Origin of the sequence: Streptomyces sp. NPDC006879 (genome assembly GCF_042869595.1) — a bacterium.
Lineage (GTDB): Bacteria > Actinomycetota > Actinomycetes > Streptomycetales > Streptomycetaceae > Streptomyces.
Map to the genome: position 1 here is coordinate 56897 of NZ_JBIAGC010000017.1, position 57671 is coordinate 114567.

At 69.5% G+C, this 57671-nt stretch carries 47 protein-coding genes and 1 pseudogene (2 of these 48 running past the window's edge); 32 read left to right on the top strand and 16 right to left on the bottom strand.

The annotated features are described in order from the left end of the window. The 6 genes from ACFYMC_RS15750 to ACFYMC_RS15775 form a co-directional block, all read left to right on the top strand. On the top strand, positions 1–366 hold the 3' portion of the coding sequence (locus tag ACFYMC_RS15750; RefSeq protein ID WP_388524567.1) for a CAP domain-containing protein. The gene continues 426 nt to the left of window position 1, outside the view; 366 of the gene's 792 nt are visible here — the last part of the coding sequence; its start codon lies off the left edge, out of view; the stop codon is at positions 364–366. A gap of 298 nt (positions 367–664) precedes the next feature. Then, a complete protein-coding gene (gene putP / locus ACFYMC_RS15755) occupies positions 665–4273 on the top strand; it encodes a sodium/proline symporter PutP (protein WP_388524570.1) in 3609 nt (1202 codons plus the stop codon). Between the two features lie 140 nt (positions 4274–4413). Beyond that, a complete protein-coding gene (locus ACFYMC_RS15760; RefSeq protein ID WP_388524573.1) occupies positions 4414–6075 on the top strand; it encodes an alkaline phosphatase D family protein in 1662 nt (553 codons plus the stop codon). 316 nt (positions 6076–6391) lie between these two features. Further along, entirely contained in the window at positions 6392–7390 is a 999-nt protein-coding gene (gene hemB, locus ACFYMC_RS15765) for a porphobilinogen synthase (RefSeq protein ID WP_388524576.1), read from the top strand. Positions 7391–7502: 112 nt separating this feature from the next. Then, complete coding sequence (locus ACFYMC_RS15770) at positions 7503–7775, top strand: DUF1876 domain-containing protein (RefSeq protein ID WP_388524579.1); 273 nt, start codon at positions 7503–7505, stop codon at positions 7773–7775. Between the two features lie 526 nt (positions 7776–8301). Continuing rightward, on the top strand, positions 8302–11337 hold the full coding sequence (locus tag ACFYMC_RS15775; RefSeq protein WP_388524582.1) for a protease pro-enzyme activation domain-containing protein: 3036 nt from the start codon (positions 8302–8304) through the stop codon (positions 11335–11337). A 268-nt stretch (positions 11338–11605) separates the two neighbouring features. Here ACFYMC_RS15775 and argS read toward each other — a convergent pair whose 3' ends face one another. After that, on the bottom strand, positions 11606–13381 hold the full coding sequence (argS, locus tag ACFYMC_RS15780; RefSeq protein WP_388524585.1) for an arginine--tRNA ligase: 1776 nt from the start codon (positions 13379–13381) through the stop codon (positions 11606–11608). Positions 13382–13557: 176 nt separating this feature from the next. Here argS and lysS point away from each other — a divergent pair, with 176 nt between their 5' ends. Next, positions 13558–15297 carry a lysine--tRNA ligase gene (lysS, locus tag ACFYMC_RS15785; RefSeq protein ID WP_388524588.1) on the top strand — a complete coding sequence of 580 codons (1740 nt, stop codon included), beginning with the start codon at positions 13558–13560 and terminating at the stop codon, positions 15295–15297. An 87-nt stretch (positions 15298–15384) separates the two neighbouring features. Here lysS and ACFYMC_RS15790 read toward each other — a convergent pair whose 3' ends face one another. Further along, on the bottom strand, positions 15385–16842 hold the full coding sequence (locus ACFYMC_RS15790; protein ID WP_388524703.1) for a DUF2637 domain-containing protein: 1458 nt from the start codon (positions 16840–16842) through the stop codon (positions 15385–15387). A gap of 31 nt (positions 16843–16873) precedes the next feature. Here ACFYMC_RS15790 and ACFYMC_RS15795 point away from each other — a divergent pair, with 31 nt between their 5' ends. The 4 genes from ACFYMC_RS15795 to ACFYMC_RS15810 are packed head-to-tail and all read left to right on the top strand — an operon-like array spanning position 16874 to position 22696. Next, a complete protein-coding gene (locus ACFYMC_RS15795; protein WP_388524591.1) occupies positions 16874–18406 on the top strand; it encodes a site-specific integrase in 1533 nt (510 codons plus the stop codon). Continuing rightward, positions 18403–20145, top strand: a complete 1743-nt coding sequence (locus ACFYMC_RS15800) for a hypothetical protein (RefSeq protein ID WP_388524594.1) — start codon at positions 18403–18405, stop codon at positions 20143–20145. Before ACFYMC_RS15795 ends, ACFYMC_RS15800 begins: the two co-directional genes overlap by 4 nt. Then, entirely contained in the window at positions 20142–22289 is a 2148-nt protein-coding gene (locus ACFYMC_RS15805; protein ID WP_388524597.1) for an integrase, read from the top strand. The genes ACFYMC_RS15800 and ACFYMC_RS15805 overlap by 4 nt, the downstream gene beginning before the upstream one ends. Then, positions 22286–22696 (top strand): hypothetical protein, encoded by a 411-nt coding sequence (locus ACFYMC_RS15810; protein ID WP_388524600.1) that lies wholly within the window; start codon positions 22286–22288, stop codon positions 22694–22696. Before ACFYMC_RS15805 ends, ACFYMC_RS15810 begins: the two co-directional genes overlap by 4 nt. A 160-nt stretch (positions 22697–22856) precedes the next feature. Here the strand turns inward: ACFYMC_RS15810 and ACFYMC_RS15815 are convergent, their stop codons facing one another. From ACFYMC_RS15815 to ACFYMC_RS15850, 8 genes and pseudogenes are all read right to left on the bottom strand, one after another. Then, a complete protein-coding gene (locus ACFYMC_RS15815; protein ID WP_388524602.1) occupies positions 22857–23516 on the bottom strand; it encodes a hypothetical protein in 660 nt (219 codons plus the stop codon). 71 nt (positions 23517–23587) lie between these two features. Next, positions 23588–25465: a hypothetical protein gene (locus ACFYMC_RS15820; RefSeq protein WP_388524605.1), complete on the bottom strand. Its 1878-nt coding sequence runs from the start codon at positions 25463–25465 to the stop codon at positions 23588–23590. Positions 25466–25983: 518 nt separating this feature from the next. Beyond that, complete coding sequence (locus tag ACFYMC_RS15825; protein ID WP_388524608.1) at positions 25984–26679, bottom strand: hypothetical protein; 696 nt, start codon at positions 26677–26679, stop codon at positions 25984–25986. Between the two features lie 207 nt (positions 26680–26886). Further along, positions 26887–27543 (bottom strand): Crp/Fnr family transcriptional regulator, encoded by a 657-nt coding sequence (locus ACFYMC_RS15830; RefSeq protein WP_123188802.1) that lies wholly within the window; start codon positions 27541–27543, stop codon positions 26887–26889. A gap of 21 nt (positions 27544–27564) precedes the next feature. Next, positions 27565–28056 carry a Pycsar system effector family protein gene (locus tag ACFYMC_RS15835; protein WP_008746294.1) on the bottom strand — a complete coding sequence of 164 codons (492 nt, stop codon included), beginning with the start codon at positions 28054–28056 and terminating at the stop codon, positions 27565–27567. Positions 28057–28298: 242 nt separating this feature from the next. Next, positions 28299–28496 (bottom strand): annotated as a pseudogene (locus ACFYMC_RS15840) (DUF2637 domain-containing protein); the annotation flags it as partial. Between the two features lie 70 nt (positions 28497–28566). Then, positions 28567–29328, bottom strand: coding sequence for a DUF3558 domain-containing protein (locus ACFYMC_RS15845; protein WP_388524612.1), 762 nt, complete (start codon positions 29326–29328; stop codon positions 28567–28569). A gap of 100 nt (positions 29329–29428) precedes the next feature. Beyond that, positions 29429–30265 carry a DUF3558 domain-containing protein gene (locus tag ACFYMC_RS15850; RefSeq protein ID WP_388524615.1) on the bottom strand — a complete coding sequence of 279 codons (837 nt, stop codon included), beginning with the start codon at positions 30263–30265 and terminating at the stop codon, positions 29429–29431. A 164-nt stretch (positions 30266–30429) separates the two neighbouring features. Here ACFYMC_RS15850 and ACFYMC_RS15855 point away from each other — a divergent pair, with 164 nt between their 5' ends. From ACFYMC_RS15855 to ACFYMC_RS15865, 3 genes are all read left to right on the top strand, one after another. After that, a complete protein-coding gene (locus ACFYMC_RS15855) occupies positions 30430–31623 on the top strand; it encodes an RtcB family protein (RefSeq protein ID WP_388524618.1) in 1194 nt (397 codons plus the stop codon). 190 nt (positions 31624–31813) lie between these two features. After that, positions 31814–32140, top strand: a complete 327-nt coding sequence (locus ACFYMC_RS15860) for a carboxymuconolactone decarboxylase family protein (RefSeq protein WP_388524621.1) — start codon at positions 31814–31816, stop codon at positions 32138–32140. 130 nt (positions 32141–32270) lie between these two features. Continuing rightward, entirely contained in the window at positions 32271–33701 is a 1431-nt protein-coding gene (locus tag ACFYMC_RS15865) for a DUF2252 domain-containing protein (protein WP_388524623.1), read from the top strand. Between the two features lie 18 nt (positions 33702–33719). Here ACFYMC_RS15865 and ACFYMC_RS15870 read toward each other — a convergent pair whose 3' ends face one another. Continuing rightward, on the bottom strand, positions 33720–34079 hold the full coding sequence (locus ACFYMC_RS15870) for an MmcQ/YjbR family DNA-binding protein (protein ID WP_388524625.1): 360 nt from the start codon (positions 34077–34079) through the stop codon (positions 33720–33722). Between the two features lie 152 nt (positions 34080–34231). Here ACFYMC_RS15870 and ACFYMC_RS15875 point away from each other — a divergent pair, with 152 nt between their 5' ends. Continuing rightward, positions 34232–34918, top strand: a complete 687-nt coding sequence (locus tag ACFYMC_RS15875; RefSeq protein ID WP_388524627.1) for a polysaccharide deacetylase family protein — start codon at positions 34232–34234, stop codon at positions 34916–34918. Positions 34919–35017: 99 nt separating this feature from the next. Here the strand turns inward: ACFYMC_RS15875 and ACFYMC_RS15880 are convergent, their stop codons facing one another. Next, a complete protein-coding gene (locus ACFYMC_RS15880) occupies positions 35018–35902 on the bottom strand; it encodes a prohibitin family protein (protein WP_388524629.1) in 885 nt (294 codons plus the stop codon). A gap of 382 nt (positions 35903–36284) precedes the next feature. Further along, entirely contained in the window at positions 36285–37064 is a 780-nt protein-coding gene (locus ACFYMC_RS15885; protein ID WP_388524632.1) for an SDR family NAD(P)-dependent oxidoreductase, read from the bottom strand. Positions 37065–37375: 311 nt separating this feature from the next. On the opposite strand from ACFYMC_RS15885, the gene ACFYMC_RS15890 reads away from it, so the two are divergent. Beyond that, positions 37376–37852: a hypothetical protein gene (locus ACFYMC_RS15890; protein WP_388524635.1), complete on the top strand. Its 477-nt coding sequence runs from the start codon at positions 37376–37378 to the stop codon at positions 37850–37852. Positions 37853–38052: 200 nt separating this feature from the next. On the opposite strand, the gene ACFYMC_RS15895 is transcribed toward ACFYMC_RS15890, so the two are convergent. Together ACFYMC_RS15895 and ACFYMC_RS15900 are read right to left on the bottom strand one after the other, a co-directional pair. Then, positions 38053–38787 (bottom strand): Mut7-C RNAse domain-containing protein, encoded by a 735-nt coding sequence (locus ACFYMC_RS15895; protein ID WP_388524637.1) that lies wholly within the window; start codon positions 38785–38787, stop codon positions 38053–38055. A gap of 136 nt (positions 38788–38923) precedes the next feature. Beyond that, positions 38924–39964, bottom strand: coding sequence for a ScbA/BarX family gamma-butyrolactone biosynthesis protein (locus tag ACFYMC_RS15900; protein WP_388524640.1), 1041 nt, complete (start codon positions 39962–39964; stop codon positions 38924–38926). A gap of 234 nt (positions 39965–40198) precedes the next feature. Between ACFYMC_RS15900 and ACFYMC_RS15905 the strand changes: the two genes are divergently transcribed. After that, positions 40199–40906: a ScbR family autoregulator-binding transcription factor gene (locus tag ACFYMC_RS15905; protein WP_388524642.1), complete on the top strand. Its 708-nt coding sequence runs from the start codon at positions 40199–40201 to the stop codon at positions 40904–40906. Positions 40907–40957: 51 nt separating this feature from the next. Then, positions 40958–42007 carry an NAD-dependent epimerase/dehydratase family protein gene (locus ACFYMC_RS15910; protein WP_388524645.1) on the top strand — a complete coding sequence of 350 codons (1050 nt, stop codon included), beginning with the start codon at positions 40958–40960 and terminating at the stop codon, positions 42005–42007. 74 nt (positions 42008–42081) lie between these two features. On the opposite strand, the gene ACFYMC_RS15915 is transcribed toward ACFYMC_RS15910, so the two are convergent. Next, positions 42082–42729, bottom strand: coding sequence for a TetR family transcriptional regulator (locus tag ACFYMC_RS15915; RefSeq protein WP_388524647.1), 648 nt, complete (start codon positions 42727–42729; stop codon positions 42082–42084). A gap of 223 nt (positions 42730–42952) precedes the next feature. On the opposite strand from ACFYMC_RS15915, the gene ACFYMC_RS15920 reads away from it, so the two are divergent. From ACFYMC_RS15920 to ACFYMC_RS15985, 14 genes are all read left to right on the top strand, one after another. Next, on the top strand, positions 42953–43870 hold the full coding sequence (locus ACFYMC_RS15920) for a helix-turn-helix domain-containing protein (RefSeq protein ID WP_388524650.1): 918 nt from the start codon (positions 42953–42955) through the stop codon (positions 43868–43870). 267 nt (positions 43871–44137) lie between these two features. Then, on the top strand, positions 44138–44950 hold the full coding sequence (locus tag ACFYMC_RS15925; RefSeq protein WP_388524653.1) for an AAA family ATPase: 813 nt from the start codon (positions 44138–44140) through the stop codon (positions 44948–44950). A 340-nt stretch (positions 44951–45290) separates the two neighbouring features. Then, positions 45291–46106: an HAD family hydrolase gene (locus ACFYMC_RS15930; RefSeq protein WP_388524656.1), complete on the top strand. Its 816-nt coding sequence runs from the start codon at positions 45291–45293 to the stop codon at positions 46104–46106. Continuing rightward, positions 46087–47457 carry a fatty acid--CoA ligase family protein gene (locus ACFYMC_RS15935; RefSeq protein ID WP_388524659.1) on the top strand — a complete coding sequence of 457 codons (1371 nt, stop codon included), beginning with the start codon at positions 46087–46089 and terminating at the stop codon, positions 47455–47457. The genes ACFYMC_RS15930 and ACFYMC_RS15935 overlap by 20 nt, the downstream gene beginning before the upstream one ends. Next, positions 47454–48242, top strand: a complete 789-nt coding sequence (locus ACFYMC_RS15940; protein WP_388524662.1) for an SDR family NAD(P)-dependent oxidoreductase — start codon at positions 47454–47456, stop codon at positions 48240–48242. Before ACFYMC_RS15935 ends, ACFYMC_RS15940 begins: the two co-directional genes overlap by 4 nt. Then, positions 48236–48508, top strand: a complete 273-nt coding sequence (locus tag ACFYMC_RS15945; RefSeq protein ID WP_388524664.1) for an acyl carrier protein — start codon at positions 48236–48238, stop codon at positions 48506–48508. Before ACFYMC_RS15940 ends, ACFYMC_RS15945 begins: the two co-directional genes overlap by 7 nt. 3 nt (positions 48509–48511) lie before the next feature. Further along, positions 48512–49573: an AvrD family protein gene (locus ACFYMC_RS15950; RefSeq protein ID WP_388524667.1), complete on the top strand. Its 1062-nt coding sequence runs from the start codon at positions 48512–48514 to the stop codon at positions 49571–49573. Between the two features lie 18 nt (positions 49574–49591). Then, positions 49592–50323: an AAA family ATPase gene (locus tag ACFYMC_RS15955; protein WP_388524670.1), complete on the top strand. Its 732-nt coding sequence runs from the start codon at positions 49592–49594 to the stop codon at positions 50321–50323. 91 nt (positions 50324–50414) lie between these two features. Then, on the top strand, positions 50415–50879 hold the full coding sequence (locus ACFYMC_RS15960; RefSeq protein WP_388524673.1) for an ester cyclase: 465 nt from the start codon (positions 50415–50417) through the stop codon (positions 50877–50879). After that, positions 50876–51826: an FAD binding domain-containing protein gene (locus ACFYMC_RS15965; RefSeq protein WP_388524676.1), complete on the top strand. Its 951-nt coding sequence runs from the start codon at positions 50876–50878 to the stop codon at positions 51824–51826. The genes ACFYMC_RS15960 and ACFYMC_RS15965 overlap by 4 nt, the downstream gene beginning before the upstream one ends. After that, a complete protein-coding gene (locus ACFYMC_RS15970; RefSeq protein WP_388524679.1) occupies positions 51823–52395 on the top strand; it encodes a (2Fe-2S)-binding protein in 573 nt (190 codons plus the stop codon). The genes ACFYMC_RS15965 and ACFYMC_RS15970 overlap by 4 nt, the downstream gene beginning before the upstream one ends. Then, a complete protein-coding gene (locus ACFYMC_RS15975; protein WP_388524682.1) occupies positions 52392–55199 on the top strand; it encodes a molybdopterin cofactor-binding domain-containing protein in 2808 nt (935 codons plus the stop codon). Before ACFYMC_RS15970 ends, ACFYMC_RS15975 begins: the two co-directional genes overlap by 4 nt. A gap of 2 nt (positions 55200–55201) precedes the next feature. Further along, positions 55202–55969, top strand: coding sequence for a 4'-phosphopantetheinyl transferase family protein (locus tag ACFYMC_RS15980; RefSeq protein ID WP_388524706.1), 768 nt, complete (start codon positions 55202–55204; stop codon positions 55967–55969). A gap of 546 nt (positions 55970–56515) precedes the next feature. Next, positions 56516–57671, top strand: the 5' end (the start) of a protein-coding gene (locus ACFYMC_RS15985) for a DNRLRE domain-containing protein (RefSeq protein ID WP_388524709.1). 4979 nt of this gene lie beyond the right edge of the window; 1156 of the gene's 6135 nt are visible here — the first part of the coding sequence; it begins with the start codon at positions 56516–56518; its stop codon lies beyond the right edge, outside the window.

Here is a 57671-nt window from a genome sequence, read left to right on the forward strand (position 1 = left end):
GTGGCCCAGGTCCTTGCCCTGGTGAACAAGGAACGCGCCAACGCCGGCTGCTCGGCGCTCACCATCAACGCGAAGCTGATGTCCGCTGCCCAGAACCACAGCGAGGACATGGCCGCCCACAGCAACATGTCGCACACCGGCTCCGACGGCTCCGACCCGGGCCAGCGCATCACCCGCGCCGGCTACGACTGGCGCACCTACGGCGAGAACGTCGCCTACGGCTACAGCACCGCCGCCAAGGTCATGGACGGCTGGATGAACAGCCCCGGCCACCGCAGGAACATCCTCAACTGCTCGTTCAAGGAGATCGGCATCGGCCTCGCGCAGCCGAACTACTACTGGACGCAGGCCTTCGGCGCCCGCTGAGCCTTCTCGTGAGCGTGCCGGCGCCGCCGCTCGGCCATGGGCCACTGCACGAAGCCGCCCGTCGGTTCGCGGCGCCCTCCCCGCCGTGGCGCCGCCCTGACAGGGCCCGTGAGCGCAGCTGTGCGGACGGCCCAGGTGGCCGGGTTCTCGTCCGTACGTCTCGGTAGGTCGGGCTGGTGTCGGCGTGCATGAGAAGTCGCCCGTTAGCGGCTGCGATGTATAGATTTGTCTTGCGGGCACGCCGCTGACGGGCGCAAAGTCGCGCCGACGCGCAAGGAGCCTCGCAGACGAGGGCCGTATGTTCGACTTGAGCGCGCCGATCGTGGCCATGTTCCTCGTGTACGTGATCGCCATGATCGCAACAGGTGTCTGGGCCTACGCCCGCACGCACACGTTCACCGACTTCGCCCTGGGTGGCCGCAAGCTCAGCGCGCTCGTCGCCGCCCTGTCCGCAGGGGCCAGCGACATGTCCGGCTGGTTGTTCCTCGCGCTGCCCGGAGCGGTGTACGCGGCCGGCATCGGCGCCAGCTGGATCGCCGTCGGGCTGGTTGTCGGGACCTACCTCAACTGGCTCTTCGTCGCGCCCCGGCTCCGGACGTACGCCGAGCGCGCCGGGAACGCCGTAAGCCTGTCGGCGTACCTGGAGGAGCGCTTCGAGGACCGCACCCGGGCGCTCCGGATGGCCTCGGCCGCCGTCACCCTGGTGTTCTTCACCGCCTACGTCGCCAGTGGGCTGGTGGCTGGCGGGCTGCTCTTCCAGAACGTCTTCGACCTCCGCTTCGGGCTCGGCGTGACCGTGACTGCCCTGGTGATCGTCATCTACTCCTGTCTGGGTGGTTTCCTCGCCGTCAGCCTGACGCACGTCCTGCAGGGCACGCTGATGTTCGTGGCCCTGCTGGTGCTCTCGCTGGTCGGCATCACGGCCATCGGTGGCCTGGGAGAACTGGGCGCGACCCTCGACCGCGCCTCGCCGGGGCTGCTCGATCCGGGGGCCGACGTCCGCTATGTCGACGGCCGGTGGTCGACGGGTGCATCGCTCGGGGGCGTGGCCATCGTCTCGTTGCTCGCCTGGGGCCTGGGCTACTTCGGTCAGCCGCACATCCTGGCCCGCTTCATGGGCATCCGCAGCATCCGAGCCATCCCCGCGGCCCGTCGCATCGGTACGGGCTGGGTCGTCGTCGTCCTGGCTGGCGCCACGCTCATCGGGCTCCTGGGGATCGGGCGGATCAGCCCGCCGCTCGCCGACCCGGACACCGTGTACATCGTCTTGAGCCAGACCCTGTTGAACCCCTGGGTCGCCGGGCTGATGCTGATCGCGGTGCTCGCCGCGATCCTGTCGACCGCCGACAGCCAGCTCCTGGTGTCCTCCGTCGCCCTCACGGAGGACTTCTACCGCGCGTTCCTCAACCGCCGCGCCACCGACAAGGTGCTGGTGTGGGTGGGCCGCGGCTCCGTCGTGCTGGTGATCCTCATCGCCTATCTGATCGCGCTCAGAGCTGACGGGCTGCTCGGCATCGTCTCCTACGCCTGGGCCGGCTTCGGTGCGGCCTTCGGGCCGGTCGTCCTGCTCTCGTTGTACTGGCCACGCATGACGTGGGCCGGAGCCATGGCCGGGATCGTCTCGGGCGCGGGCACGGTACTGCTCTGGGAAAGGATCAACCCGCTGCTCGGACCGCTCAAGTCGGACGTCTACGAGATGGTCCCGGGCGTGCTGGTCGCCACACTCGCCGCGCTGCTCTTCGGCGGCCTCGTCGGCCGGCCCCCCAAACAGGCCTTCTGGCGGATGCCGGGAGGCGGGGTGAACCAGCTCATGCTGACCCCGTTCCTCACCCATGCACCGGTGGGCATCGCCGTCCTGGACACGGACCTGCGCTACGTCTGGGTGAACGAGCCGCTGGACCGCATGGTCCCGCTCGCCCGCCGGCTGGGGCGCGAGGTGGGGGATGTGCTGTCCGAACAGGACGCGCAGGCGTTCGAGGAGCGCATGCGGACGGTCCTCAGGACCGGGCGACCGGTGATGGACTACGAGTTCCGCGGCATCAGTCGCACCGATCCCCACCGTGAGCGGGCGTACTCCGCGTCCTTCTTCACCATGAAGGACCGCCAGGGTCGGCAGGTGGGCATCTGGTACATGATCATCGACGTCACGGAACGCTGGCGGGCACAGGAACGCCTGGCCCTGCTCAACGACGCCGGCGCCGGGATCGGCAGCACCCTGGACGTGACGCGGACCGCGCAGGAACTGGCCGACGCGGCCGTGCCGTCCCTCGCCGACATCGTCGCCGTCGACCTGCTCGACACGGTCATGCGGGGGGAGGAACCGCCCCCCGGACCGGTCGGCATGGCCCCCGTCATCCGTCGCGCGGCACGGCGTTCGGCGCACGACGGCTGGCCGGAGGCGACCTTGGCCGTGGGGGAGGCGGTACGGCGCGCCCCGTCGTCGCCGGTGACCCGCTGCCTGCTGGAGAGCCGGACCCTGGTGGAACGCGTCCTGGACCCCGACACGAGCAGCTGGCTGACCGAGGACCGCTCCCTGGGAGACTCCGTCCGTGCCTTCGACTTCCGTTCACTGATGGTGATCCCCGTTCGTGCCCGTGGCGTCACCCTGGGCGCGGCGACGTTTGCCCGGGGGAGAGAGGCCGGCCCCTTCGAGGAGGACGACGTACGCCTCGCCGAGGAAATCGTCTCCCGCGCGGCGGTGAGTATCGACAACGCGCGCCGCTTCACCCGCGAGCGCACCGCGGCCCGGTCCATGCAACGGTCGCTGCTCCCACAGAAGCTGATGGGAGGGTCCGCACTGGACGTGGCGTCCTGGTACCTCCCGGCTGACGCCCCGAGCGGTGTGGGCGGCGACTGGTTCGATGTGATCCCGCTCTCGGGCGCCCGGGTCGCCCTCGTGATCGGCGACGTCGTCGGCCACGGCATGACCGCGGCGACGACCATGGGTCGGCTGCGCACCGCAGTCCGCACGCTCGCCAAGCTGGACCTTGCCCCGGACGAAGTGCTGGCGCACCTCGACGACCTGGTCATCGGCCTCATCGGGGCCGACGACGGTGACGAGCCGGCGGAGCCCGGGGACGACGTCGCGGGCACCGCCTTCCTCGGAGCCACTTGTCTGTACGCCGTGTACGACCCGGTCAGCAAGCGGTGCACGCTCGCCCGGGCCGGACACCTTCCGCCTGTGGTCGTCGGCCCGGACGGCGGCGCCGAACTCCTCGACCTGCCAGCCGGGCCACCCCTCGGGCTCGGGTACCTCCCGTTCGAGTCCGTAGAACTGGAGTTGGCGGAGGGGAGTCTCATCGCCCTCTACACCGATGGCCTCATCGAGGGCTACGACCGGGACATCGACATCGGGCTCGCCCGCCTCGGCGACGTCCTGGCGGAGCGTGCACCGACGCTGGCGGAGAACGGCCGCCGGACCCTCGACGCCCTCCTGTCGGGCCCCCCGTCCGACGATGCGGCCTTGCTGCTCGCCCGCACCAAAGTCCTGGCCCCGGACCGGGTCGCCTCCTGGGACTTGCCGGGCGACCCGGCGGCGGTGGCGCAGGCCCGGGCCGTCGCCGGCCGGCAGCTGGGCGAGTGGGGCATGGACGAGTTGGCGTTCACCACCGAGCTCATCGTCAGTGAACTGGTGACCAACGCCATCCGGCACGCAGCCGGGCTCCTGTCGCTGCGGTTGATCCGGGACCGCGACCTGATCTGCGAGGTCTCGGACGGCAGCAACACGTCCCCGCGCCTGCGCCACGCCCGGACCACCGACGAAGGGGGGCGTGGGCTGCTCATCGTGGCCCAGCTCGCCCAGCGCTGGGGCACCCGCTACACGGCGACCGGAAAGACCATCTGGACGGAGCAGGTCATCCCCGCCGAGAACCCCACCGCCGGGATGGGCCGGGCTCCGTCACTATGAGTCGCCGCTGCCCGGATCCCAAAGCCGGCGAGCGGTCCGACCTCCGCGTCGGCAGCCGGGGCGGGGCGCTCATGTACGGCGAGTGAACCCGCGTGCACGGGTCTGCCCGTTTGCCGTACCAGTCGGTAGTCTGACGGGCCGTGACTAACAGAGTCCGCACGACCACCAACCGGCGCTCGGTCGTCAAGGCTGCTGCCGCCACCGCTATCGCCGGATCCGTGATGGCCGGCACTACTTCTTCCTCTTCCGCCTCCACCGCCTCCACCGCGGAGCCAGGTCCTGCCTTCCTCCACGGTGTCGCCTCGGGCGACCCGCTCTCCGACGGAGTGCTGCTCTGGACGCGGGTCACGCCCTCCCCGGACTCCCTGCCGGGCTCCGGGCGGGGCCCCGCCACGGAAGTGAGCTGGGAGGTCGCCGAGGACAAGGGCTTCGCTCGGATCGTCGCCGGCGGTCAGACCGTAGCCACCGCCGAGAACGACCACACCGTCAAGGTCGACGTGCGCGGTCTGCGCGCCGCCACCGCCTACTACTTCCGCTTTGGCTCCGGCGCCGCGCTCTCCCCCGTAGGCCGCACCCGCACCGCGCCCGCCGTGGACGCGAGCGTGTCCGGCGTGCGCTTCGGTGTCGTCTCCTGCGCCAACTGGGAGAACGGCTACTTCTCCGCGTACCGCCACCTGGCCGCCCGCGCCGACCTGGACGCGGTCCTCCACCTCGGTGACTACATCTACGAGTACGGGACGGGGCGCATTCCGGAGGCGAAGTACGTCGTACGCCAGCACGAGCCCAAGCACGAGATCCTCACCCTCGCTGACTACCGCACCCGCCACGGCACGTACAAGACCGACACCGATCTCCAGGCGATGCACGCCGCCCACCCGATCATCGCGATCTGGGACGACCACGAGATCGCCAACAACGCCTGGTCCGGTGGCGCCGAGAACCACACCCCGGGAGCCGAGGGCGACTACGCGACCCGCGCCGCGGCGGCCAAGCAGGCCTACTTCGAGTGGATGCCGGTCCGCACCGCCACCGAAGGCACCGTCTACCGCCGCTTGCGCTTCGGAAAGCTGGCCGATCTGCACCTGCTGGACCTACGGTCCTTCCGCTCCCAGCAGGCGTCGGTGGGAAGCGGCGAGGTCGACGACCCCGACCGCACCATCACCGGCCGCGCCCAGCTCGACTGGCTCAAGTCCGGCCTCGCGGCGTCCGAGGCGACGTGGAAGCTGGTCGGCACCTCGGTGATGATCTCGCCGGTCGCCTTCGGCTCCCTTCCGGCGTACCTGATGGGGCCGATCGCCGAGCTGCTCGGCCTCCCGAAGGAAGGACTCGCGGTCAACGTCGACCAGTGGGACGGCTACACGGACGACCGCAAGGAACTTCTGAACCACCTGACGGGCCGTGGCATCAAGAACACCGTCTTCCTCACCGGTGACATCCACACGGCCTGGGCCAACGACGTTCCGGTGAAGGCGGCCACGTATCCGCTGTCGCAGTCGGCCGCCGCCGAGTTCGTGGTGGCGTCCGTCACCACCGACAACCTGGACGACATCCTGCACGTCCCCCCGGGCACGGTCTCCCTGCTCGCACAGAGCGCGGTCAAACTCGCCAACCGCCACGTGAAGTGGGTCGACATGGACCACCACGGCTACGGCGTCCTCGACGTGAGCGCCGAACGCTCGCAGATGGACTACTTCACGCTGTCCGACCGGACGAAGCAGGACGCGACGTCCGCCTGGGTCCGCTCCTACCGAACCCGGAACGGGACCCAGAAGGTCGAGAGGGTGAATCAGCCGGTGCGCTGAAGTCCCTCGCCACCGGCTTTGAGGCGACCGGCACCCGACCGGCTCGTGGTGGCAGGCGGGCAGTGGCGCAGGGTGCCGGTCAGGCCCTCGACTGAGGGCGCCTCGCGGAGATCTTCGACGGCATCGGCTGCCGCGGAGGGGTGCGCCAACTAGCTCTCACAGGTGTGCCGTTCCGCCAGTGGACCGCAGCCCCGCTGCGGTCGCGGCGGCTGCGAACGCCGAGTCCCACCGGGGCCATCGAGGTCTCACCGACCAGCGGGCACGAACTCGTTAGGCTGGTCCCGAATGCTGTCGATGCTCGAAGAGGCGACTGAAGATGAGCGCGTACGGATCCTTCCCCGGCTCGCGGCCCCGGAGGCTGCGCACCACCCCCGCCATGCGCCGCATGGTGGCCGAGACCCGACTGCACCCCTCCGACCTGGTGCTTCCGGCGTTCGTACGGGAAGGACTGAGCGAGCCCCTGCCGATCAACGCGATGCCCGGTGTGGTCCAGCACACCCGGGACACGCTGCGGAAGGCGGCCGTCGAGGCGGCGGAGGCGGGCGTCGCCGGGATCATGCTCTTCGGAGTTCCGGCGGACGAGAACAAGGACGCCCTGGGCACCGCGGGCACCGAGCCGGACGGCATCCTGCAGCAGGCGATCCGGGACGTGAAGGCCGAGGTGGGAGACGAGCTCGTGATCATGTCCGACCTCTGCCTGGACGAGTACACCGACCACGGTCACTGCGGGGTGCTGGACTCGGACGGTCGGGTGGACAACGACGCCACGCTGGAACGCTACGCGGAGATGGCCCAGGTGCAGGCGGACGCGGGCGTCCACGTGGTCGGCCCCAGCGGGATGATGGACGGCCAGGTCGGCGTGATCCGCGACGCGCTGGACGAGACCGGCCACGAGGACGTGTCCATCCTCGCCTACACGGCGAAGTACTCCTCCGCCTTCTACGGTCCCTTCCGCGAGGCTGTCGCCTCCTCACTACAGGGCGACCGCAAGACGTACCAGCAGGACCCGGCGAACGCGCGCGAGTCACTGCGCGAGCTGGCGCTGGACCTCGACGAAGGCGCCGACATGGTGATGGTGAAGCCGGCCGGCCCCTACCTGGACATCCTCTACCGGGTCGCCCAGGAGGTGGACGTGCCCGTCGCCGCGTACCAGATCTCCGGCGAGTACGCGATGATCGAAGCCGCCGCCGAGAAGGGCTGGGTGGAGCGCGACCGGGCCATCATGGAGACCCTGGTGGGCATCAAACGCGCCGGCGCCGGCACCATCTTGACCTATTGGGCGACCGAGGTCGCGGGCTGGGTCCGCGGGGCCTAAGTCGCTCCGGTCGCTCCTTCCAGGTCGCTTCGCCGGAGCCCGCCCGCCCATCGTCTCGCGCGGGCTCCGGCGAAGGCGCACCCTGGAAGGAGACCGGTGGAGGTGATCTGCCATGTCCACGCTCGCTGGATGGCACATCGAGATGGAATTCACGGAAGAAGGGCACCGCACCAGTGCGGCGGCCCTGCTCAGGCTGGCCGACGGTACGGAGTGCAGGGCGCGCGGCTACGCCATGCGTCATCCGTCCGACCCGGAACAGCTACGGGTGGGAGAGGAGATCTCCGGCGCCCGGGCGCTGATGGACCTCGCCTCCCAGCTCCTACAGAAGGCGCACGGAGAGATCGACGAGGCGACCGGACGGCACTCCTATCCCCTGACCCACTGAACCACGTGCTCCCGGCTGGAGGCCGCCCCGCGGAAGCTGGGCGGCCTCCAGCCGGTCGTAGCCCGCTGATGCCGGGTGGGTTCGTCGTGCCGGGGCAGCTCCTCCTCCGGCACGTGGCTCCTCCCCGCCGCTGAGCCGGCTCCCCCGGCACACCGTGACGTCCGAGGTCGCGCTCGCGCAGTAGCGTGGCGTGTTCCTCGGGCCGCACCCCTGACGCCACGCCGGGCCCGCGACCGGCCTGGTGCCGCGTCGATTCCAGCGCCTCCCGGGTTGCGCGGGGAGGCTGAGTTCTGCTGACGTCCCTCCTTGGAGACACCCACCCTCCCGATCGTGCCCCCGGCACTCGTCCCAGGCAGTGCACCGGGAGTGCGCCGACCCGCACGCTCCGTTCTTCTCCGACGCCTGTGGGTGATCCGGACACCCCGCGGTCACCTCGTTGTTGACCGGCTGGTAGATATGCGCTGAAGCGCGAAGGGGGGCCCGTTCGCGCGGAATTCACGTATCAGGAACAACAAGGGGAGGGTGCATGGGTCGTCATGCCCGTGTAGACAAGCAGGGCAGGGGGCGTGCGGGAGTGGCCGTCACGGCTGCGCTCGCACTCGGAGTGGGAATCGCTCCGGCGGCGCTGGCCGAGACCGCGCCGAGCCCGAGCCCACAGCGGGTGGGGGAGGCCCCTCGCGTACCCAAGGGGGCGGTACGCGCCGCGGAGCCGGCCGACGGGCAGGCCCTGGAGCTCAGCGTGGTGCTCCAGCCACGTGACGGGGCCGGCCTGAAACGTTTCATCGCGGAGGTCTCCGACCCCGCCTCACCGCACTACAAGCAGTACCTGAAGACCGGCGAGTTCGCCGGACGCTTCGGCGCCGATCCGAAGACGGTCGCCAAGGTCCGCGGGGAGCTCCGCGAGGAGGGTCTGACGGTCGGTGAACTCGGTCCGGACGGACTGTCGCTGTCCGTACGCACCACCATCGGCAAGGCCGCCAAGGCATTCCGGACCGAGTTCGACGGCTACCGTCTCGCGGACGGCCGCGCGGGCGTCACCAACACCCGGGCCCCGCTGCTCGGCGGCGACATAGCCCCCTCGGTCCGCGCGGTCGTCGGCCTGAACACGCTGGCCACCTACGAGCCCCGTCACACCGGCTCCCGGAAGGTGGCGCTCAGCAAGGCACGCACCGAACGCGCCAAGGCCGCCGAGGCCCCGACGACAGGCACCACCGGGGTCGCTGGCCGGCTGACCGGCAAGACACCGGCCACGTGCTCCTGGCTGACCGATGACCTCGCCGGCTCGGGCTTGAAGGACACCCGCGACTACTGGACGCCGCGCTCACTGGCCACCGCCTACGGCATGGTGGACCAGAGCAACGTGCAGACCGGTACCACCGTCGGCGTGTTCGCTCTTGAAGGCTTCCGGGCCGCCGACATGGCCGAGTACCAGGCCTGTCACGGCACCAAGGTGCCGATCAGCACCGTGAAGGTGCACGGCGGGCCCACCATCACCCCGCGTGGTGGCTACGGCCTGGAGACGGCGCTGGACGTGCAGACCATCATCGGTCTGGCCCCGCAGGCCAAGGTCGTCGTCTACCAGGGTCCGGACGCCCAGAACGCGACCTGGGCGCAGGGCGTGGACGTCTACCGCAAGATGGTCAACGACAACCGCGTCAAGGTCATCTCCACCAGTTGGGGCTCCTGCGAGCTGAACACGCCGCGGGAGGTGATGGACGCCGAGAACCTGATCTTCCAGCAGGCGGCGGCTCAGGGCCAGACGGTGACGGCCGCCTCCGGCGACAGCGGTTCCAACGGCTGTTACTTCGGAGACCTGGACACCCCGAACGCCAAGGAGCTGTCCACCGACGACCCGGCCAGCCAGCCCTACGTGCTGGCGGTGGGCGGCACCCGTATGACGGGCGCCGGTGGCACCAGCGAGTCCGTGTGGAACAACGACAGCGGCGCCGGCGGCGGCGGTGTCTCCCAGCACTTCACGTTGGACGCGGCCACCGGCTACCAGGCTCAGGTCAAGGGCACCGGGTACGACGGAAGGTGCGAAGCCTCCGCGGGTCGTGCCTGCCGTCAGGTGCCGGACGTCGCGGGCCTCGGCGACCCCGACACCGGCTACCTCGTCTCCTACGACGACAGCTGGTACTTCATGGGGGGCACCAGCGGCGCCTCGCCGCTGTGGGCGGCCCTGATCGCCCAGGCCAACCAGTCCCTCGCGTGCGCCGCGAACGGCCCGGTCGGCTTCGCCCACCCGGCGTTGTACCGGCTGCCGTCCTCGGCCTTCCGCGACGTCACCCGCGGCGACAACGCCTTCGCGCCTGCGGGCGGCGGGCACTCCCTGTTCCAGGCGGGTGCGGGCTACGACCTGGCCACCGGCCTCGGTTCCCCGCAGGGCAGGCAGATCATCTCGGGCCTGTGCAAGGCAGTTCCCCGGTCCGGGGCGGCCACCTTCCACCCGCTGGCACCCAAGCGGATCCTCGACACCCGCTACGGCATCGGGCGTTCCGGCACCAAGGCGGTGGCGGGCAAGACCGCCGTGCGCCTGAAGGTCACCGGCGCCGGAGGTGTTCCCTCCACCGGCGTCACCTCGGTGGTCATGAACGTGACGGTGGCTTCTGCGACCGGGGCCGGCCACCTCACCGCCTACCCGAGCGGCACGACCCGTCCGGACTCCTCCAACCTGAACTGGCTGAAGAACGAGATCGTCCCCAACCTGGTCACCGTGCCGGTGGGCAAGAACGGCTCCGTCGAGATGTTCAGCTGGAGCAACGGGACCGTGCACATCATCGCGGACGTCTCGGGGTACTTCTCCAACGAAGCCGGCGGGGCCACCTTCAACCCGACGGGGCCTTCGCGCATCCTCGACACCCGGGCGGCCATCGGCCGGTCCAGCAAGTCGCCGGTCGCAGGCCGTAGCCTGATCAAGATGAAGGTCGCGGGCGCCGGCGGTGTTCCGAGCAGCGGCGCGCGGGCCGTGGTCCTCAACGTCACGGCGACCGCCCCGAAGTCGGGCGGTCACCTGATCGCCTACCCAGGGCGGACCTCCCGTCCCACGGCTTCCAACATCAACTGGTCGGCCGGCCAGACCAGGCCGAACCAGGTCGTCCTCCCGATCGGCAGCGACGGGACCGTCAACCTGTACAACGCCGGCTACGGCTCGGTGCACTTCGTCGCCGACGTCTTCGGCTACTACGCCGACTCGGCGAACGGCAGTTCATTCCGCACGGCCGGGCCGAGTCGCCTGCTCGACACCCGGTACGCGCTGGGCACCTCCGGCGCGCGCCCGCTCAAGGGCGGGACCAAGCTGGCCCTGAACCTCGACGACGGGCATTCCCTGTCCAAGGCGAAGGCCGTGGTCCTCAACGTCACCATCACACAGCCGAGTTCCGGCGGCTTCCTGACGGTGTGGCCCGATGGGCGCTCGCTGCCCAACGCCTCCAACCTGAACTGGGTCAAGGGGCAGACCGTGGCCAACCTGGTCACCGTGCCGGTCATCAACGGCAAGGTGGCCTTCCGGGCGAACGCCGGTCAGGTCCATGTGATCGCCGACCTGTTCGGCTACTACGAGTAGGTCGGGCGGCACCATACGGGACGAGCGCCCGCCGGCACGGAAGTTCCGTGCCGGCGGGCGCTCGTGTGCGTGTGGTGGCAGCCGCCCCACGGGCGGCCCGGCCCTTGAGTCCGTCGGTGGCCTCGGGCCGGGCGCTCACGGCAGGGCACGCGCGCTTGCGGCGTTGCCGATACGCCCGGGTAGACCCGCTACGAGGGCGTCCCGGCGCCAGAGAACCGCGCACGCACCCCGCCGCGTCCGTCTTCCGGCCGAAGGACCCGACAGGCTCTCAGAGCCGCTCGGGGGTGCGGATGCCCAGCAGGGCCATGCCCTGGTGCAGGGTGCGGGCGGTGAGGTCGACCAGGAAGAGGCGGTTGGCGACCACCTCGGCCGGGTTGTCCTCGCTCAGCACCTGGCACTGGTCGTAGAACGTCGTCAGGTGCGAGGCCAGCTGGTACAGGTAGGAAGCCAGCTTGTGCGGGGCGTACTCCGCCGCGACATCGGCGATCAGCTCGCCGAAACCGTCCAGGTGCAGACCCAGTGCCCGCTCCGCCGGGGCCAGCGCCAGCTCCGGGTGCGCGGCCGGCCTGGCGTCGCCGGCCTTGCGCAGGATCGACTGGATACGGGCGTAGGCGTACTGGAGGTAGACGGAGGTGTCGCCGTTCAGCGACACCATCTGGTCGAGGTCGAACTTGTAGTCGCGGGCTGCCGAGGTGGACAGGTCCGCGTACTTCACCGCGCCGATGCCGACGTAGCGGCCGTTCTCGACGATCTCCGCCTCCGAAAGGCCCACCTTCGCCGCCTTCTCCCGCACCACGGAGGTGGCCCGCTCCACGGCTTCGTCGAGCAGGTCCACCAGCCGTACCGTCTCGCCCTCACGGGTCTTGAACGGCTTGCCGTCCTTACCCAAGACGGTGCCGAAGGCAAGCTGCACCGCCTGGACTCCCTCGCCCAGCCAGCCCGCCCGACGCGCGGTCTCGAAGACCATCTTGAAGTGCAGTGACTGTCGGGCGTCCACCACGTAGAGCAGGGAGGTCGCCTTCAGCTCGCCGACCCGGTTGCGGATCGCCGACAGGTCGGTGGCCGCGTAGCCGAAACCACCGTCGGACTTCTGGACGATCAACGGGGTCGGGTTGCCGTCCGGACCCTTGACGTCTTCGAAGAACACGCACAGGGCGCCGTTGGAACGGACGGCCACGCCCGATTCCTCCAGCAGCCGACAGGTCTGCGCCAGCATGTCGTTGTAGCCGGACTCGCCGACCACGTCGGGGTCCTGGATGTCCATGTCCAGCTTGTCGAAGACCGAGTAGAAGTAGATCTTCGACTCGTCCACGAACCGCTGCCACAGCGCCAGCGTCTCGGGCTCGCCGGCCTGGAGGTCCACCACCCGGGCCCGGGCACGGGTCTTGAACTCCTCGTCGGAGTCGAAGAGCGCCCGCGAGGCCTTGTAGAGGCGCCCGAGGTTGGACATGGCCTCCTCACCGGAGACCTCCGCGTCCCCTTCGGCCTTGTGGTCCAGCTCGTGCGGGTGCTCGATCAGGTACTGGATGAGCATGCCGAACTGAGTGCCCCAGTCGCCGATGTGGTGGCGGCGCACCACCCGCTCACCGGTGAACTCCAGGATCTCGACCATCGCCGCGCCGATCACTGCGGACCGCAGGTGCCCGACGTGCATCTCCTTGGCGACGTTCGGCTGCGCGTAGTCGATCACCGTGGTGCCCGGGTTCTGCGCGTACGGGACGCCCAGCCGCGCATCGGTGGCCCGCGCCGCCAGAGTCTCGATGATCGCCCGGTCGGTGACCGTGATGTTCAGGAAGCCGGGTCCGGAGACCTCGATCCCCTGAAGCAGTTCACCGGCAGGCAGGCCCTCGACGACCTTGCTGGCGAGGTCCCGCGGATTGGCCTTGGCCTTCTTGGCGAGTGCCAGGATGCCGTTGGCCTGGAAGTCGGCCCGGTCGCTTCGTCGCAGCAGCGGGTCGGCGGCTCCGGCCTCCGGAAGGGCGGAGGCGAGGGCGTCCGCGACGCGCTGGTTGACGGTCGAAGCGAGGGAGGGGACCGAGGCCATGAGCTGCCGTTCCTGTCAGAGTGCGGGTGGATGGGTGTCCGGTCATGCCGAACCAGGAGTATCCCACGAGGGGGCTGGGGGCTTCCCGCGATATTCCCGCGGGAGAGCAACCTCGGGCGAGGGCATTCCGTCTGGGAGAATGGCTGAAGCCAGCATTCGAGATAGAAGGACGTGTCGTGGCTCAGAGCGCCCAGAGCAGCACCGAGACCGACTGGGTCTCCCGTTTCGCGGACGAGGTCATCGCCGAGGCGGAGCGGCGCGCACCTGGCAAACCTGTGGTCGTCGCGTCCGGTCTGTCCCCCTCCGGCCCTATCCACCTCGGCAACCTGCGCGAGGTCATGACCCCCCACCTCGTCGCCGACGAGATCCGTCGTCGCGGCATCCCGGTCCGCCACGTCCTGTCCTGGGACGACTACGACCGCTACCGCAAGGTACCCAGGGGCATCCCCGGGGTCGACGAGGAGAGCTTCGCCCAGCACATCGGGCGCCCGCTTACCTCTGTCCCCGCGCCCGCCGGGTCCGCGCACCCGAACTGGGCGGAGCACTTCAAGGCCGCGATGACCTCTGCGCTCGCCGAACTGGGCGTGGAGTACGACGGCATCAGCCAGACCGAGCAGTACACCACCGGCGCCTACCGTGAGCAGATCCTGTTCTCGATGAAGCACCGGGGCGACATCGACGCGGTACTCGACCAGTACCGCACCAAGCAGAAGCCGGCCGGCAAGAAGCCGCAGCAGAAGCCGGTCGACGAGGCGGAGCTGGAAGCGGCCGAGGGTTCGGGCGCAGCAGCCGAGGACGACGGCAGCAGCGGCGAGTCCGGCTACTTCCCGTACAAGCCGTACTGCGGCGCGTGCAACAAGGACTTCACCAAGGTGGTCTCCTACGACGAGGAGACCACCGAGATGACCTACGTCTGTACCGAGGACGAGTTCACCGAGACGGTCCGGCTGAGCGAGTTCAACCGGGGCAAGTTGGTCTGGAAGGTCGACTGGCCGATGCGCTGGGCCCATGAGGGCGTGGTCTTCGAGCCCTCCGGCGTCGACCACTCCTCGCCCGGCTCGTCCTTCCAGGTGGGCGGTCAGATCGTGCACATCTTCGGCGGCGAGCAGCCGATCGGCCCGATGTACGCCTTCGTGGGCATCAGCGGCATGGCCAAGATGTCTTCCAGCAAGGGCGGTGTGCCCACCCCCGGCGACGCCCTGAAGATCATGGAGCCGCAGTTGCTGCGCTGGCTCTACGCCCGCCGGCGCCCCAACCAGTCCTTCAAGATCGCCTTCGACCAGGAGATCCAGCGGCTCTACGACGAGTGGGACAAGCTGGAGGCCAAGGTCGCCGACGGCTCCGCCCTGCCCGCCGACCTCGCCGCCCACTCCCGTGCCGTGCGGACCGCGGCGGCCGAGCTGCCCCGCACGGAGCGCCCCCTGCCGTACCGCACGCTCGCCTCGGTCGTCGACATCACCGCCGGCCACGACGAGCAGACCATCCGCATCCTCAGCGACCTCGACCCGCAGCACCCGCTGGGCTCCCTCGACGAGGTCCGCCCCCGCCTCGACCGCGCCGAGAACTGGATCACCAGTCAGGTGCCGGCTGACCAGCGGACCCTGGTGCGCGAGGAGCCCGACACCGAACTGCTGGGCTCCCTCGACGAGGACGGCCGGGAGTCCCTGCGGCTGCTGTTGGAGCAACTGGACACCCACTGGTCGCTGGAGGGGCTCACCACCCTCGTCTACGGGGTGCCGAAGGTGATGGCGGGGCTGGCGCCGGACGCCAAGCCGACGCCGGAGCTCAAGGTCGCCCAACGCACCTTCTTCGCCCTGCTCTACCGGCTCCTCGTCAGCCGCGAGACCGGGCCGCGGCTGCCCACCCTGCTGCTCGCGGTGGGCGCCGACCGGGTGCGCAAGCTGCTGGCCGCCTGAGTCGCCGGGCACCCCGCCGGCCTCGAAGGGCCGTCACCCCTGGATCCGGGGTGGCGGCCCTTGGTCGTCCGTGGTGCCGGCGAGCGCTCAGGCGATGTGCTCGGCCTCGCGCTCCGCCTGGTCTCGGGCCTTGAGCTCGGGCAACATCCGACGCAGCAGGGAGGCGCTGCGCGGGTGGGTGACCCCGTGGCGGTCGGCGAGGTAGATGTCCAGTTGCTCGGGGGTCGGGATACTGCTGTGCTCATCGACGTAGGCGTGGAAGACGGCGTAAGCGGCCTCCTGGAACAGCGCCTCTTCGGCTGCCTCTTCGGCCGTTTCCTCGGCCGTTGACTCGGCCGCCGCCGGCTCCTGTTCCACGGGCCCGCGTTCCTCGGTGCGCTGTGAGGGGATCTGCGCCTCGCCGCCCCGGGCCGGTGCCTCGGGCGCGGGCTGGTCGTCGCGCCGGGGGCCCGGGGCCGGTGGTGCGGCTTCGGGGGCGTTCGGTGCCATCGGGCCCATCGCAGCGTTCGGCGCGGCGAACCAGGGACTCGCGTGCGGTGCCGGCATCTGTTCGGGCAGCACCGCGTAGTTCACCGGGTGGTGCCCGGCGCCCGGGTGAAGCTGTCCGTGACCGGCGTAGCCCTGGCCGGCGGCCACGTCCTGTGCTGCCGGTGCGCCCGGCACCTGGTGCACGGGTGGGGCTTGAGGCACGAGGAAGGGCTGGGCCTGCGTCGCCGCAACATGGGGGACCTGCGGGGCCGCGGTGGTGGTCGGCTGCGCGGCCATCTGCCCCGGCGCGTCCGGGGTTCCCGGAACCTGCGGCTGGGGCACGATCTCACGCACCGCAGCGGGCTCCGGCTCCGGTGCCAGTACTCCCGCCGCGCGCACGGCCTGGATCACCTCGGGGGTGAGTAGGCCGGCGCTGTGAACGGCCGTCAGGGCTTCCGGGCTGATCGGTTGCGGTGCCTGCGCCAGGGTGCTCACGTCCGGAGCTTCAGCCGTGTCGAGAGCTTCCTTGGGGGCGCCCGGGAGGGCGTCTTTGGCGGGGATCAGCGCCGGTTCGATGCCGGCGGCGGCCAGCCCCGACGGGCCGGTCTGGGAGAGGGGCACTCCGATGCGGGCCAGCCGGAGCGGCATCAGGGCTTCCACCGGTGCCCGCCGTCGCCACAGACGCCCGTACCGGGCCTGGAGGCGGGCCTGGTAGATCAGCCGGTCCTGTTCCATGCCCACGGCCTGTTCGTAGGAGCGCAGCTCCCACAGCTTCATCCGTCGCCACAGTTTGAAGGTGGGCACCGGCGAGAGCAGCCAGCGGGTGATGCGGACGCCTTCCATGTGCCGGTCGGCGGTGATGTCCGCGATCCGTCCGACCGCGTGCCGGGCCGCCTCCACGGTGACCACGAAGAGGATCGGGATGACGCCGTGCATGCCCACGCCGAGCGGATCGGGCCAGGCCGCCGCGCCGTTGAAGGCGATCGTCGCGGCCGTCAACAACCAGGCGGTCTGTCGTAGCAGGGGGAAGGGTATTCGGATCCAGGTCAGCAGCAGGTCGAGGGCTTCCCTGATGATTCAATGAGTTCAAGCGTCAAGGGAGGCGTGCATGGGCTCGTGGTTGGTGGTGTGGGTGCCGGATCCGGAGCGGTGGGGTGTCCTGCCCGCGGAGGGGGTGCTGGGGGTCCGGGATCTGCCGCAGGCAGTGGCACGGATCGGGCTGCGGCCCGGCGATCCGGTGTTCGTCCGGCCAGACGGCGCGGTGGATACGGATCTGCTCGACTTCGTCCGCTCGAAGGATTTCCGGGGCCTGGAGCGCGAGACTAAGCGGAACTACGCGACTGACATCCGGCTGTTGCTGGAGTTCCTCTCGTCGCGGCGGGTGCCGTGGCGGAAGGCTACCGAGCAGGATCTGGCCGACTACCGGGACTGGCGGTGTGAGGCGCCAGCGAATCCCGAGCGGATCAGTGGGGCCAAGTGGAACCGGGAGGCGGCGGCGTTCACGAAGCTGTTCACGTGGGGGAAGGTTCGGCCGTTGCCGGTGGACGTGTCGCGACGTGAGGACCGGGCGGCGGACTCCGTCAGCGCGCGGGTGTCATGGCTGACGCCGCGGACCTGGGCACTGTGGTCAGACATCGGGCTGCGTGGTCACGACAGGGCTGGGGTGCCGGTACCGGGGTGGGACGCGCGGACGGAGTTGCGCAACACGGCCTTCGTGCAGCTGCTGCTCAGCTCTGGACTGCGGCGGCAAGAGGGCGGATCGCTGCTGGCGTTCGAGTTGCCCACGCAGCAACTGCGGCGCGGCAGGTACTGCCATGGCGCCGTCGCTGGGGCGGTGACCAGGGCGAAGAAGGGACGAACGTTCTACGCGTCGGTGGACGCAGTCGGGCAGGTCGAGGCGTACATCGAGTCGGAGCGTGCCTGGGCGGTTCAGCGTGCCCAGGCGGAGGGCCGCTATGAGCGCCTACCGGTGGTGCGACTGGTCACGAAGGTGACGCGAGGGTTGAAACCGACGGTGGAGTGGGTGGATCAGGACGGTGTCGTCGGCGGCCGGGAGCTGGGCCGACTGGGATGGCGGGAGCGGCAGTGGCTGTTCATGGAGGGACCGGAGGGGCCCGAGCCGGCCTGGCTGTGGCTGTCCGAACAAGGCATGCCGATGCCCCCGGACCGCTGGAACGGCGTTTTCCGGTCCGCGAACCTGCGCTGTGAAGAGGTCCTGCTCACGCCGGGGGAACGGCAGTTGGGTCGGGGATTTCGACTGGCGGAGGTACGCGGCAAGAGCCCGTACGCGACGCCGCACTCCGCCCGGCACTCGTACGCGCTCTACATGCTGGTGGTGCTGAACGAGCTGATGGAGAACCGCTACGGACTCTCGCAGAAAGACCGACGGGACTTCGCGTTGCTCTTCGGCGACCCGTGGTGGCTGGTGAAGACGCTGCTGGGACACGCGGACGTGGAGACGACGAAGCGGCACTACCTGGCGCCCGTCGCGCACCTGCAGCTGGAGTCGATCCTCGCGGCGGCCGAGAGCAGGGACGAGCAGGACGAGGAACGCGGAAATCTGGACGACGTCTTCGCACGGCTCGCACGTGAGTCGGCCGGTATCCAGGACATCGGCACCCTCCTCGGGGAGGCGTCGTGAGCCGACGTGGCCACCGGGCCGGGCTGCCTCCGGCAGATCACCGCACGGACCCGCCGCTGAGGCCGGACGGTCTGCTGGTCACTGTGGTCAACAAGGCTGGCTATCAGAAGGAGTTCGACTTCTCCGAGTTGCCGGTTCCTGAACCCATGCAGCGCTCGCTGGCCCGGTTGTACGCGGCTCGGTCGAGGGCCTGGACCAGCCACGAGACCGCGAAGACCTGCTGGTCCAGAGTGATGGTCTTCGCCACGTTCTTGTCGGGGCTAGAGAACACCCCGGAGGACCTGGACGGTGTGACCGTGGCGGTGCTCAAGCGCTGGCGCGCCCGGCACGTGAGTACCGTCACCGGCAAGGCCGTGCTGAGCACGGTGCGCCTGCTGCTGCAGCAGGACCCTCGATTCGCCGGCGGGCCCGTGACGGAGGAGTTGCTGCGGCGCTTCCCCGCGGCGAAGCCCAGCAAGCAGTCCTACGAGGACGACGAGCGTAGGCGCGTGGTGCTGGCCGCGCAGCGGCAGTTCAGGGTGGCGCGACTGCGGATCGAGGAGAATACCCGTCTGCTGAGCGCGTGGCGGGCGGGCGAGTTGGAGGAAGGCAGCGAGGACTGGCGGCTCGGGGAGGTTCTGGAGCATCTCGCACGTACGGGGGATGTCCCACGCCGTATTCTGCCGAGCGGCCAGCCTTATGTGGATCACCGCAACCTCCTCGGCGGCGCGGGTCCTGAGCACACTTGGGGCCGGTTGTTCCTGTCGCGCCCGGAGTTGACGGCGCTGGCCGTCCTCCTCACCGACCGGTTCGCGTGGAACCTGAAGATCTACGACCGGATGCCGGCTCCGACCGTCGGCCCGTCTGTGGGGGAGAAGGCCTCGATCACCTACCAGGTCCAGGTGGAGAAGCACCGTGCGGGCCGGGGGCGGTGGTTCTCCACCGAGAACATCACCGACTCCGGTGCCGATTCCCCGGGACGGCTGATCACGCAGTCGCTCGCGACCACTGCGCCCGGCCGTGATCTGGCTGCCAGGCTGGCACCGGGGACCGACCTGCTGATGGTCTCGCGTCTGTACGCTCCGTCGAGGGCCGCCCACCGGCACCAGGACACCGAGCGCCCACGGCCGGTGGGTCCTTTGTCCTTCGGCATCTCCTACGACGACGCGCAGCGCTGGCAGCTGGCACATGACCTGGGCGGCTCGCCCTTCCAGCGCGTACGCCGCACGACAGTGACCCGCGAGGGCCACCCCCGGCAGCACACTCAGAGCACCAACGAACGCGTCTACGTCCTGCCTGACGGGAACGTTCAGCGCGCATCTCGGAGCGTCTTTGCGGACGGCGCCGAGGAAGCGTTAGAGCAGGCTGAGGCCGCGGTCTTTGGCGGGCATCTTGCCGACGCCCCGGATCCCGCTCACGAAGAGACGGTTACGGCGGACTGCGAGGACGAGTCGACCAGTCCCTGGCCCGCGCCGGAAGGTGGCTGCGGGGCCGACTTCATGCTCTGCCTGGCCTGCAAGAACGCCTACGTCCACCCCGGACACCACCCCCGCCTCGCGCTCCTGCGACAACAGCTCGAAAGCCTTCGCTCCGTGCTGGACGACGGCACGTGGGACAAGCGGTGGCAGGACCACTCGCTGCGACTGGAAGACCTGCGCGACAAGGTCGGCGCTGCAGCCTGGGACGCGGCCTTGGCGCGCGCCGGCAGCGACGACCAGGCCCTCGTCCACCTCCTGCTGAAGGGAGATCTCGCGTCGTGACCAGCGCTCTCGCCCACGAAGCTGACCCATACATCCTGCCGACGCCCACCCCGGACAGCTCCGTGGTGCTGCCCCACTGGATCAGCCCAGGCAACACCCACCCCAACTCCCGCTACCGCGACTCCGTCTGGTCCCTGGCTCCACTGATCGACAATCCGGGCGCCACCCTGATCTCGATCCACTGGAAGAACTGCCCGGCACCCTTGCGGGACGAGATGAAGCTCGTGGTCTGGTCCTTGATCAACGGCGAGCGGAGACCCACCTTCCTCCGTACCAAAGGGCTCTCGGCCCGGCGGCGGGGCTCGGCCCCGACCATGATGCAGAAGTACTGCGAGTGGTTCCGGTTGGCCCGCTGGCTGCACCAGCAAGGCATCACCCGCCTCGCGGACTGCACCAAGGACCAGTGGCGGGCTTACGCAGGAGAGCGCCGGGACGAGGGCATCAGCCGCGTGCATGCCGAGATGGTCTTCGGCTACTTCACCGACCTGTGGGTGTACGACCAGCTCAGCGCCCGCCCCGCAGGGATCAGTTGCCCTCCGTGGGAGGCCGAGGGCATCGACGACTACCTTCCCGCCGCCGACGGCACGGACAACGCGGAGAACTCGACCGAACCACTCGACCCGCAGGTCCTGGGCCCGCTGCTCATCTGGGCGCTGCGGTTCGTCGACGACTTCTCCGACGACATCCTTGCAGCCTGGGTGGAACAGCGCCGCCTGATGGACGTGGCGGCGAACAACACCGCCACCTCGGTGAGCCGGGCCGCACTCAAGGGGTACCTGCTCCCGCTGGTCAACTCGGGTGCTCCGCTGCCCGCCGCACGCGTCAAGGGCAGGCTCTACCTGGCCCGCGATTTCGTCGCAGCACACACCGGCGCCACCCATGCCCAGATTGAGCGACTCGTCAAACTGCACAACATCCAGGACCTCGTCCTTGAGCGGCCTGCTCCCTGCCCCCTGAACGTCCCAGTCACCGGAGAGGTCGAGGGGAGCCCCTGGCGCGACCACATCGCCTTCGGTGAAGCCACCACGCTGATGCAGCACTTGGGTACCGCCGCCGCCATCGTGATCGCCTACCTCACCGGCATGCGCCCCCAGGAAGTTCAGGCCCTGCGCTCGGGCTGCTGCCCCGAGCCGACCACCGACGACACCACGGGCCGACACCTGATCCGCAGCCACCACTTCAAGAACGTCCTTGACGACAACGGCAACCACGCCTCCGCCGGCGAGGTGCGCGATGTCCCCTGGGTGGCGATCACCCCGGTCGTCCGTGCCATCCGCGTCCTGGAACGAATGGTCCCCGAGGGCGAACTCCTCCTCAGCGCCGCCCACCACGACGTTCACCGCCCCGGCGGCAAGCAGAACCAAGGAGCGATCCGGCGCACATCTCTGAACCGGCGGATCGAGTCTTTCGTCGCCTGGGTGAACCGCGAGGCAGGCGCCCTGGGGCTGCCCGATCAGGCCATCCCCGAGGACCCGTTCGGCGCGATCGGCATGTCTCGGTTCCGCCGCACCCTGGCCTGGCACGTTGCTCGCCGCCCCGGCGGACTGATCGCCCTGGCCATCCAGTACGGCCACATGCGCACCGTCCTGGACACCCGCACCTCCAGCGGCTACGCCTCACGCAGCCGCCGCGGCCTGCACAGTGTCCTCGACGTCGAGACCGCCCTGGCCGCCGCCGACACCGCCGCCCGCTTCCGTGAACGCACCGCGGCCGGCGAGAAGATCTCCGGACCGGCAGCCCGCCGCGCGATCAACGCAGCCGGACAGGCACCCAGATTCGAAGGCCGGCTGGTCCCCAAGACCTTCGCGAAGAAGGCCACCGCGTTCCTGGCCCGGGACGGAGTCGTCCTCTACGACAACCCCGACGCGCTCTTGATCTGCGCCTTCAAGCACGACAACGCACTCTGTGGCCCCGATCCGGGCGCCACGGCCCCGAGGCAGTATGCCTGCGAGTCCGGCTGCGGCAACACGGTCCGCACCGACACCCACGCGCGCCAACTACGCGAGCGAGCCGACGAGATCGACCAGCTCGCCGAACATGCACCGGGACCCATCGCCCGGAAATTGCACGCCAACTCCGCCCGGCTGCGCGAGACGGCCGCAACCCACGACGCCACCGCCCAGACCATCGAGGCTCTGACATGACCCAGCAGCACCAGGACGAGCGCATCCGCATCCGCGAGGCCATGGACCGCCTCCTGGCCGGACAGCCCACCGTTTCCAACGGCAGCCTCACCGTCACTGCCCTGGCCGTCGAAGCTGACGTTCACCGCATGGCTCTCATGAAGCGGCACGCAGATCTGAAGAACGAGTTCTACGAACGCGTCCGCAACGAGACCCAGCAGGTGCCTGAGACCGAGAAACGGCTCCGCGAGACCGTCGCCAAGCTCAGGAAGACCATCGCGAACCAGAAGGCTGAGATCGAGGAACTCCGCCAGCAGGTGACTCGGCTCACCCTCGCGAGCGCAGTCCTCACTCAGCAGCAGGACTCGTCGCCAGTACCGAGACTGGAGTTCGGCAACGTCCTGCCGCTGCGCCCGCTGGAACACTGACGACCCCACAAGTATGGGCGCCACTCTCGCAGCGGTTCAGTGGAGCCTGTCCTGTGAGCTGGACGTTTCGCAGATGGCGCAGCGACGAATGCCAGGAAGTATGCCGTCACGGGGATGGGAAGCGGGCCAGGGGAGCATGCTGGCTCGCTCACTGTGGAACCTACTGCTCCGGCTGGAGCTTCCGTTGCTCGGCCAGCGAGAGAGCCTCCGCCAGGTCCGGCCAGTCCATCTCCTTCATCAGGAATCGCGCGGTGGTGACGAACAACTTGTGGCGAGCCGGGTCGTCCTCCAGCCTCTCGACTACCTGGGCCAGTACATAGGCCGTGCGCATGGCGTTCGTCTGTGCATCCTCGGCCCTTCCAACGAATGGCAGGATGTGTGTGTTGAACTCGTCCCACGCGATCAACTGGTGCCCTTCGCGGTGGCGTTCGAGCCACCATGCTCGCGCCGTGTCCGCATCGCCGAGCACCTTGTCTCGCATGTATGAGACACGGGACTCGTACAGCTCGTGATGGAGCTGCTGATCGCGCAAGGCATCCTCGTATGCCTGGGCACGTGCTGCGGCTTCGCCTTCCAGCCGGAGAACGAGGCGGGCCTTGATCTCTATCGGCCACCTCGCGTCCACCTGCCGCCACTCAGATAGCTCCAGCGCGAGCGCGCTCTGCGCTTCTTCGAGTTGTCCTGGCAGATATTCGCGGGTAATTTGCGATGCGTTCCTCTCCAGAGCCATTCGCGCAGCCGCGCGCACAAGGGCACGCTTCTGGCCTGGCGTGCCGGAAGCGATACGGCAGTGCAGCACACCGCTGACCGTGTAGGCCACGCCCCAGAGCTTCGTCGGCCACGTAGTGGAAATCCGGTGACGAAGACGTCGGCGCAGCCCGAAGTACGCCATCACTCGCCTGATGCTTTCTCACGTTCGTGAGTCCTGATGATCACTCGCCGGTACACCTCACCCCAGAACGAATCCTGGAAGTCGGAATCCCGCGCGAAGAATCGCTGCAGACCGCTGCGATGGATCCGGGGTTCATACACCTCGGACATGAGGTCGACCAGGAGCTCCGAGGGCAGCCCACCGTTCTCGGCCTCGGCGCCCCATGCGCCGAGCTGTTCATCTGCCGCACTCTGAGATTCCTCGTCCTGGAGCAGTTGCTGCCAGGCCCGTACGAAGCGCTGCCTGCCCTCAGGGCTGTTTGTCGTGTTCAGAAGAAGCCGCGTGCCTTCATCGCTGGCAGCCAGAGAAAGGAAGGCGACCAGACCGTGCTTCTTTGCCGGGTCCTCCGTCAACCACGTATCGAGGGCCTTGGCTACTTCGGCCGGGTTGATCTGTGCAAGCCGTCGAAACGTATCCACCATGGGGCGCGAGGGGTACTGAGCGTGCACGGCTGCCCTGGCCAGCCGCGTCATGGCGATGGCTGGCTGGCGGACAGCAAGTTCTCCGCCACAGACCTGCGTGACCAGATCGACCATTGTCGACGACGGCTTGCCGAGCATCCATCGGTACAAGCGTTCCCGGACATACTTACCCAGGGCCGGGTCGAGTGCCGCCGTGGTGAGTGCTTCTACCGCCAGTGGCATTCGGCGCTCGGATACCTCCTTGGCGATTCCGTCGATAATGCTGTTGTCGTGCAGTTCCCGTGACAGTTCGAGGAGTGAGTCGACAGCGATACGCGCATCGTCGTCAGGAATTGCCTGGTGGGCTACGACGGAAACTGCCCATGAACGCAGCAGATTCCGCTGGGTCGGAAACTCTTCCCACAAGTGCCTGAGGATGGCGGGTGCCAGATCGTGCTTGTCCTGCGCATGGTACGCCCGATCCCCGCTGGGTGTAAGGGTGGCGGCTTTGAGGCGGTGACTGGACGTGGCATCCGCGAGAACGTTGAGAGGCTCGCGTGTGAAGCTGAGCTTTTCAAGAAGCAAGTCGGCAGCGTGGAGTACGGACTGCTTCCTGCCTCCGTGGAGCAGCGCGCCTGCCCATACGGTGGCTCGTGTGGATACGAGCTCCGGCTCTCCGGGGAGCCCGAGTTTCGCCGGGGTGAGCAGGGAGTTGATGTGAGTGTTCCACCCGCGGAACTCGTCGATGATGCTGTTGTCGTTCTCCTTCGCCTCGTAGACAATGCGAGCGAGCCGTCGGGCCTCTTGAGCGGGTGGGTTGGAAAGCCAGATATCCTTGTACGTCTCCTCGTTCAGCCAGGCGATGCGATGCTCTGCACCGAGCAGGCGTAGTTCTTGACACGCCAGAGGCTTCGCATGCGGTGACGAGTGCTTGACCATGACGTGGCGGGTTTCTTCGGCCCATACTCCATGCCATTCGTCTGGCGTGGTGAGGACCACCAGATAGCAAGCGCTCTTTGTTCCGTCACTTCCGTGGTTGAGCAGTCCCTGACCGAAGCGGGGTCCCGGCTGCTGTTGCTGCATGTCCGAGAGGTCGAGGATGTATCCGTGGCCAGCCCTAGCCGGCAGTTTTTTGGCGTCGGGCTTCGACCACTCAGGCTCGAGATCCACGATAGGCAACGGCGCGGATGCCACGGTCATCAGCAAGCGCAGGGCAGCGGTGCGTCGTCCTGTTCCCGGCGGCGCACAGAGAACGACTACCCCCTGCTTCCTGAGTACGGATTGGGCCTGTTCCCACTCGGCGGTATTCCGCGGCGGGACGAAACGATCATCGGCGCACACGGCGAGATCCGCGGGACGCACGGGCTGCTGCCGCACGAAATCTCCGCCATAGAAGTGCTGGTTCTCTGCCTGGTAACCGACGCCATGAGCGGCCACCTGCTGGAGGTGAACTCCTGCGGCGTCCGGTACGGGGAATGAGGGAGGATCGGTCAGTGGAGGGGCCTCCCAGTCGCTTGGATCGGCCTCGGATTCCGCAGCCCCGGACGAGGCGGTGACCGCCGCACCCTCTTCACCGCCAGGCGAGTGGGGTGACACGGGCGCAGACGGTACGTGGACAGCCGCACGGCTATCCGCCTTAATATTTTCTTCCTGCGGGGATGCAGGCTGGGCTTCGTAACCCGGGACCGGGCTGTACCGTTCCTCGGGCTCGGCGGCGGGGGTTGGGACCGCCACCGTCGGGGGTGCGCCGATCGGCGTCTCCGCGCCTGCTTGCGTGAATGCGGCGTCGCGTGAACGGCTGTTGCGACCCAGCCAGTCGGCCCAAGGACGGTGGGGTGTTGGGTGGGGAGAAGGGGCTTCCCGAGCAGGGGTGGGCTGGTGTGCGGGCCCGTCGGCGGACGACTGAGGAGGCTCGGCCGGGTCTTCAGGCTCTCCTGTCAGAAAAGGATTGTCGGTCAACGCGGGTCTCCCGTGCCGTAAAAGTACTGGTTCTGCGCCTGGTTATTTCGGTTGCCGAGCTGGACGAAAGACGGTGCTGACGCGGGCCGTGCTTCCTCTTGCTGCGCTTCCTGAGCAGAGGAGGAAAAGGCCGAAGTGTGCTGCTCCGGGACCTCGAACAACGACCGATCCGCAAGACCCCAATCGAGGCCGGGAACGTGCAGCCAGGCAGGCTGGGCGAACTTCTTGGCCCTGGCGATGCTCTGTGCAAAGTCATCAGAGATGGTGGCGCCTGTGTCGAGTCCGCTCTGGAAGACGTCCTCATACACACGCTGCGAGATGATCATCACCGTGTTCGTGCGCTGAGGATTGGCATTTTTGAGGAGGTTCCGGAGCTTCTCGTCGTCGAGAAGACGATGGGTTTCGACCATGGGAACGCCCAGCCCCGATGAGGGCAGTGGACCGACATGGACACTGACTCGCAGTTGCAGCACGCTCTTGCCGGCATGCTGCCTTCTGTAATCGTGCAAAACGTCGCTCAGGGCTCCCGGGAAGCATCCCACCAGGGCCGGCAAGACTTCGGGGTCCAGGCCGGCGACGTACCCGTCACCCGTGTGCTGCGGGAAAGCCCGCTGTTCCCAGCGCGCACTGAGGCCGATGGCGGACAGGGCCTGTGCGAGCACTTGCTGGATGTCCGCGTTGATCTCCTGCATGCGTTTGCTGGTGTGCGAGCTGAAGTCCTTGGCATCAACCGCAAGGACAGCCCGGTAGGGCCACAAGGGCTCCCAGGAAGGTGCCATTGGTGTGTCCTCCTCTTGTTGCGGTGGTCGAAGCCACTGTGGCGGTGAACGCGGCGGGATACCGTCCAGCTTTGGACGGTACGAAGGTGATGTGGGTCACGGTGAAGCTGGTGGGTGCTGTCACCCCTCGGACAGCTTGGTGAGGGCTGCGCTGTCCCTGACCACCAGACGCTCCCGGCCCAGCTCGAGGACACGGGCATCATGAAGCTCTCGTAAGACGGCCATCGCTGACGAGCGGCTCATCGAAGCCATCGCTGCCAACTCGTCTCGGGACATCCCGAGCCGGAGGACGACCGTCCCGTCATCCGCACTTTCGCCGACTTCCGTGACCAGGTACTCAATCACCCGGGCCACCCGGGCTTGCGGCGACAGCCTCGTCAACGCGGTGCGGAGCTGCTCGTTCTCGTGCATGCGCTGAACGGTGAGTCGATACACGGTCGGGTTGAGGCCGTGACGGTCGATGTATCCCCGAAACGCGTGTGCGGGAAGGACGTACCCGACGCATTCGGAGACCGCCTTCACGGAGGCCGATCGAGGCTTGTCGAGGAGTGCGCCGATCTCGCCCAAGACCTCGCCCTGGCCGCGCAGCGCTAGAGGTGTCTCCGTCCCGTCTCCCGCCAACTGGACGATCTTGACGATTCCGTCAGTCAGGGCGATGACGAAGTCAGGTGACTCTCCCTGGTGAAAGAGCCATGTGGCTCGCGCGTAGCGGCGCCTCTGTCCTCGGTGCAGTAAGTCATTCCAGGCGGCATCCGATACCAGATGACGAAAATTCACTTCATACCCCAGAGGCGTCGCTCACCCTATTGCGGCCGAGGCGCCAATCACCGCGCAACCCGTCACCGCTAGCAGCAGGGAGAGCTGTACTCGACGGTGCTTGGTCCAGGCGATCTCACTCATGACGACGATCTGCCGTGACAGCGCGGACAACGCGGAGCCCGAGCGCAGAGCAGCTTCCAGGGTCTCGGGCTCGAAGTGGCGGAGATGCCCGAAGAACAGGTAGTCGTCGTCTGGGCCAGGTCCTCTGCGCTCCAACCGCAGGTTGGGGGCCACCGCAGCGGCGGCCAGAAGCGCACCGCAGAGAAGGATGCACCCACCCGTCCACAGCAGCACTTGGCCGGCCATGGACCGTGCGTCGACTCCGCGGCCCGAGGCGGCCAGTACCCCGAGCAGGGCGAGCACGGTTGACTGGAGGCTGAGAGCGATGGACGCCTTTGTGTCCGCCTTGCCTGTCGAATCGGCCAATGCCGCCTGGATCTTCCAGGCCGTTTCCAGCGGGTCGGCGGCCACCCCTGCCTCCTCCTGGCTTGCAGCTGAACTGCGGTGATTCGCCCCCAGGATCCGCTACGGACCCCCTCGGCACATCCGTCACCGGGTGAGTTGGCTGAAAATGGCCAGCCTCTTCGTTCTCTCTGGGGTCTGCAGCTCGCCAAGGTGCTTTCCGGCCGGGAGACCCGGGCGGCACCGAGATCGTCGCTACAGCCGTTCTCCCCACGTGGGCAATCACCTGAACAGAAGAACTTGACAGGGAAGAGGGCGAGCAGTACGCAGATGCCCATGTCGATGCCGATCGGGAAGACCAGGGAGAAGGACCCGAAGCCCTTCTTCTCGGCCAGTGCGCGCACCGCGGCGTACGAGCCGGCGAAGCCGATGCCGGCGATGACGACGGCACCCGCGACGACGACCCCGATCAGAATGCGGTGCGTACGAGTCAGCTGCATCGCGGCCACCCGCGATCCCCTCCCACTAGCGACGATGAGGCGGAGACTACTGGGCTGGCGCCGGTCGTCCGCCTTCGAGCTACTTGTTCGCGGCTGCCACCGCTGCCACGACCTCCTGGGCTGCCCGCTGGGCGTCCTTCAGGAGGGTCGACGGGTCCGGCGCCTTGGCGCCCTCGTAGGAGGCGCCGTTGTAGTCGAGGGTCACGACCACGTTCTGGGCGCGTGCCACGACGGTCTGGTTGAAGAAGTCGACCGTCTGCTTCGTCTTGTACGCGACGGTGGTCGCCTGGTCGCCGATGCCCGTTGCCGGCTGCGACTTCACGTCGACCGCCCCCTCGGTGGCGCTGGCCGCCGCGACCTGCTTGGCGAACTGCTCGGCGGCGCGCTCGTTGCCGCTGCCCAGGGACTCCTCGGAGTCGTAGCGGGTGAGGGACACCGCGAGCCAGCGGTACTTGGATCCCTTCAGGCCCTCGTCGGCCAGGCCGTGCCAGGAGCAGCTGCCACGGCTGGACAGGTCGTTGGACTTGGCGCCGCTGCCGTCCTTGTCCTTCGCGTTCGGCACGAGCTCGCCGGTGGTCTTCTGGGAGATGGTGCGGCAGGGCTCGGGCAGCTTCGCGTAGGTGGCCTCTTCCAGGGTCGGGGAGGGCTTGACGCTGGGCGCTTGGGAGGTCGCGGAGGCCCCGTCCGCGGATTTCTTGCCGTCCTTGGAACCGGTGCCGCCCTGCGCTGAATCGGAGTCCGAGGAGCAGCCCACGGCGAGAAGCATCACCGGGACCGCGGCGGCGGCGAGGAGACGGGTAAACGGGGCGGCTGACCGGTGCGATCCGTGCGATCGGTGCATGATTCCTTCACTCGTGTGGCGGCGGGACCACGCCACGGTAGCTCCCATTCCGTCTGTGTCGCAGTCCGGGCGGACCAGGTTGCGTTCCGGCTCTGGACGGTTACTCGTCGAAGCGTCCGGCGAGTGCCTGCGCCAACTTCACTGCGGCCTGCTGGGTTTCGACGCCGTCGGGAGCGGTGGCGGGTGCGGTCGGTTGGATGGTGTAGGTCACCGTCACGATCACGTTCGATGAGCGGAACACCACATGTACCTTCCGGGACTGGGTGGTGGGTCCGACCGGGGTGAGCCGGTCGTCCAGGAAGCCCTCTTCGCCGAGGTCCTCCAGGAGGCGGGAGCCGAGGGCCGCCGGCGCGCCGGTGGTCGTCGTCGGGCTCGGGGACCTGCTGGTGGTCGTGGTTGGCGTGCCGCTCGAAGCCGACGGGTTGGCGGATGCGGAGGGGCGTGCGGTCGGGCTCGTCGCGCCGGAGCTGCCTTGCTGGTCGGCAGGGGTCTGCGGCACCTGGGCGGTGGTCAGCTGCCGGGTGTACACCTGGCGGGCCTTGTCGTCGTCGCTGACCCCGCGGTCGTAGGAGACGACCCGCTCGTAGCCGAGGTAGAGCAGTCGGGTGGCTTCCGGGGCCTGGGCCTTCCAGCGGCAGCCCACCCGGCGGTCCCCGTCGTAGGAGGGGTCGGCGTGGCCGGTGTAGAGCCGGTCTCGTTGTTCGGCGGTGAGCTCGGGGTCCGTCGGCAACAGTGCCTTGAGTTGGTCCGGTGAGGGGGAGCCGCAGGGTTCGGGCAGGGTCTGGTACTTGCCGGGCGGTGCGGCCACCGGTTTCCCGTCCGATTTCGAGTCGGTGTTTCCACTGCCGTCCGCGGAGCCGCTGGTGCATCCCGTGAGCGCCACCAGGAGCAGGGGCCCGAGGGCCGCGAGGGACCGGAAGTACGTCTTTCGCTGCACGTCGTGCGGCTCCCTTCGAGCAGGAAATGCGGTTGCCGCGCTGGTGCGGCGGGTGGACACAATGTCTATCGCACGCACCGCTGATGACGCCGGTCCGCTGACCTACTTGCGGATATGAGCAAGGCTTTTTGCGTTTTCATACTTTTCGGGGGAATGGGGCAGTTATGTCATATGTCGAGGTGCCGGGCGCGAAGGTGCCGATCCGTATGTGGGCCGACCCGTCCACGGTGGAGGACGTCGCCATGAGGCAGTTGCGCAACGTGGCGACCCTGCCCTGGATCAAGGGCCTGGCGGTCATGCCCGACGTCCATTTCGGCAAGGGCGCCACCGTGGGCTCCGTCATCGCCATGCAGGGCGCGGTCTGTCCGGCCGCGGTCGGCGTCGACATCGGGTGCGGCATGTCCGCGGTACGGACCTCACTGACCGCCGAGGACTTGCCCGGCGACCTCTCCCGACTGCGCTCCAAACTCGAAGAGGCCATCCCGGTGGGGCGGGGTATGCACGCCGAGGAGGTGGATCCGGGCCGGCTCCACGGTTTCCCCACGGCCGGCTGGGATGACTTCTGGGGGCGCTTCGACTTCGTGGCCGAGGCCGTCAAGTTCCGACGTGAGCGAGCCGCCAAGCAGATGGGAACCCTCGGATCGGGCAACCACTTCATCGAGTTCTGCCTGGACCAGGACGGCACGGTCTGGCTGATGCTCCACTCCGGCTCCCGCAACATCGGCAAGGAGTTGGCCGACCATCACATCGGGGTGGCCCAGAAGCTCCCGCACAACCAGGACCTCGTTGACCGGGACCTCGCCGTCTTCGTCGCCGGCACACCGCAGATGGCGGCCTACCGCGAGGACCTCTTCTGGGCCCAGGAGTACGCGAAGTACAACCGCGCCATCATGATGAGCCTCTTCAAGGAAGTGGTGCGCCGCGAGTTCCGCAAGGCGAAGGTCACCTTCGACCAGGAGATCAGCTGCCACCACAACTACGTCAGCGAGGAGCGGTACGACGGGATGGACCTGCTGGTCACCCGCAAGGGCGCCATCAGTGCCGGGGCGGGGGAGTGGGGGGTGATCCCCGGGTCCATGGGTACCGAGTCCTACATCGTCCGTGGACTGGGCAACGAGAAGTCGTTCAACTCCGCCTCGCACGGAGCCGGCAGGCGGATGAGCCGCAACGCCGCGAAGCGGAGGTTCACGGCGAAGGACCTGGAGGACCAGACGCGGGGTGTGGAGTGCCGCAAGGACTCCGGCGTCGTGGACGAGATTCCGGCCGCCTACAAGCCGATCGGGCAGGTCATCGAGCAGCAGAAGGACCTGGTGCAGGTGGTCGCGAAGCTCAAGCAGGTCGTCTGCGTCAAGGGCTGAGGTGCCCGCGGTGGCCGCGTCGGGCCGGCGGTCCCCGGACCGCTCGCCCCGAGGCGGCCACCGGGATGTGCGCCCCCGTGCGAGGACCCCGTGGCGGTCTTAGGGTTGAGGTGGGTCCCGACTTCGGTGGGCAGCCGCCACCAGTACCGCACACTCCTACACGCCGATCCGCACCAGGAGGACATCCGTCATGTCCACTGCATCTGAAACCCCGGTCCTGGACACCCTCGCCGCCATGACGGGCGACTCGATCGACCGGTGCGGGCTCGCCCCGGACATGCTGCTGCTCACGCGGATCGCGGCGCTCGCGGCCTCGGACGCTCCGCCGATCTCCTACGCGGCCCACATCGACCCCGCCCTCAAGGCCGGACTCACCGCAGAACAGTTGCAGGACGTCCTCGTCGCCATCGCGCCCATCGTGGGCACCGCCCGCGTCATGACGGCCGCCGGCAACATCGCCAAGGCGCTCGGCATCGCCATCGCCGTCGCGGAGGCCGAGGTCGAGGCCCACGGCTGAGGGCGCTCCCGCCCTCCGGCCACATGGTGGGCGCTGCGCACCCGTGCAGGTCGCGGCGCCCACCGCGGACGTTGCGGCGGACGCTAGGGCCGCCGCGTCAGTTGGAGCCTTCGCCAGGTAGGAGCCCTCGATGTTCGAGCACGCGACCACGGCCATGCGGGCGGCGCCCGACGCCACCCGCGAGGAGCGGGCCGCACTCGGGAAGGAGGCCCGGCGCCGCACGCCGCGATCGAGCCACGCGGAGTACCGCCCGTCTCCCGATCGACCGGATCCACTGGCGATCCTCCAGGAACAGTCGGCGGCACGGGTGCCGGAACTCGTACCGATCCGCTACGGCCGCATGACGCAATCCCCTTTCCGCTTCTACCGGGGCGCCGCCGCGATCATGGCTTCCGACCTGGCGGGCACCCCACGTTCGGGACTCACGGCCCAACTGTGCGGGGATGCACACCTGCTGAACTTCCGTCTGCTGGCCTCGCCCGAACGGCAGTTGATGTTCGACATCAATGACTTCGACGAGACCCTGCCGGGCCCCTGGGAGTGGGACGTAAAACGACTGTCGGCGAGCCTCGTGATCGCGGGCCGGGCGAACGGATTCGCCGATGCCGAGCGTGCCCGGATCGTGAGCGCCACCGTGCGTTCGTACCGAGAGTCGATGATCCGTTTCGCGTCGATGGGCAACCTCGACGTCTGGTACGCGAAGATCGACGCCGGCCTTATGGAGGCCGCAGCCACGAGCAGGCTCCACCGGCGCGCGCAGAAGAGGATGGCCCGCGCCATGGCCAAGGCCCGTACGCGCGACAGCCTGCAAGCCTTCGACAAGCTCACCGAGGTGGTGGACGGACGGCCCCGGATCGCCCCGGACCCCCCGTTGCTCGTTCCGATCGGGGACTTGCTTCCGGACGTCGAACGCGGTGTGCTCGAAAGCCAGTTGCGTGGTCTGATCGAGCGGTACGGCCGTACGTTGGCCACCGACCGCCGCCTCCTGCTGGCGGACTACCGGTTGACGGATGTCGCCCGCAAGGTGGTCGGCGTGGGCAGTGTGGGTACCCGGTGCTGGATCTTCCTGCTGCTGGGCCGGGACGATCAGGACCCGCTCTTCCTTCAGGCCAAGGAGGCCGACGCCTCGGTGCTCGCCCAACACGTCGGCGTGAGCCAGTACCGCAACCAGGGCGAGCGGGTGGTCTCGGGCCAGCGGTTGATGCAGGCCACGAGCGATATCTTCCTCGGCTGGGAGCGGGTGGACGGCATCGACGGCAAACGGCGCGACTTCTACGTCCGTCAGCTGCGCGACTGGAAGGGCATCGCCACGCCGGAGCGGATGCGGCCGGAGGACATGCAGGCGTTCGGTGAGCTGTGCGGGGTCACGCTGGCTCGTGCGCACGCGCGGTCCGGTGACCGGATGGCGATCGCCGCCTACCTGGGCAAGGGCGACCCCTTCGACCGGGCGCTGGTGGTGTTCGCCGAGGCGTACGCCGACCAGAACGAGCGTGACCACCAGGTGCTGGTCGACGCTGTGCGTGAGGGCCGGTTGCCCGCCCAGGAGTTGCCCGAGGGGTGAACCGGGGGCGCCCGGACATCAGCCTTCCGGCGGGGCGGCGAGCTCCGGGTGGTCGGCGAGGAGTTCGTCGGGTGCCGCCTGACGCCAGGAGTCGGTCAGGATGTCGCGGAGTTCCCCGGCGTCCTCAAGGGCGGCGAGCCGGACCCGCACCCAGGCGGAGGCGGCTTCGTGGGCGGCCACCCAGAACTTGCCCGGCTCGGCCAGCACGAGCTCTTGGCGCTCCAGTTTCGGACAGCGCACCGCCATCGAGGTCTCGTCCTCGGGGAGGGTGGCGAACATCTTCCCCGCGACCCGGAAGGTGGGCATGGACCAGGCGATCTTCTCGGTGGTCCGGGGGAGCGCGAGGGCGACGGCCCGGACGTCTGCGGACGTGATCATGTCTCGAAGGTACGGGAGGCCTCGTTGACCGTGGGCGGGTGGGGCTTCGTCGCGCGGTAGGCCTACACATGGCCTCCAGTCATCGTGGTCTCCAACAGGCCTTGTCTGCAAGGGGGTTGACGCAGCTTTTGGTCTAGACCAAGGTGGGCGCCATGTGGAGACCCCGGGTACCAGTCGCCCTTCTCGCGCCCCTGCTGATGACCGTCGGCCTCGCCGCCCCCGCCACGGCGGAGGCCAGCGCCCGTCATCGACCGCTACCACCGGTCGTCTCCCGGGTGCCCACTGAGAAGCCGGTGGTCTTCCTCACCATCGACGACGGCTGGTACCACGACCCCGAGGTGGCCCGGCTGCTGGTGGACGAGCGCATCCCCGCCACACTGTTCCTCCTGCCGGCCGCGACCGGCTACGACACCGGCTACTTCACGAACCTCACCGAGCAGGGCCGGATCAAGGTGGAGAACCACACGGTCAACCACCCCGACCTGACCACCCTCGACGACGCTGCTCAGCGTGCCGAGGTCTGCGGCGCGCGCGAGCAACTCGCCGACACCTTCGGCCGCCGGACGAAGGTGCTGCGCCCCCCTTACGGCAGCTACGACGACTCGGTGCGCCGGGCCGCCCGGGCGTGCGGGGCCAAGGCCGTGGTCACCTGGACCCATGACCTCACCACCTGGAGCGAGCCGCCGCCGACCCCGCGGCTGAAGGCGGGCGACATCGTGTTGCTGCACTTCACCCCCACCCTGGCCGAGGACCTGGGCCGCGCGTTGCGGGCGGCGGAAGAGGCCGGCCTCAAACCGGCCCCGCTGCTGCCGCACCTGCGCCGGGCCGGCCTGGTGTAGGAGCCGTCCGAACGGGCGGCGGGGGCGCACCCAACTTCCGGTACGCCCCCGCCACCCCTACCCCGCTCCCGCTCCGCCCCCTCCACGGGCGGGCTCGGGTCAGCGCTTGGTGCCGTCGACGATCAACGGGGTCCCGTTCCCGTTGCCGCAAGGCACGGTGTACACCGCGTTCTTCGTCGCCGCCTCCTTGAAGGCTTCGATGCACTGGTTCAGCAGCACCTTGTCCGTCAGCGAGGCGTTGAGGATCTTGTTCGCCTTGGCGATGCCCTCGGCCTCGATCCGCCGCCGCTCGGCCTCCGCCGTTGCGGTACGAGCCGCTTCGGTGGCCCGCTCGGTCGACTGCTGCTGCTGGATCTTGCGGTCGATCTGCTCCTGGAGCTGGTCCGAAGGCTTCACGTTCCGCAGGTTGACCGTGGTCACGTCGATGCCGCGGGGGGCCAGCCGCTCCTTGATCAGCTTGCCGATCTCGGAGTTGATCTGCTCGCGGCCCGAGGTGTAACCCTGCTCACTGGTGTAGCGGGCGAAGACGTTGCGGACGATCTCCCGGCTGTCGGGGAAGACCAGCCGCTGCTGGATGGCCTGCTCGCTGCCCGCGAGCCGGTAGAGCTCCACGGCCTTCTCGGGCTGCACCGCCCACTTCACGGTGATCTCCACGTACATCACGCCGCCTTGGTTGGAGCGCACCTCGACCACGTCCTTGTCGGAGAGGTTGAGGTCGACCGGGCGGGTCGAGAAGGTCGTGACGTCGGTGAAGGGGGACTTGAGGTGCATGCCGGACCGCAGCGGCGAGCCCACCTTGCCGAAGGTGACCGGCACTCCCACCTCGTAGGCGCTCACGACGTAGACGAAGCTGGCGGTGCCAAAGAGGGCGGAGACGACCAGAGCGCCCACGGCGCCGACCTTCAGCCTGCCCGGGCCGCCGCGGCGCGCGAGGACGAACATCACTATGGCGGCGATGGCCAACACGACAGACAGGAACAACATCGAGTACCCCCCGAGGGCGACGAGAACGTAGCAGCGAGCGCACGTGGGCAACGAGGGGAAGGGGTCCGTGCTCGTTCGTCGTGCGGCCGGGGAGCTAGGGGCGCCCCGGCTGCTGTCGTTCTGGATCCTGTCAGGGCGGGCCGGTCAGGTCACTGCCGTACCTCGGCAATCTTCAGGCTCCTTGAGGCCCTCGGACCTCGGGACGCGCGGACGATGCCAGCAGCGGGAGTGCCTGAGGGGGGAACCGGCGCGGGGCTTGGACCCGTACCGTTCGGCGGCTCGGCAGTAACAGAAGCAGGAGAGGCGGCCGTTGGGCCCACCGAGGGCGGCGGGCCCAGGTGCCGGTCCGTCGTGGTGCCCGCAGGACGGCTGGTGCGCTGGATCAGAGCTCGCGGTGCACCTTGGAGTTGGAGGCCTGGGCGCGGGGACGGACCACGAGTAGGTCGATGTTCACGTGGCTGGGCCGGGTGACCGCCCAGGTGACGGTTTCTGCGACGTCCTCGGCCGTCAGGGGCTCGGCCACCCCCGCGTACACCTTGGCTGCCTTCTCCCGGTCGCCCCGGAACCGGGTGACCGCGAACTCCTCGGTCCTGACCATGCCGGGGGCGATCTCGATGACCCGCACCGGCTGGCCGACGATCTCCAGACGCAGCGTTTCGGCGAGTACCCGAGCGCCGTTCTTGGCCGCGACGTAACCGGCGCCGCCCTCGTAGGTGGCGTGGCCCGCCGTCGAGGAGAGCACCACCACGGTGCCGTCGCCGCTCGCGGTCAGGGCGGGCAGCAGGGCCTGGGTGACGTGCAGCGTGCCGATGACGTTGACCTCGTACATGGTGCGCCAGTCGGCGGGGTCGCCGGTGGCGACGGGTTCGGCGCCGAGGGCGCCGCCCGCGTTGTTGACCAACACGTCGACGGAGGACGAGCGCCGGAGCTCAGCGGCGAAGGCGTCCACGGCGGCGCGGTCGGTGACGTCGAGGGCGTGCGCGGTGGCCCGGTGGCCGGCGGCGGTGATCTCCGCGGCGAGGTCCTCGATGCGGTCCTTGCGCCGGGCGGTGAGGACCACGTGGAACCCGGCGGCGGCGAGCTGCCGGGCGGTGGCCGCGCCGATCCCGCTGCTGGCGCCCGTGACGACTGCGGTGCGGGGGGCGTGGGCGGGCGCGGTCATCGGATGCTCCTCGTGAGGTACGGGCCGGCTGGGCGGGGTGAGGGGCCGGGGCCGGCCCCACTCCTGTGATCAGCTGATCGGGCGGTACGGCCAGCATAGGTGGGGGGCGTGGCAAGGCGGCGGGGCGCCTACCGGGTGGTCGCCGGCGACGAGGGGAACAGCGGGAGTGGTCGTGGCCGTCCTCGCGGCTCCGGGTGCATCCGGGTGACCACGTCGCCCGACGGGTGCGTTCTTGCGATGGTCTGACCGCCCGGGTGTCTAGGGTGCGCGCAGAAGCTGTGCCCAGTGGCGAACGCGGAGGTGGTATCGGAATGCGAACCAAGGCAGGCCGGCGCGCGGGATGGACCGCCGTGCTGACGACGGCACTGAGCGTGCTCCTGGTGCTCCCGGCGCAGGCGGCGGGCGGGGACGCGGACGTTTCGTACCACGGACAGGTGGCCCTCACCGAGGACCGGCTCGGGGTCTGGCTGGTGCCGCAGAACAGCGGTCCCTCCGCGGTCCCCAACACCACCGTCCGGCTCCGCTTCACCACGGACCTCGCCGACCGGCAGCGGCTGGAGCCCGGGTGCGCGCGGGTCGGTCCGCGGGTGCTGGTCTGCGAGACGGGGCCGCTCCCGGCGCACGGCTCGGGGCGCCACATCGGTTTGGCACTGCGGCTGAAGGCGAAGCCCTCGGAGACCGTGGTGCGCATCGACACCTGGTGGAACGGCGGAGCCACGGACCGAGACCTACGCAACAACGAGCACGCGGTGCTCGCCTTGAACACCGGTGACCCGTATGCCTTCTGAACTCCGCAGTTGAAAAAACGGCCCGATTTCTGACGAATCCGCGGCGCCGGCCGCCCTGGCGCAGTTGCACGCCGCCCGGGCGGTCGGCGCCGCGGCCCCGAAACGATCGACCGGAGGGGCCCCGAGGGCCCCGGACAGGCGCGCGACCTGTCGCGCCGTTCCGACGAGGCGCTCGAAGGACTCCCGTCCCACGCGCGCACTCAGGCGGCGGCGCTGCCGAACTCCTCCAGCGCCGCCCGCACGATGGCCTCCAGCCGGGCATGGTGCGCTCCGCGCCAGTAGACCCGCGTGCACCGGGTGCACTGGGCGAAGACCTCGTAGCTGCGCTGGGTGCCCGCTTCGAGGTACTCGCCCACCGCGCCCTTGTCGGCCTCGCGTAGCGGGCCGTTGCACGCGGTGCAGCGGGTCCAGGGGGCGAGCCGCGGCGCGAACCTGCCCAGTACGTCGCGCAGTTGCTCCTCGGGCTGGTCGCTGTAGACGTAGGCGCCAGCCCACAGCTCCCTGCGGCGCAACAGTCCGCGGTCACGGGAGAGCATGACCCGGCGCTCGGTGGCGGAGCGGGTGGCCAGGGCGGCGTCGCCGATGTCCTCGTTCTCGTAGGCGGCGTCCACGCCCAGCAGTCGCAGCCGGCGGGCGAGGGTGCCGAGGTGGACGTCGAGCAGGAAGCGCAGCGGCGCACCGGTTACCCGTTGTGGGCGGGCGATGGCCTCCACCTCGACGGCCTCGCCCGCCCGGGGCACGTGGGAGCTCGACACCTCGTGGCCGTCCACCAGCAGCCGGCCGACCTCGGTCAGCGGGACACCCACCGATTCGACGACGTGGCCGAGGCTGGAGGAGCCGTCGGTCTGGATCGTGGCACCGGCCCGGCGACGCTCCGGTGTGGCGAAGACGTGCAGCCGAGGGTCGATGCTGAGGCGGATCTCCGGTCCCTTCACCCGGCCAGCATGCCACTGGGCGGGGACGGGGGCACATGGGTTTCGGTGGGGTGCCGGGGCGCTTCGCGGGCTGGCGCGACGAGCGGAGGACCGGCCCCACGGGCCGGTCCTCACTGGGTTCGGGATGGGAGTGCGGTCAGCAACCGCCGAAGGCGGCGGCCAAGGCCCCCATCGCGGATCCGTTCAGTGGTGCCGCGATGCGTGGTGCGGGAGCGAGGTGTTCGGTGCCCACAGTGGCGGAGAAGACCTCGCGCCCGTCCTGGCGTGCGGTGACGTGGATCCGGGCGCGGCCGGGTCGGGTCTCGGGCAGGTGCTCGGCGGTGATCCAGCAGGGCATGTCGAGTTCGGCGAACCGGCTGAACGAGACGTCCATGCTGGTGGGTACGGCCATGGTCGGGAAGGGGAGGGCGTGGGCGGCCTGCCGGGCTGCTTCGAGTAACAGTGCACCCGGGATGTGGTCGCAGGGGTGGTCGAAGAGCACCGGGTGGCTGGTGTCGACGCGTAGCTGCCAGCGGCCGGGGTCCTCGGTGGCGGAGAGGGTGACGTCGGCGCTGCGGTCGCGTCCGACCCGGTGAGCGGGCACCGGTAGTGGGAGCGGGACGACTGCGGCGAGGGTGCGTTCGAGGTCGGCGTGCGCGCCGCGCCAGCGGCGGTAGATGGTCGGCGTGTGGGAGCTGAAGCGGGCTTCGGCCCGGCCGAGTTGGACGCCGTCGCGCACCGCGAGCACCTGCATGGACAGCCCGGCGAAGCGGTTGCCGCGGAAGGTGGCCTCACAGTCGAGGTGGAGGGTGATCTCGGCGGGGCGCTCGCCGGTGGCGAGCGCGTCCGGAGTGAGCGTGTAGCGGTAGAAGTCCCAGATCAGGTGGTGGCCGAAAGGCACGTCATAGGCCACGTGGGACAGCAGCGGGAAGGTCTGCCGAACGGTCTCGGCGAGCAGCAGCGGGTCGTGTAGTCGCCCGATCGGGGCGAAGAAGCTGTGGGCTCGGGGCCACTGGGCGGTGATGGTGAAGGAGTCGCTCGCCGTGCGGCGCCACCCCGTGAGCAGAACCTCGGCGAGTGCGGCTTTGTGCACGTACTCGCGGGGAACGGTGGTGGTCAGGTGCGGCAGTTCGGTGGTCGTGCCCGGAGTCGGTGCGAGGACGGTGGGCAGTGGCGTTTCGTACGCGGCGAGCGTCATGTGATCCCCCTGGTTGTGGACGCGCGGAGACGTGCACGGAGAAGTGCAGACGTGCGTGTTCACGGCTCTGTCCTGGCCGGAAGTGTGCGCCGGAGCCGATTTCAAACATAGAGAGTGTTCTTTTTGTTTGTCGAGAGGCTCGACCGGATGGTGGAGTCTTGGAGGCGATGCCACGTAACGTAGGGAGCGCTCTGTTTTTTTGGGGCACCCACACCAAGGAAGCAAGTGGAGCAGATGTCACAGGCACGGCAGGAGCGCGCTGTACGGACCCGCGAGAAGATCATTCGAGCGGCGGCCGAGGTGTTCGACGAGTCCGGGTTCCACGGCGCCAGCATGAACAAGATCATCCGAAGAGCCGGCGCGACCATGGGCTCCATGTACTTCCACTTCTCCTCCAAGGAGGAGCTGGCCCGGACCGTCATGAACGAGCAGGCCGCCGACCTGGAGTTCCTGCCCGGGGAAGCGGGGCTCCAGCGTTTGATGGACATGTGCATGCAGGTCGCGGACATGATGCGGACCAACGTCCTCTTCCGGGCCGGCGTCCGGATCGCCGTGGAGCAGGGTGAGTTCGGCATGCGTGACGCGACGCCCTACGAACTGTGGATGGAGAGCTTCCGCGAGCAGCTCGAAGCCGCCGAGAAGCGCGGTGAGCTCCTGCCGGGCGCGGATCCGGCAGGCTTCGCCCGGGTGCTGGTGGGCGCATACAGCGGGACGCAGTTGCTCTCCAACATCATGCACGGCCGCGAGGACCTGTCCGAGCGCATTGCCGAACTCCTGAGGTACCTGCTGCCGGGGATCGCCCACCCCGAGGCGATCGCAGCCGTCGAGATCCGCGAACCGGTCACCGTCCCCATGGCCCAGGCCGTGGCTGAGGGGCAGCTGCGGACCCCGGAGCGGGAGCCGAGCCGAGGGGTGGAGGCGAGCGCGGGGGCCGCCGAATAGGCTCGGCCCGAGGCCCGTGCGTGTGGGCGCACGGCGATGGACGGGGGCACGATGAGTGGTTCGACTGGTCTCGTGGAAGCCGGCGTTGAGGGCTCCGCACGTGAACGCTCCACGGACGAGGACCCGGCGGGCGCGGGGACGGTCGTCCTCGCCGGAGCCACCGGCTTCATCGGTTCCGCGGTGCTCCGGGAGCTGTGCGCCCCTGGTGCAGCCCGCCGCGGTGCGCCGGGTGGCGGGCTGCGCGTCCGGGTGGTCGGGCGCAACCGCCCCGCAGGCCTCGCCGACGACCCGCGGGTGGAGTGGGTGCGTGGTGATCTCGCCGACCCCACCACCCTGCGGGGTGTGTGCGACGGCGCGGCGGCCCTGGTCAACACCACCTCCTACGTGGGTCCGGACCGGGCCCGCTGCGATGCGGTCAACCGCGACGGAACCGCGGCCCTGATGGCCGAAGCCGCGGCGGCCGGGGTCGGTCGCATCGTCCACGTGTCCACGGCCGCCGTCTACGGTCCCGGGCCGCACCGGGACATCGAGGTGAACGAACACATGCCGAGACCGAGTTCGGCCGCCAGCAGCAGTCGGCTTGCGGGGGAGGAGCCGGTGCTGGCAGCCGGCGGGCTGGTGCTGCGACCCTGGCTGGTGGTCGGCCCCGGGGACCGCTGGGCGGTCCCGGGCCTGGCTGAGCTGCTGCGTCGGGTCCCTGCCCGGTGGGACGGCGGGCAGGCGCGGCTGTCGCTGGTCGGTGTGGAGGATCTGGCCCGCCTGATCGCCGCGGCCGTCGTCGTCCGCACTCCGGTGACGGGGATTCACCACGCGGCGCATCCTCAGCCCGTTCGGGCGCGTGAGGTCATCGAGGCACTGGCGGCCCAGCGAGTGGTACCCCGCCCCGAGGGGGAGCTGGCCTGGCGGGAGTGCGTGGAACGGCTGGCTGCGAGCGAAGGCCGGATGACCGAGCACCACTTGGGGATGTTCGCGCGCGACCACCACTTCCGCAGCGATGGGATCTGGCGGCTGCTTTCGGTGGACCCGGGGCCTGGCCCGCTGACGCGTCTCACCGAGGCGGCGGCCTGGTACCGGGTGTACCTGGCGGGGTTGCGGGGCTGAGTGCCTGACAGCCCCAGTCGCGGTGACCCCTTGGAGCGGTGCCTGTGGAACACGGGAGCGCCCCTGGGGGCGGGTCAGGTGGTTTTGGGCTCGGGGTGGGAGGGGGAGCTGCCGGCTGGCTCCGGTGGAGTGGGGACGGCGATTCCCAGCGAGATCAACTCCCATACCTCAGCCAGTTGTTCACGCAGGCTCCAGCGGCCGTCGCGGATGGGATCGCCGCAGCCGGTGGCGGAGGCCTCCAGGCCGGCGACCAGATGGCCCACCAGGACCGCGACCACTTCCGGGTCGCTGCCCGAGCGCAGCCACTCCTCGCGTGCGGCTTCCTCCAGCCGTTCTCGCACGACCGGCATCCAGGCGTCGCACCACTCGTGGCGCCCGTCGTCCCGCTCGCGGGAGAGCCGGGCGGTGGCCCGTACCGTGTCGTCCTCGCAGAGCAGCTGGGCCAGGGCGTGGGTGATGTCGACCACGGCCTGGAGCGGTGTTCGCGCTGCCCGGTTGGCTCGGGCAACCTCCATGCGGGTGATGCCCGCGCCCACGGCCCCCACGGCCGCGGCGAGTTCGGACTTGGCGGGGAAGTGGAAGGTCAGGGCGCCGACGGTGGCGGTGGCGGCTCGGCTGATGCGGGTCAAGGAGGTGCCGGCGTATCCGTGTCGGGCGAACTCCGCGGCGGCTGCTTGGATGAGGAGCTTCCGGGTCCGCTCGGCGCGTTCCTGCTTCACCACGGTTGCTCCTCTCGCGCCTGGTGGTCCCTCTCGCGCATCCCCTGGGATCGGAGTCTGGCACCAACCTGAGAGAAAACAAAGAGAGCGCTCTATTTTCTATGGAAAACAAAGCGAGCACTCTCTATGATAGCCCTCCAGAGGAGCTGCAGCGGCGGGCCCACCGCGTCGATCGTCATCCTGGCCGGCGTCCGCAGGGTGGCTGTCCACCGAGGAGGATCACCACATGACCCGAAGCGCCACCACCAGGGCGGCTGCCCGGCCCACCCGGCCGGTCGACCCCAAGTACGCCGAACTGGGAAGTTTCCTCGCCGCGCGCCGCGCCGAAGTGACCCCCCAGCAGGTGGGGTTACCCGGCGGCGGGGCGCGGCGGCTGCCGGGGCTGCGGCGCGAAGAGGTCGCCATGCTCGCCGGCATCGGAGCTTCCTGGTACGCCTGGATCGAGCAGGGGCGGGCGAAGAACGTCTCCCCTGAGATCCTCGAAGCCATCGCCGGCGTACTCGACCTGGACGAGGCGCAGTTGCTCTACGTGCTGCGGCTCGCGGGGTACGCGGCGACCGGCCGCCCCAGGATTCCGATCGGAGACCTGGAGCTCACTCGGAAGATCGTTGACGAGTACCTCCCCAACCCCGCCTACGTCATCGACCGCTACTGGGACATCACCGCGGCCAACGCCAGTGCCGAGCGACTGCTCGGGATCGGCGGGGAGCGGCCCAACTACCTGGAGATGCTCTTCGATCGGGAAGCCGCCGGTGCTCGTTTCCCGCGCTGGGAGTGCGACGCCTCGGACGCGGTCGCGCGGTTCCGCGCCCAGGCCGGGGAGCTGTTGCACGACGCCCGGATGCTGGCGCTGATCGACTACCTGCGTGAGGAGAGCCCGGAATTCGTCGTCCTGTGGGCCCGGCACCACGTCACCGACGGCTCGTCGACCACGCAGGTGGTGCACCACCCGGATCTGGGTGAACTCAGCTTCACCCGCATCGCCTTCGACTTCACTTCGCAGTCCGGCCTCCAGCTGATCCTGCTCAGCCCGCACGCCGGCACCGGAACGGCGGAGAAGCTCAGCCGCTGGGGGCACAGTGTGGCGCCGGCGACCTTGGCTCCTCAGGTCCGTCTGCTCAGCGAGCACGGCGTGCCGGCCTGAAGGTCCTTGCGTAGGGGCCAGAGTGACCCCGGTCACCGAGATCGCTGCGGCCACGTCAATTAGTGGTCGCCGGGGTCAGAGAAGTGCGAATGAACGGTCATGAATTCAAACGAATCGAACTGAGCGAACCTGTTGTTCCTGGACATGGTGTCCGCGCGAATACCGCCGCTGATGCCGGTGATATTGGACTCTGGGAAAGCCAGTGGGTGACTGAGATGATTTCGAGCGTGAGTACCTTCAGCGGGTCGACGGGGGAGAGGTGAAGGCGTGAACGCCCAGACGAGACGGCAGCGGTCACTCCCCCAGTGGGCCGACAACCCCTACCTGAAACTCGCCGTTTCCGGCACGTTCTCCTCCGGGAAATCCACCACGGTGGAAGCGCTCTCCCTGGTCACCGGAATTCCCCGTACCGAAGCTCGGACCTCACGGGAACTCCTCCCCGAAGTGCATCCGGGGAAGACCCTTGCCGAGCTCAGCGCCATGGAACTGGTCGGACTCCAACTGCGCCGTTTCGAGGAGCGGGTTCACCATGAGTCCGGCGACGGTCCCTTCCTGACCGACGGCGGAGTCTTCCACGAGTGGGCCTACCTGGAGGCCCGCATGCGGCTTGGCATGAGCCCCGAAATGCCGTGGTGGTATCGGGGGTTGAAGTCGGTCGTCGGGCTGCCCGTCAAACACGTCTACCAGCGGTACGCAGACACCCTCGGCCTCCTCACCCGATCCCGCGCCGGGCGGACCTACGACGCCTGCATCCACCTGCCCGTCGAGTTCGGGCTGGAACACGACGGCCACCGTCCCGCCTCGGAGCGCCTACGGGGCCTCGCGGACGAGCTCCTTCGCGAGGCGCTGGCAGACAGCAAAATCCCGTACCGGACCGTCCGCGGCACCCTCACCGCACGCGTCACCCAGATCACCGAACTCCTCGGACTACCCGTCCTCCGCCCCGTGGCCGAAGCCGTCCAGGAGGTCGAACGGCGGGTGCGCGCGGCTCCCGCAGCCGCACGCCACCCCGCCACGCGGCCACCCCACAACTCCGCCAGGATCCGGGCGCGGCAACTCGCCCTCGCCCTGAGGTACTAGTGCCGTGACCGGAGGGCTCCACCGGCTCGCGACGCCCGGCCCAGCACCTCGCCGGGTCGTCACATCACCCGGGTACGCCCAAACCCGGCCGCGACGTACCGCCCCACGACACACCGCACCACAGGCCGCACGCCTCCGGCAGACCACCGCGGCCACAGCGCGAGCGACCACCGCACCGCCCGCGCCCAGAGCCGCGACGGCGCAACGCCCCCGCTGCGCCGTCGCAGCGGAGGGCCCCTCTCATCCACCCCCGCGGGGAGGGGCCCTTCGAAACCGGCCGGTCCACCGACCGACCGGGCAGCCACAGCAGAAGAGCGGACCGACCAAGGAGGTGGCCCCGATGAAGCGGACCCGACCCGACACCGGGACCCGCGCGGCACGGACGGTGTTCTTCGAGGTGGACCACGCCCTCACCACCTCCCCGAGCCCGCAGGCCTTCCTGCGCCACTACCTCGCCGCCCTCGGCCGCCCCGCCACCGAATTCGAGGAAAGGCGACGCAAGTTCAAAGCGATGGCACGGCTGGGCTGCTCGACCGAGCTGACCCTGCGCACCTACTTCGCCGACCTCGCCGGTGCCCGGGCAGCCACGGTCAGCGCGATCGCCGAGGAGTGGTTCCGCAAGGAGCAGGAGAGCGGGACCTACTACCATCCCCACGCCCTCGCCGAACTCCGCCGCCACCAGGTCGCCGGTGACCACCTGGTGCTGCTTTCCGGCTCCTTCCCCGCCTGCCTCCACCTGATCGCGGCGGACCTGCGGGCCGACGAAGTCTGGTGCACCGAACCCGAGATACGCCAGGGCCACTACACCGGTGCCCTCAGCCGGCCACCCATGACCGGCCGTGCCAAGGCCTATGCGGTCCACAGCGTCGCCACCCGGCGCCGCACCGCGCCGCCCCGGCTGCTCGCCTATGCGGCGCGCCACGCCGATCTGCCCATGCTGCGCGCCGCCGGCGCCGCGGTGGTGGTGGGCGGCGACCGGCTGTTGCGCGCCACCGCCCGGGCCAACGGCTGGCGCCAACTGCCGTCCGTGCCGCTACCGCCCGATCCAGTGCAGCCCTTCCCGTCAGGTGCGGGGCGGGCGCCCAGCACGCCCCGCACCCGTCCCCTCCTGTCCACCACGAGGCCTCGGAGAACCCATGACCAGCTGGTTCCTTGAACGGATGCAGGGCTTCGGGGACGCCGACGCGATCATCGTGGGCGACCGGAGCCACAGTTATGCGCACCTGCTGGAGCGGGTCGCGGCCTGGCAGCGGCGCTTCGAGCGGCACGGCATCCGCGCCGGGCGGGTCGTCGCACTCGAAGGGGTCAGCAGCGCGGAAGCCTGCGCCGGGCTCCTCGCGCTGCTCGCGTGCAAGGCCATCGCGGTTCCGCTCACACCCCTGCCGGCAGCCAAACGCGCGGAGTTCCTGGCGTTGGCACAGGCCGAGAGCGTGATCACACTCGACGGCGCCGGGGACCCGGACGGCGTCAGCGACCGGACCACCCACACCGGGCGCAAAGCCAACCATGAGATCTACGGTCGCTTGCGCGCCGGGGACCGACCCGGCCTGGTGGTGTTCAGCTCGGGCACCACCGGCCGGTCCAAGGCCACCGCACTGGACTTCGGCCGGATGCTCGACAGGTACGGGCCGGCCCGCCGTCCGCAGCGCACCCTCGGGTTCCTCAACCTCGACCACATCGGCGGCATCAACACGGTGCTGCACACCCTCAGCCAAGGCGGTGCGCTGGTCACCATCGGGGCCCGTACCCCCGAAACGGTGTGCGGGGCGATCTCCGCCCACCGCATCCAGCTCCTGCCCACCACCCCCACCTTCCTCAACATGCTGCTGATATCCGGCGCCGCCGAGCGCCACGACCTCAGTTCCCTGGAACTGGTCACCTATGGGACCGAGCCGATGCCCCAGGGCACGCTGAGCCGGCTCGCCGCAGCGTTGCCCGGCGTGCGGCTGAAGCAGACGTACGGGCTGTCCGAGCTCGGCATCATGCCCACCAAGTCCCGCAGCGACGACAGCCTGTGGGTAAAGCTGGGCGGCGCCGGGTTCGACTACCGCATCCGGGACCACATCCTGTGGATCCGCTCCGACCAGGCGATGCTCGGCTACCTCAACGCGCCGGCCCCGTTCGACGCCGACGGCTACTTCAACACGCAGGACGCCGTGGAAGTCGACGGCGAGTACGTCCGCATCCTCGGGCGGGACTCCGAGATCATCAACGTAGCCGGGGAGAAGGTCTACCCCAGCGAAGTCGAGTCCGTACTGCTGGAGATGGACCTGATCGCCGACGCCACCGTCTCCGGTCGCCCCAGTCACGTCACCGGGCAGGTGGTGCGCGCCACCGTCAAGCTGGCCGACGGGTACGCCTCGGCCCCCGATCCGCGGGAGGTCTCCCGGCAGGTACGCGCCCACTGCAGGCGCCGACTGGAGGCGTTCAAGGTGCCGGTGGTCGTCGAGATCTCCGATGCCGACCACCACTCGGACCGCTTCAAGAAGGCGCGGGGTGGGGCATGAGCGTGCCGGACCGCCGGCCGGGCACCCCGGCCGCCGACGAGCGGGAGGTGTCGGGCACCCCGCGCCGTGTCGCCGTGATCAGCGGGGGCAGCCGCGGGCTGGGCCGGGTGTTGGTCGAGCGTCTGCTCGCCGAAGGCTGGCGGGTGGCCACCTTCTCCCGCACCGCCAACGAGTTCACCGGCTGGGCCGCCCAGAAGTATCCGGAGGACTTCCATTGGGAAGGCGTCGATCTCACCGATCTCCAGTCGGTACGGGAATTCGGGCGGAGGGTGGCCCGTCAGTTCGGACGGATCGACCTGCTCGTCAACAACGCGGGGATTCTGCACCGGGAGCTCTTTCTCACCACTGCTCCCAAACGCATGGATGAGATCGTCACCGCGAACCTGCTCGCCCCGCTGCATCTCACCCAGTCCTGTTCCCGAGCCATGGTGAGGGCCCGTGGTGGAGTCATCGTCAACATTTCCTCCATCAACGCGGTCCGTGGCTATCGGGGGGTTTCTGTCTATGCGGCTGCCAAGGCCGGCCTGGAGGGGTTGGGTCGCAGCCTGGCCAGGGAACTTGGCCCCTTGGGGATCCGAGTGAACACCCTGACCCCCGGCTATTTCGACAGCGATATGACGGCGGACGTCACCCCCGCCAACCGAGAGAAGATCAAGAACAGGACCCCGCTCGGGAGGCTGGGCACCGTGGCGGAAGTGGCCGACGCGGTTCTTTTCCTCGCCTCGCCCCGGTCGGAATTCATCACAGGTCAGGCATTGATCATCGACGGAGGCATCACATGTTAGAGCAGCAGGAAGTGCAGGACATCATCGAAAGCGAAATCCGGGCCCTGCTCCTCGGCGACGAGGACGCACCGGACTTCACCCTCGACGACGAACTGCTCCGAATCGGTCTGAACTCGCTGATGCTGGCCCAGTTGCTGATCCAACTGGAGGCCGAGCTCGGCGTCGACCCCTTCGGCGAGCAGCTCTCCATCGCCGACATCCGCACCATCCGCGACCTGATCGCCGCCTACGACGACGCGATACGGTCCGTCCCGGCGGAGGTGTGAGGCGTGCCGGCCGCCCGCCCCGACCAGCAACTGCGGCTGACGTCCATCGAGGACTACCTGGGCCCGGGGGAGAACAGGTTCTTCTCCCGCGGGTACCAGCGGGCCCGCTACACGGTCCGTGACCTCCTCGTCAGCCCCGCCACCACCGGCCCCGGGGTGCGGGCCACCGCCGACATCGACTACCCGCGGGACTGGTCCCGCAAGCGGACGGGCAGCGATCTACGACCGCACCTGAGCACCGTGGACGCGCTGGTCCTCGGTGTGCAGTTGGCGGAGCTACACCTGGCGCACGGCTACGGCCTGGACGGATCGGCCCGGCGTCAGATGCGGCTGCGCAAGGTGCAGTTGCGGGCGGGCGGTGCGCCGCAGGAAATCCTGAAGGGCGTGCCGCTGGCCGCGCGCCTGTTGAGGACCGAAGGGGTGGAGCAGGCAACCGGCCGTTCCCGGTCTGTACACGAATGCGCGGTCGGGAACCTCCAGGTGCGTTGCGAGATCGAGCACGGCCACGGCGCCGCGGCCGATGGACTCGCGCGGTACGCCGACCTGACCGAGGCACTGGGCCCCGGCCCGGACCGCTTCTACGGGGAGGGCTTCCAACTGCGTCGGCACCACATCCACAACGTCCAGGTGGACATGAGCGCGTTGCGCGCCGAGGCGGCCGTTCGCTTCGAGGCGGAGTCCGACCCGACGGGTTCGGCTTCGGGCGCCGGCCAGGGGCTGGAAGGTGGCGCTCAGCCGGCCGTCTCGCTCCTGGACGCGTTCGTCGTCAACCTCCAGCTGGCCCAGGTGCTGCTCTACGAACTGGACTCGGTCTCCCGGGCGCAGAGCAACACCCTGTGGATGACACGGACCGTCCTGGAAGCCGAAGACGCCCGCCCCCGGCCGCTGCCCGCCCCTTTCGAACCCCCGCTGCGCGCCGAAGCGGCGCTCAGCGGCAAACGTCTGCTGCCGCTGCGCGGCAGCACCTGGCGCAGCGTCGACATCGCCGGTTCCCTCGGCGGTGTCGCGCTGCGCTGCGCCTTCGCCCACGAACTGCCCGCAGCCGCAGCGGCTTCGGCGACCTGACCTACAAGGAGCGCACACGTGAGACTGTCCATCTCCGGTACGTACGGTTCGGGCAAGACCTCGACTGTGACCGCCCTGTCGTACTTCACCGGCATCCCGTACGCGCCGGTGAAGGCGATCCGGGAGATCCTGCCGGACGCCGTGCCGGGCAAGAGGCTCACCCAGGTCACTCCTGCCGAGTACCTCCAGGTGGCCGTGCGCCGGCACACCCACCGCGCGGTCAACGAGGCCCGGCTCGGGGCGCAGTACCTGGCCGACGGCTCCTCGCTCCAGGACTGGATCTACGCGGCGGCCCGGGTCGAGTTCGGCATGGACCCGGGGCGGCCGGGCGCCGGCCCGGACCCCGATTCGGCCGACATGCGCTTCTTCGCCGCGGTCACCGAGCAACTCGGTCACGCCTTCAAGCAGCACGTGCGGGAGTCCTTCGACGCCTTCGTCCACCTGCGCCGCCCACCCGGGCCGATACGGCCCGGCTCCGGCCACCACCGGCCGATGAACGAGGAGTTCCGCAGCTACTGCGACGACATGTTGCTCCGCACCCTCGACGAGTTGAAGATTCCCTGCCTGGTGGTCGACGGCCCGATCCCCGGCCGGCTGGAGCAGATCACCGACCACTACGAGCTGTCCCCGGTGCGCTCCTTGGACCAGGCGCTCCAACTGGCCCGGGCCGACTACGCCTCGATCGACTGGTGTCTGGAGCAGCAGCGCCCCCAGGGCGATCCGGCGCCGTTGGCCACGGCCACCAGGTAGCCGCCGGCCCGCGCGGCAGGCCCGACCCACCCAGACCACCCACCCGCTCACCACCCAGGCCCACCGACCGGCCCGGCAGAAAGGAAACGCGATGAACTCCGTCCCCACCCCAGTACCCGCCGGCGACTCGGCCGAGGCCCGCAAGCAGCGGATAGCGCTGCTCTTCGAGCACATCATCACCAGGGGTGAACTGCACCTGGCCGACGAACTCTTCCACGAGGACTTCCGCTGGCCGCAGTTCGCCCTGCGCGGCCCCGAGGGCGTACGCACCTGGGTACGGGCCTTTCGTACCGCCTTCCCCGACATCAGCGACCTGGTGCAGGAGCAGTGGGCCGAAGGCGACACCGTCATCACACGAGTCGAGTGTTCCGGAACCCAGTTGGGCCCCTTCCGCGGACTGCCGCCGAGCGGCCGGCGGGCCACCTTCACCGCGATCGGGATCGACCGGTTCCGCGGCGAGAAGGTCATCGAGCGCTCCGCCCACTTCGACATCACCGACGTGATGCGCCAGTTGGACCACACCACCCTGGAAGTACCCCTGGAGGCACGGCCATGAAGCCCGCTCACTTCGACTACGTGCGGCCCGCCTCGGCCGAAGAAGCCGTCGCCCAGCTGGGGGAGTACGGCGAGGACGCCCGGGTACTGGCCGGCGGCCAGTCGCTGATCCCGCTGCTCAACCGCAGGCTGATCAAGCCCAAGGTCCTCGTCGACGTGGGGCGGCTGCACGAGTACCGCTACCTGCACGGTGACGGAGCCGGACTACGCGTCGGCGCTCTCACCCCGCACGTCTGGTTGGAGCGGACCCTGGACCGCACGGTGCTGGACCGCTTCCCCGTCCTTCCGGAAACGGCCCACCTGATCGGGCACCTGCCGGTGCGTACCCGTGGAACCGTCGGAGGCACCCTCGCCCACGCCGACCCGCGCTCCGAGTGGTGCCTGCTCGCCGTCCTGCTCGGCGCCGAGATCACCGCTCACGGGCCGCACGGCCGCCGGGTGATCAAGGCCAGGGACTTCTTCCTCGGCCGGCACTTGAGCGCGCTGCTGCCCGGTGAACTGCTCACCGAGGTGCGACTGCCCCGCGCCGCTCCCAGCGCCATGCTGGCCGAGCACGCCCTCCAGCCCGGGCGGCTGCCGGAGGTGGCGGTGGCCGCGGCCGTCGAGGTCGGGGCCGACGGGCTGGTTTCCAGCGCGCGGATCGCCCTTGGCGGGGTCACGGATCGCCCGGTGCGCGCCTACGCCGCCGAGCGCGCCCTGCTGGGCCGGGATCCGGAGCAGGACGGACTGGTGGCGGACATCGCCCGCCTGGCCGCCGAACCGGGCGGCGACTACACCCTCACCGCGGACCACCGCGCCCTGGCGACCGCCCTGGCCACCCGGGTGCTGGACAGTTCGGTGGGCTGCGCACTGTGGCACGCCGACCAACGGGCCATGGCGGACGCCCGTGCAGCCGAGCGGCTGCCGGCGGGTCCCCTCCTGGCCACGGCGGAGCTGACCGCGCGATGACCGGGGCCGAGGAACGCCCGCCCACCGTGGAAGCGGGCCCGTGCACCGTCGAAGTGACCGTCAACGGGAAACCGTCTGTGGTGCGCACCGAAGCGCGCCGCAGTCTCGTCGAGGTCCTGCGGCGCGACCTCGGCCTCACCGGCACGCCGGCGGGCTGCGACACCGGCGCCTGCGGCTCGTGCACGGTGCTGCTCGACGGGGAACCCGTCCGGTCCTGCCTGGTGCTCGGGGTGCAGGCCGCCGGCGCCCTGGTGGAGACCGTGGAATCGCTGGCCCGGCCGGACGGCCGGCTGGGCCCCCTCCAGGAGTCCTTCCGCCGCAGTTTCGCGGTGCAGTGCGGCTACTGCACGCCTGGCATGCTGATGCTCGGCACCGCCTTGCTGCGGGCTGAGCCCGTCCCGGGGCGCGCCCGCATCCGCGACTGCGTCTCGGCCAACCTGTGCCGTTGCACCGGGTACCAGCCGGTGATCGACGCGATCGAGGCGGTCGCGGGATCCGTGCCGGTCGGCCCCCCGCACGTCCGGCGTCCGGACCGGTTCCGAACCGCCCCGACAGGGGAGGGGCCGTGACCGGGCGGAGCCCGGACACCGGCTGGGGACCCGCCGGTGTCGAGGGCGGCACCGCCGGGCCGGTGCCCCGGCGGCGGCCCGGCGCCGTCCGGGGCCCGTACCGCAGCGAGGACGAGCGTTTGCTGCGCGGCCGGGGTCGTTTCCACGACGACGTGGTGCGGCCGGGGCAGCTGTGGCTGAGGCTGGTCCGCTCGCCCCTCGCGCACGCCCGCATCGAGGGCATCGACGTGTCGGCCGCCGCCCGCCAGCCCGGTGTGGTCCGGGTGTTGACCGGAGCGGACCTGGAGCGGGAGTTCCCCGGTGGCTGCCGCATCCCGGTCCGCCAACCCACCCCCGGCATGGACTTCGGGCCCTACCTGCAGCCGCCGTTGGCGCAGGGGTTCGTGCGGTACGCGGGGGAGCCGGTCGCCGCAGTCCTGGCCGATGACCCGTACCGGGCCGAAGACGCCGCGGAATCCCTCCTCGACACCCTGGAACTGCACGAGCTTCCCGTAGCGCTGGACGCCCGCGGGGCCGCCGGCTTGCGGCCCGCTTCCCTGCGGGGAGCGGGCGCCGAGGTGGGCGTCGTCGAGTATGGCTACGGAGAGGTCGACGAGATCTTCGCCGCCGCGCCCCGAACCGTCGCCGCGGAACTGAACGTCGGTCGCCACAGCGGTACCCCTTTGGAAACGCGCGGACTGACCGCCGAGTACGAACAACGCGAGGGTCGCCTCGTCCTCTGGGGCGCCACCAAGGTCCCGCATGTCAACCGGCGCATCCTGGCCGGTCTGCTCGCACTTCCCGAGCACCGGATCCAGATGAGGGTGTCCGACGCCGGGGGCAGCTTCGGTATCCGCGGCGAGTTCTACCCCGAGGACTTCCTCGTGCCGTTGCTGTGCCTGCGCACCGGACGGCCCGTCAAATGGACCGAGGACCGGGCCGAACACCTGGTCGCCGCCAACCACGCGCGCGAACAGCGCCACCGCATCGAGATCGCCCTGACCGAGGAGGGCCGCCTCCTGGCGCTGCGGGATGAGGCCTGGCTGGACAACGGCGCGTACGTCCGGACCCACGGCGCGGTCACCGCCGTCCTGACCGCCGCCATGATGTCCGGCCCCTACCGGCTCCCGGCCTGCCGTACCCGTGTCCACATCGTCGCCACCAACAAGACCCCGATCGGCACCTACCGGGCTCCGGGCCGCTTCCAGCAGACCTTCGTCAGGGAGCACGTGCTCGACGTCGCCGCCACGGAGCTCGGCGTGGACCCTGTCGAGATCCGCCGCCGCAACCTCCTGGGAGCCGATGAACTCCCGCACCGGCGGCCCCTGCACCTGTTCGGCGCACCCATGCTGCTCGACGGCAAGGACCACCGGGAGCACTTCGACAAGGCCAGGAACGCCGTCGGCTACGAACTGTGGCGGCAACAGGCGAGGGACGCACGGGCGACCGGCCGGCTCCTCGGCGCCGGCTGCGCGATGGTGTTGGAGAAGGCCGGCATCGGCTACGACAGCGCCGTCGTCGACATCGGGGTCACCGGGGCCGTGCGGGTCTCGATGGGCGGCTCCAACCTCGGTCAGGGCATCGAGACGGCCATGGCGCAGATCGCCGCCCGGGAACTGGCCGTACCCGCGGAGTCCGTCCATGTCCAGCTCTCCGACACCGAGGTCCTCCCGGACGGTGGCGGCACCTTCGGAAGCCGTTCCACGGTGGTCGGTGGCAGCGCGGTACACATGGCGGCGCTTAAGGCGTTGGCCGCCGCCAAGCGGGTGGCCGCGCCCCTGCTCGGCGTGCCCGAGGAACGGCTGCGCGCCCACCGCGGGGGCCTGTGCGACGACGCGGACCCCGACCGCCGCATCGACTACCCCGACCTGGCCGCCGCCGCCTTCGCCCCGCAGTACGTGGCCACCGCCGAAGAGCCCGGCCTGATCGGGCGGGCCACCTTCTCGGCCCGCGGCATGACGTATCCCTACGGTGCGCACTTCGCGCAGGTGGAAGTCGACCCGGACACCGGGACGGTGCGGCTGCTGCGGTACGCGCTGTCCTACGAGATAGGGCGCAGCGTCCACCCGGAACTGGTGCGCGGGCAACTCGTCGGCGGCGCGGTGCAGGGCATCGGGGGCGCGCTGTCCGAAGAGTTCCGCTACGACCCGCGGGGCCGGCCGCTCACCCTGACCCTCGATGCCTACCGGTGGCCGCGGGCCTCGGACCTCCCCGAGATCCAGACCGTGGTGTTCGAGGACGCCCCCGCACCGGGCAACCCACTGGGCGTGCGCGGCGTCGGCGAGGGCGGCACCGCGGGTTGTGGTGCCGCCCTCGCGGGCGCCGTGCGTGATGCCCTGCAACTGCGCGGCGTCGTGGGCGCGTTGCCCCTGCACCCGGCCCGGGTGCGTGGGCTGCTGAGGAAGAAGTCCGACGAGTCAAGGAAGGCATCCCCAATGACGATCAACCAGTCCGTCCTCGACTGGCTGCATGCGCAGCCGGTTGACGACACTTCCACCGAGGAACCACCGGCGGCCGAGGTCGCCGCTCCTGCCGCGACCGAACTGGCCGCCGCGGAAGCCGCGGAGAAGCACCGCCTCGTCCTGGACTACCTGCGACGAGAGCTCAGCCGGCTCCTCGACGTGGCGCCGGAGAACCTCGCCCTGGAACGGACGATGGTCTCCATCGGCATCGGCTCCATCGCGGGCCTGGAACTCCAGCGCCGGGTCCAGGACACGCTGGGGGTGACCATGGGCCTCAAGGACATCCTGCTCGCCGAGAGCACGTATGCGCTGACCGACCAGATCGTCGATCTGCTGCGCGTGACGAGAGCAGGTGCGTCTTGACGGTGACCCTGCCGGTGCCGCCGAACGGCGGCGCCGATCTGTGGCTGTTGCGCCAGCCGAAGCCGGAGGAGATCACCGGTGTCCTCGACCTGACCGAGCTCGACGAGGCGGAGCAGGGCCGGGCCAGCGCGTGCCGGCGCCAATCCGGTGGTTTCCTCTACGCGTCGGCGCACATCGCGCTCCGGCGGGTGCTGAGCGCCTACGTCGGCACTGAAGCCCGGACCCTACAGTTCGGGCGGGCCCCCTGCCCCTGCTGCGATGCCCCGCACGGGCGACCGGTGTTGACCCTGCCGGACGCCCCCCTGCACTTCTCGCTGTCGCACAGCAGCGGGATGGCGCTGATCGGGGTCTCGGACGTGGAGATCGGGGTGGACGTGGAGAAGCTGCCCAGTGTGGGTACCACGCAGATCTGTGCGCCGGCTCTCCACCCCGCCGAACAAGCCGAGTTGGCGCAGGCCCCCGCAGAGGCCGGGACCTCCGCCTTCGGACAGCTGTGGACGCGCAAGGAGGCGTATCTGAAGGGACTGGGCACCGGCTTGAGCCGTGACCTTGCGACCGACTACCTGGGGCTGGACCCGTCCCGGCGTCCACCCGACTGGACCGTCCACGACGTGCCCTGCGGGCCCCGGCACACCGCCGCCGTGGCGGTCCACCACGGCGGCCCCACGGGCCCGGTGCGGCTGCACTGGCTGCCGATGGAGTGTCTGTACAACGGCGCCCCGACGGAGCTCACACCCGGGGACCTGGTTCTGACGGAGCTGGCCGCCTAAACCGCCCCGCAGCACGGGGAGCCGGTGTCCCTCCACCGCTCTCCGCGGCTGCGGGGTGTGAGGCGAGCCCTGAGGTCCGGCGTGCGCATCGCTCGCGGGTGTGGTGGCGGCGGGTGTGGTGGACGCGCAGAGAAAGGACGGAATGCAGGTGCATGGAGGTGCGGCCTCTGGGTAGGCGCGCCGCTGAACGGAGAAGTCGTTCTCCGCAATCTGGGCGATAAGCCAACAATTACCGCATGGTGAAAGGTAATTGGCAAGGAAATCCTTGACCGTTTCCTGGCCCTTTCTTGGGCAACTGTGTTTTCCTTAACAATTTCCAACCTCAAGCAATCCTCAAGTGTGCCGAGTTTGATCGCTTTCGGATGAATTGCCGATCGATAAAGTCCCTGTGAAGTCGAGTGAGGTGCATCACATGCGCCTTTTGTGTCTACTCGTAGGGGAAAAGTGCACACAGTCAGAGGGCTGTCCGCGTTTCGCGGAGGCTCAAACAGTCGGCCCACAAGGGCCCGGCGCATGCGCGAGATATCCGGCGGGCTCGCCGTCGTGATGGCGCTCTCGGTCCTGTACGGGACGGAGTCCGCGCTCGCCGCCCCGGCACCGACCGTCAGGCCGGCCGCCGCACCCAAGAAGGCGGCGACCACCGCCGCCGACATCACTTCCGCCCGGGTGGCCGCCAGGCTCTCGGGGGAGCGAGTCGAGGCGCTCTCGGAGCGCACCGAGACCAGCACCACCTGGGCCAACAAGGACGGAAGCCTCACGACCGAGGTCTCCGCCGGCCCCGTCCGCTTCCAGCGCGACGGCGACTGGGTGCCGGTCGACGTCAACCTGCAAGCCGCCCAGGACGGATCGGTCGAAGCCAAGGCCCACCCGAGAGGGCTGCGGCTGGCCGCGGGTGCCCGCCGAGCCGGCGCACCACGCACGGCGGGGCGGACGACCGCCACCGATCTGGTGACCCTGGGTGAGGGCGAGCAGCAGATCACCCTCCAGTGGCGGGGAGACCTGCCGGTCCCGGAACTCGACGGCACCCGCGCCACCTACCCGGAAGCCGTGCCGGGCGCGGACGTCGTGGTGGAAGCGACCCGCACGGGTTTCGAGCAGTTCGTCGAGATCAAGAACAAGCCGGCGGGCCAGCCCTTCTCGTACACCCTGCCACTGCGGGCCAAGGGGCTGAAGGTTCAGCAGCAGCCCGACGGCAGCGTGGTGTTCACCGACCGTAGGAGCAAGAAGACGGCGGTCATGCCGGCGCCCGTGATGTGGGACGCCACGGTGGACCCGGTCTCCGGCGAACACACCCGCCGCGCCAAAGTGGGCATGAAGGTGGTCAAGACCAAGGGGGGCGTCGACCTGGTCGTCACCCCCGACGCCGCCTTCCTCGCCGACTCCGCCACCCGGTATCCGGTCACCGTCGACCCCTCCACCTCCTCGCTGACCAACGTCTTCGACACGTACGTACAGCAGGGCGAGACGGTCGACTGGTCCAATGACACCGAGCTGGACCTGGGCAACCCGGGCACGGTCAACGGCAACGGCACACCGCGCACCGCCCGTTCGTTCCTCTCCTGGGACACCACGGCGCTCGCCGACTCCCTGGTGCTGAACGCCAAGCTTTCGCTGTGGAACTTCCACTCGGCCAACACGGACTGCAAGGCCTATCCCTGGGAGGTCTGGTCGACGGGAGCGGCTTCGACCAGCAGCCGGTGGA

Coding starts and splice junctions, on each gene's coding strand:
- putP (WP_388524570.1), top strand. CDS start 665: ATGTTCGACTTGAGCGCGCCGATCGTGGCCATGTTCCTCGTGTACGTG.
- hemB (WP_388524576.1), top strand. CDS start 6,392: ATGAGCGCGTACGGATCCTTCCCCGGCTCGCGGCCCCGGAGGCTGCGC.
- ACFYMC_RS15770 (WP_388524579.1), top strand. CDS start 7,503: ATGTCCACGCTCGCTGGATGGCACATCGAGATGGAATTCACGGAAGAA.
- ACFYMC_RS15775 (WP_388524582.1), top strand. CDS start 8,302: ATGGGTCGTCATGCCCGTGTAGACAAGCAGGGCAGGGGGCGTGCGGGA.
- argS (WP_388524585.1), bottom strand. CDS start 13,381: ATGGCCTCGGTCCCCTCCCTCGCTTCGACCGTCAACCAGCGCGTCGCG.
- ACFYMC_RS15795 (WP_388524591.1), top strand. CDS start 16,874: ATGGGCTCGTGGTTGGTGGTGTGGGTGCCGGATCCGGAGCGGTGGGGT.
- ACFYMC_RS15810 (WP_388524600.1), top strand. CDS start 22,286: ATGACCCAGCAGCACCAGGACGAGCGCATCCGCATCCGCGAGGCCATG.
- ACFYMC_RS15825 (WP_388524608.1), bottom strand. CDS start 26,679: ATGCAGGAGATCAACGCGGACATCCAGCAAGTGCTCGCACAGGCCCTG.
- ACFYMC_RS15845 (WP_388524612.1), bottom strand. CDS start 29,328: ATGCACCGATCGCACGGATCGCACCGGTCAGCCGCCCCGTTTACCCGT.
- ACFYMC_RS15855 (WP_388524618.1), top strand. CDS start 30,430: ATGTCATATGTCGAGGTGCCGGGCGCGAAGGTGCCGATCCGTATGTGG.
- ACFYMC_RS15860 (WP_388524621.1), top strand. CDS start 31,814: ATGTCCACTGCATCTGAAACCCCGGTCCTGGACACCCTCGCCGCCATG.
- ACFYMC_RS15865 (WP_388524623.1), top strand. CDS start 32,271: ATGTTCGAGCACGCGACCACGGCCATGCGGGCGGCGCCCGACGCCACC.
- ACFYMC_RS15870 (WP_388524625.1), bottom strand. CDS start 34,079: ATGATCACGTCCGCAGACGTCCGGGCCGTCGCCCTCGCGCTCCCCCGG.
- ACFYMC_RS15875 (WP_388524627.1), top strand. CDS start 34,232: ATGTGGAGACCCCGGGTACCAGTCGCCCTTCTCGCGCCCCTGCTGATG.
- ACFYMC_RS15880 (WP_388524629.1), bottom strand. CDS start 35,902: ATGTTGTTCCTGTCTGTCGTGTTGGCCATCGCCGCCATAGTGATGTTC.
- ACFYMC_RS15885 (WP_388524632.1), bottom strand. CDS start 37,064: ATGACCGCGCCCGCCCACGCCCCCCGCACCGCAGTCGTCACGGGCGCC.
- ACFYMC_RS15890 (WP_388524635.1), top strand. CDS start 37,376: ATGCGAACCAAGGCAGGCCGGCGCGCGGGATGGACCGCCGTGCTGACG.
- ACFYMC_RS15900 (WP_388524640.1), bottom strand. CDS start 39,964: ATGACGCTCGCCGCGTACGAAACGCCACTGCCCACCGTCCTCGCACCG.
- ACFYMC_RS15905 (WP_388524642.1), top strand. CDS start 40,199: ATGTCACAGGCACGGCAGGAGCGCGCTGTACGGACCCGCGAGAAGATC.
- ACFYMC_RS15910 (WP_388524645.1), top strand. CDS start 40,958: ATGAGTGGTTCGACTGGTCTCGTGGAAGCCGGCGTTGAGGGCTCCGCA.
- ACFYMC_RS15920 (WP_388524650.1), top strand. CDS start 42,953: ATGACCCGAAGCGCCACCACCAGGGCGGCTGCCCGGCCCACCCGGCCG.
- ACFYMC_RS15930 (WP_388524656.1), top strand. CDS start 45,291: ATGAAGCGGACCCGACCCGACACCGGGACCCGCGCGGCACGGACGGTG.
- ACFYMC_RS15935 (WP_388524659.1), top strand. CDS start 46,087: ATGACCAGCTGGTTCCTTGAACGGATGCAGGGCTTCGGGGACGCCGAC.
- ACFYMC_RS15940 (WP_388524662.1), top strand. CDS start 47,454: ATGAGCGTGCCGGACCGCCGGCCGGGCACCCCGGCCGCCGACGAGCGG.
- ACFYMC_RS15945 (WP_388524664.1), top strand. CDS start 48,236: ATGTTAGAGCAGCAGGAAGTGCAGGACATCATCGAAAGCGAAATCCGG.
- ACFYMC_RS15960 (WP_388524673.1), top strand. CDS start 50,415: ATGAACTCCGTCCCCACCCCAGTACCCGCCGGCGACTCGGCCGAGGCC.
- ACFYMC_RS15965 (WP_388524676.1), top strand. CDS start 50,876: ATGAAGCCCGCTCACTTCGACTACGTGCGGCCCGCCTCGGCCGAAGAA.
- ACFYMC_RS15970 (WP_388524679.1), top strand. CDS start 51,823: ATGACCGGGGCCGAGGAACGCCCGCCCACCGTGGAAGCGGGCCCGTGC.